Source organism: Bradyrhizobium sp. IC3195, assembly GCF_020193585.1.
GTDB lineage: Bacteria > Pseudomonadota > Alphaproteobacteria > Rhizobiales > Xanthobacteraceae > Bradyrhizobium > Bradyrhizobium yuanmingense.
In genome coordinates this window covers 1-57671 of the sequence record NZ_JADYVG010000020.1, presented here as the reverse complement: position 1 = coordinate 57671, position 57671 = coordinate 1, and the positions used below count along the sequence as shown (strand labels likewise).

The window sequence follows — 57671 nt, the reverse complement described above, 5'->3', positions numbered from 1 at the left end:
ATCGCTGGTCAGGCCGGAAATGAAAAGAAATTAAGAACAAGCTATTTGGTAAGCGGTTATCTCCACGTCTGTGCCATTCCTCCAATGGCACGACCACAGTGAAAGCTCTGCCTCAGCGTAGCCCCCGCCGAGGCCGTCTTGCTTGGTGATGGCTCTATTTTTGCATTTCGCTACGCTGAAGACTTCACGCCGGACTGCCGCCTTGTTTGGCAAAGCGATTGAGCAAAAGCGGCACTCGAACGGCCGCATGGTAACTGCCCGATGATCGAATATCTCCGCGAGCTAAAGGCGGGGGCTAGACACTCTGCGCGCAACAGGGAGGCGCTTGCAGATGATGGCGGCGGCGACAATGCGCACGACGCGTCAGGACAACTTGGCGTCAACTGATAGAATGGTAAACTTGCAGAAAAGGTGGATTGATCGGCGATGTGACGCCGGTGCAACTTTCGCCAGGCTCGCTGCACACATCTCGCTCTACACGATGAGTGGCTTGGCAATATTTCTCATGGTCGCGAGGCGGGAGTCGGCGAGCAGCTCCTTGGAGTAAACTGCGCCGAAATAGTCCAGCAGGAAGGTGCCAGAATAGCGTAGATTATCCGACGCGCGGAGTAGGTTATCGAGAATTGTGGCGGCTTGGTCGATGCGGTCGCGATAGCGTGCGCGGATAACGTTAACGGCGTTCATCGAGTGGACCGCCTCGTCGGCAATAACCTCCCGCAGCCAATGATGGAACGTGTTGTTCCCAAGGGCATCATAAAATGGCTTTTCTGCTGCATAGGCGCGGCAAGTGCACATCTCATCAAACGCGATTATAACCATTAAGGAGAATTCGTCCTTCAGGTGTTCAACGATCGCACCAAAATCATGCGTGCGGGCGTCCAATCTCGCCCGAAGATCCTTTTCCGACCCGTTAGCGACAAGTTCAATGATTCGGATGAATCCGTCGGTGTGGCGCTGTTCATCAATCGCCCAAGCGTTGAAGAATGCCGCAGCTTCATCGGAAGCAATAAGATTTCGCGCCACTAATTCTTGTTTCAGATACCGGGCGTCATCTTCTGTGTACAGATCTGGCCACAATTTGTCCCAACGTGCGCGGACAGCCGACGGCTCGGCGGCGAACATCGCTGGCGTAAGAGCATCGAATAATTCTTTTGGACTCCAGTTCCGTCGAAACGGCGTGATCATCAGAGTGCCCCTAATCGCGTACCGTGCGAGCGCTCCGGCGCAACATTTGTCATCTGTTGTCAGCCGTACGCTCGCACGGCATATGCTACAAACAAACAAGAGAGCCGTCGTCTCCTTGTTTTGGTAGGCTGATGGCCAGAGGCCTTTCGGCTGGCTGACGCCTCCGCTTGAATGGCGCAGTAGCCTTTCGTGATGCACACGGCCGCAAAAACCGGGGACACTCGTCATTGCTAGTCGCCGGTGCAACACGGCCTCACCTGACTCCGTCGGCGCCGCCATGCTGACAGGCACCATAGTTTCAGCAGATCCACGACGCCGCCTGTTGAGGGGGAGGACTGCGGCACGTTTTGAAGCACAATGAGCGGCACACGTGGCATCGGATGGGAGGCCGGGGCGTCAATCGGATGTGGACGAAGGGGTGGTTAGTCTACGTCCCAGGAGATCCCGGCCGTTAGCCTCGTTCGCATAGTCTTTCTTATTTTTCGGAACTTGCGGCGATACTACTTGAGATGAGCATCGATGAGTATCTCTGGCCTTCTTCGATTTCGCTTAATGAATCCCTGTGCACTCCCGCCGTGCAAGCGCACTGCTAGAGCGTTAGCCGATCAAGTTGCGAGTAGCCTGCGACGGCGAAGTAGTTTGTGGATTCTGCGGGCGTATAGGTATCGATGATGCGCCCAACAGAATCCCAGAGGCCGCCGACGGTGCGTTCGGCGGCCTCTCGCAAATTTGCTGTGAGCTTGGCGAAGGCATTTTCGATTGGGATTGAGGTCGGGACTGTACGGGCGGAAGAAAGAGAAGCGTAGCGCCGGCCGCCGCGAGCACCTCCCGTATGCGCGGCCCTTTGTGGCTGGAGAGGTTGATGGGGTGGACGCCCCCTCACGCCATCGCTGTGCCAAAGTGGTGTCGTTGACCATCACTTGAACGGAGGCGTCCATGTCGGAAGTTAGCATAATCGGGTTGGATCTGGCGAAGAATGTGTTCCAGATGCACGGCGCGGATGCATCGGGAACCGTACTTTTCCGCAAGAAGCTGCGCCGGGACCAGGTGCTCAAATTTCTTGCCGCGCAGCCGATTTGCACGGTCGCCATGGAAGCCTGCGCCAGCAGCCATTACTGGGCGCGCGAGATCGGAAAATTGGGGCATGCGGTGCGACTCATCGCGCCAGACTATGTAAAGCCTTTCGTGAAACGGCAGAAGAATGATGCCGCCGATGCGGAAGCGATCTGCGAAGCCGTCCAGCGGCCGACGATGCGTTTCGTGGCGGTGAAGAGCGAAGAGCAGCAGGCGGCGGCCGTTGTGTTTCGCGCCCGCGACCTCCTGGTGCGTCAGCGCACCCAAACCATCAATGCGACCCGCGGCCATCTGGCCGAATTTGGGATGGTGGTTGCGCAAGGCCCCTTTCATGTTGCCAAACCTATGTCCGCGATCGACGACCATGACACCGACATTCCTGAGTTGGCCAGAGCGATCCTGCGGCTACTCGCCGAGCAGTTGCGATCACTGGACGAGAGGGTGGCGCTGCTCGACCGATAGCTCGCCCGACGCGCCAAGGAGGATGTCGAAGCGAAGCGGCTGATGACAATCCCAGGAATCGGGCCGATCACGGCGACGGCGCTCTTTGCCCTGGCACCGACGGCGCAGGCCTTCAAGAGGGGACGCGACTTTGCGGCGTGGCTGGGGCTCACCCCGCTGCAGCGCTCCACCGGCGGAAAGCAGAAGCTCGGCGAGACATCCCGCATGGGCGAACGAACCCTGCGCCGACTACTGATCATTGGCGCGAGCGCGGCCGTGCGCTGGGCAATGCGCAAAGGCTCGACAGCAAATCCTTGGCTTGCGCGCATGCTTGCCCGCAAGCCGCCCATGCTGGTGATCGTCGCCCTCGCCAACAAGACCGCGCGCATCGTCTAGGCATTGTTGGCGAGAGGCGGAACTTATCGGGTTCCGGCTGCGGCGAAGTAGCTCCGCGGCAGGGACCGTGAGAGTGTGAGAAGGTCAACCGGAGAGTATGGCGCAACGGTTAACGAGACGGGATCGGGAAAACCAGATCATGGATACGCGCCTCGAGCACGCGAGGCTGAATTGGACCAGTTGGGCGTCTGGCGGAAGCTCGGGGATGAGCACCTTTTCGACATAGGTCTCAGAGGCATCGCGGTTGATCGGGCCATCGAGTACCCAGGGGGCGATGATGCCGCGGTTGGTAGAGCGGCTACGCAAGTTATTGTTTTCCAGTGGCCGTGAGGGACGCTGGCCCGCAGGCGTTCTCCGCGCGGGTCAGTCGGAGCGTTGCGGACGGCAAGGAGTTGACGGCAGAGGACGATTTTATCGTTGCGCCCGCCATTGGCGAGGAAGCCATAGTGGCGGATGCGATGGAAGCCGTCCGGCAGGGTGTGCAGGAGAAAGCGACGAATGAACTCACCGGCATTAAGGGTCATCACTTTGGCTTTACGATTCTGCCGATAGTCCTTCCAGGCAAAGCTCACCTTGTCGTCGGCAAGCGAGATCAGCCGACTGTTGGCGATGGCGACGCGATGCGTATAGCGGCTGAGACAAGCCAGCACCTGTTCGGGCCCGCCGAATGGCGGCTTGGCGTAGACGACCCAGTCGGTCCGTCGAAGTTGGGCGAGGCGCTCGGCGAATGCGGCGGGATCGGCGAGATGGACGAGATCGCCAAAGAAACCCAGCTGACCAGCCGCGAAATCAGCTTGCAGCTCTTGCAGAAACAGGCGGCGGAACAGCCGGGAGAGGACGCGCACCGGTAGGAAGAAGCCGGGCCGGCAAGCGACCCAGTGTGTGCCGTCGAGTGAAGGTCCACCACCAGGTACGACGCAGTGGATATGCGGATGGTGTTGCAGGGGCTGACCCCAAGTATGGAGGACGGCGGTCACACCGAGCTGAGCGCCGAGATGCTTGGGGTCGGCCGCGATGGTGGTGAGCGTCTCGGCCGCGCAGCGGAACAGAATGGCATAGACCACCGCCTTGTTCTGGAAAGCAATCTCTCTGGCCGGCGCCGGCAAGGTGAAGACGACGTGGAAGTATGGCACGGGAAGGAGTTCGGCTTGTCGCTCGGCAGGCCATTGCGCGCGCGCCGAGCCCTGGCACTTCGGGCAATGCCGATTGCGACAGGAGTTGTAGGCGATGCGGGTGGCACCGCAGTCGTCGCATTGCTCGACGTGGCCGCCAAGCACAGCCGTCCGGCATGCCGTGATCGCGCCCATGACGCGCCGCTCGACGCGGCCCAGATGCCCGGCACGGGCTTGCCGAAATTGCTTCGCCGTAGCGGCGGAAGATATCTGCCACTTCCAGAACCGGAGCCATCAGGTCCGCTCAGCCGGGCGGCACGACCTCCAGGCGGAGCCGGTCAAGTGGACTTGGGGTATTGCTGATGGTCTTTGTGGCGACTTGGGTATAGCGCGCCGTGCTGGCCAGACTGGCATGGCCGAGCAGCACCTGGATGATGCGTACGTCGGCCCCGTTCTCCAGCAGATGGGTCGCGAATGTGTGCCGAAGCGTATGCACTGTCACCGACTTGCTCAAGCCGGCCGCAGCACAGGCTGAGCGGCAGGCGGCGTGCAGCACATTTGGGACGAGCGGACGCTCGTCGTCGCGGCGGGGAAATAGCCATCGTTTTGGCCGAGTGAGCCGCCAATATGTCCGCAGAATCCTCAAAAGCTGCGGCGAGAACATTACGTAACGGTCCTTGCCGCCCTTGCCGTGCTCGACCCGGATCAACATCCGTTGGCTGTCAATGTCGACAACCTTCAAGAGGACCACTTCCGATACGCGCAAGCCTGCGGCATAGACAGTGGTCAACGCGGTACGGCTCTTGAGGCTCGGGATTGCTTCCAGGAAGCGGACGACCTCGTCGGCGCTCAGCACGACCGGCAGTTTGCGCGGTTTACGCGCATAGGCGATGCGCTCCGGAACGGTGTCATGACCAAGCGTCACAGCGTAGAAGAACCGCAGTGCGCAGACGATCTGGTTCAGCGCCGGCCAAGACATCCCCGTCGCAACCAGATGAACCTGGAAGGCGCGGATATCCTCCAGGTCGAGGCGGTCGGGAGAACGACCGAAATACCGGCTCAACTTCGCTACGGCGTTGAGGTAGGATTGCTGCGTCGCCGGCGACAGATTGCGGACCGTCAGTCCTCGATCATGCGGCGGCGAAGCGGGCTGATCTCAGCCATCGGAAAACCTCCTGTCTAAAGGGTTGGGCTTCGAAAACCCGCAATCCTCTCAGACAGGAGGCAATCCTTGCTATGCCTCCCTACATGCCGCGCCAGCGGCTTCGTTCAATCCCCGACGATTCAGTCAGATGGCCTAACGCTCTAAATCAAGTAAACTGAGCCGCGGAAGGTTATGCGATTACCTACACGACCTGGTAGATCGCCTAGGGTTGCGAGATTAAGAGGATCTGTCTCTAAGCAGTATTTCGGTTGTCGACCGGCGAGGTAAACAACTGCTCAGTCTCGCTAGCGTCGATGAGACGGAGGAAGTCACAGTTGCGTGCCGTTTGCTGTTGATGGAGGCAAAGGGATGCTGACAAAGCATCGGCCCTCTTCGTCCTTCAAATCACCAATAAACGGATTACTCATTACTTCTGAGGATTCGAAAGACAGGCCAGATCACAGTCATCTGATTGAGATTGCAAGCCGAAACGTGCTTCGTTGCCGTTAGCTATTTCTACATTCCGCTATCCAACCAATAAACTGAGACAACGGGGTGCAGAAGCGCCGGATGGAGCACTGCCGAGCCGGGTGGATGTGCGCCTTGTGGAAGACGTTCATTATCGGTCCCCCTCATGCCGACAAGATTCTGCCAACCATTCACGCCTTCCACTCCGACCGCTAACGGATCGAAAACGGTTTTCGAGCAAGTTCTTGCCCGGGATAGCAGGGGAGGAGATCCACACATGACCGGACTGGCCGTTATGGAAAACGTGCGCCGCTATCGCGCGATAGCTTCGTTGTGCCGTCAGTCCGCCGCATTTCGGCCAATCCAACGGGACTCATTACTAGTGCAAGCTGTGGAATGGGAGGAACGCGCGATCGCGGAGCTCGAGAGATACTTTAGTTCCTCGGCCGCATGTTTTCGTTAACGGCAGCGGGCGCTTCGCAGATTTACGATCGAACAATAAGTAAGGTTCACGAGGGAGAACGGTGGCCAGGTGATCCGGTTGCGCAAGCCAGCCGTCGTGAAATCATGTCGGCGTTGGCGCTACTGTCTTCAGCTGCGGCAAAGATACAAGCTGCCTGCTGGCGCATTTGGCATCTTTGTTTCTTGTTCCACTTGTTGCCCTGCTTGGCGGGATCAAGCGCCATCATCGAGTCGCTTACCTCAGCAAAACCAAACGCTGCTGCGCGAGCTTTCGCTGGGCGATTGGATGAGGACGAGCGGTTCGTCGCCATTGAGCCGGAGCTGACGTTCCAGGAGGATATCGCCTGGGTTGTTGGCCAGCGGTGAGTGACGCTGAGATCTATCGTCGAGGTGCTTTCATCTCATGCAGCAAACTGAAGACTTTGAGATATCAACCACTGGCGGCTTGGAAATGAGCGAGTACGGCGGGGTTGCCATCGAAGATCGACCCGGAGGAAGAATTCGATAGCGCCGAATTCTTAGTAGAGACTATGTCCTGGAAACGTTTGGCCATCAGTTCAGTACGAGCCATTGCTCGTGAGTCATCTCATTCATCCGTCGCGGATACACTTGGCGTGTGGTTGGGTTACTGATCCTGGTTTACATGTCGGTTTCATTGTACGAAATGATGTCGCTTCGCAGGATATTTACGTCTTGAGCCTCCACGGCGGCTGATAATCGGCTAGCTATCGGTAAGCTGACAGACAGGCACCGAGCAGCTGCGATCCGCTCTTGTTCGTTGACTACCTCTAACGGTACGGTGCGTGCCGGCCATCCGCTTGCAGTTGTGGGCCGTTCTGCGTCGTCCCTTCAAGGGCGAGCGACAGCTTGAGATTGTTGCTCAACATCGGATTTTCTGGGTCAATTGCCAGAGCTTGGCGGTATAGCGTTTGCGCCTCGTGATGGCGGCCCTCGTGATCGAGCACAACACCTTTGGCATTCAGTGCGCGCAGGTCGCCGGGTGCTGCAAGCAACATGTTGTCGAGCACCTCAAGCGCCTCATCAGGGCTTTCACGCATCAGCAGGCCCCGCGCAAGAGGAATTGCCGCATCGACATTGTCCGGTCGTTGCTTCAGCGCATCGCGCAAAGCCTTCTCGTCAGCATCCCGACCGAGGGCGTGTGAGATGCGCTCGCGCATAGCTGGATCGACCTCCTTGGCCCCAACCAGCTCTGCCGTAGACGTCGGCTGCTGTGAAAGTCCCGACGTGTGCGAGTTAGCGCAACCCGCGAGCAGCACAATAGCAAGCATGGGGAGAAAGGCCGAGCACGAATGGCGACGAAAGTTACGCCAGCGCCGCAGAACATTAATCTTACATGAATTCATAAGCGACCTCACGACCCCACACCTGTGCTCGTCAGCCGGCCGCAGGCAGGAGGTCACGATGCCCGCCTGTAGGAGTCTTGTCCTTGCCAGGCGCAAGTTTGACGGAGCCAATCGGCTGGACGGTGAAATCCGAGGCGAGATCCTGATACGAGAGAACAGGTAGGTCTATTCCATTGCGGGTGAGAAATCCGCGGACGAAGCGGCGGATATCCATCGAGCCCAGAATAACTGGCTGGTTCTGACTGCGCGCGATGCTCGAATGAATCTGGCGAAATTGTGCAAGTAGCATCTCGCTTTGCCGATCCTCCAAAACGAGGTAGGGACCCACAGCGGTCTCGCGCACCGCACCTCGCACGATATCCTCGGTCTCACGCTCGACGATAAAGGCCGCCACAACACGATGGGCGTTGGCATAGCGGTGACAGATCTGCCGCTTCAGAACGGAGCGCACATATTCGGTGAGCAATACGGCACTTTGCTCCCGTTCGCTCCATTCTGCAAGCGCCTCCAGAACCAAACGGGTGTTCCGGATCGGGATGCCCTCGTCCAGCAAGCGACGTAGCACATCCGCGATGCGAGGGATCGGTGTCGTGCGCAGCACCTCCTTCACCAGATCGGCATATTCCTGCTCCATCCGGCTAAGCAACTGACGCGTTTCCTGAATGCCCACCAGGCGCTGAGCATAGCGTGTCAACGTCGACTGGACGCGCAAGGCGATGATTTCGCTCGGACGGTGGTGCCCTATTCCGGCAGCTTTGAGAGCGGGCGCGTGGCCTTGTTCGATCCAGATCCGATTCGTGTCTGGATCCTGCCAAAAGGGGATCCCGCTCAGTTCAATGTTCGCCACGTCGTCGTTAAGTAAGAGTTGTGTCGGGTCAATGGCGCCCTCTTCCACCGGCACTCCTTCGACATCCACCCGGAATTGCGATTGGGCGAGGTGCTGTGCGCTTTGGGCGGGAATGCGTGGAATTGTGATGCCAAGATCAGCTGAAACCAGTGCCGAAACCCGTGCGACGCACTGCTCGAGTTCCCCTACGTCGATTGCCTGCATCAGGCTCGGCGCTAGCAACAGCGTAATCGGAAGTGCCTCCGCGGGCACGGTTTGCTTCTGACCTTGTGCGGAAGCGGCGGCCGAACCGGTGGGACCGGCGCCGGCCTTGGGAGCGGTCTTGCCCTCTTGCACGCCAACCTTGAGAAAGCTGGCGGCGGAGAACAGCGCGGCCAGTATGACAAAGGGCGGCAAAGGGAAGCCAGGAACGAACCCCATCACAAGCAAGACACAGGAGGCCAAGCGTAGCGCTTGTGTGCTGGCCGTAAGTTGCTTGACGATATCGGCGCCGAGATTGAGTCTAGAAGGACCGTTGACACGAGTGACAATGGTTGCGGCTGTAATTGACAGCAGCAGGGCCGGAATCTGCGAAATGAGCGCATCACCGATCGTCAGGATGGTATAATGATGCATCGCCTCCTCGAGGGACATGCCCTTGGAGAGCGATCCGATCGTGATGCCACCCAGCATGTTGATGCAGATGACTATTAGTCCGGCTATGGCATCGCCCTTCACGAATTTCATTGCGCCATCCATCGCGCCGTGCAGTTGGCTTTCTCGCTCCAGCGCGCCGCGCCGACTGCGGGCTTCGTGCTGATCGATATGGCCGTTGCGCAGCTCCGCGTCGATCGCCATCTGCTTGCCCGGCAGCGCATCGAGCGTGAAGCGCGCCGATACCTCCGCCACCCGTTCGGCGCCCTTGGCGAGAACCATGAACTGCACCATGGTCACGATCAGGAATATGACAATGCCGACGGCGATGTTGCCGGATATGACGAAATCGCCGAACGTATGAATGATGCTGCCGGCATCGCCCTCGGCTAGGATCAGTCGCGTCGTTGCAACGGTAAGAGCGAGACGAAAGACGGTGGAGATCAGGATGACGCCCGGCAGGGACGAAAAGTCGAGCGGCGTGTTGAGATACAGGGCTACCATCAACAGCAATATGGCAAACCCCAGATTGAAGCCGATCAGCATATCGATCACGACGATCGGGATCGGCATGATCATCATTCCGATCGCCAGAAGAAGCATCAACGCGACCATCAAATCCGGGTGAGCCGGCGCGCGCGTGATGAGATTTCGTAGAAGGTTGGCCATGAGAAGCCTTATTGTTGTTTGACTGCAGCTGTGCTGCCCCGCAACAAAACATAGCGTTTGAAGGCGGCTTGCGCTTCGGTCATGCGGCCAGCGTGGCGCAGGGCGTGGCTGCGCATCAGCATCAAGGGCGGACACGAAGACGGCTCGTCATCCAGTTTGTCAAGCCTGTCCAATACCGACAGTGCTTCGTCACCGCGACGCTCCGAGATGAGAGCGTAGGCCAGGATGCGGAGCAGGCCGATGTCTTGAGACTGTTCGTGAGCGACCAGCCGCAACAGAGCCAGGCTCTTGGCGCTCTGTCCGCACGCAAGGTAGACATAAGAAAGCACGCAGAGCAAATCTCGCTCCGGCCCGGAGATCAGCTCGATAGCGCCGGGTTCGGAAACGATCGGCGGCTGTGTAGATGTGAAGTGTTGCACTTTGTCTGGCCCGACCATTGCTAGCCTTTGATCAAGCCGTTGTGACTCTGCCGGAGCAGGATTAAACGTTGCAGCTCCAGTTGGAGAAGGGCGGCCCCTTCACGTGGCACCAAATCCTCTGGCGCGGCTGATAGCGTATCAGCCAAACGCTCCAGAAGAAGGCCGTGTTGCTCTGGACGCAGAACATGCGAATGACGTAAGCGCGGCGTCACGAAGGAGAGCAGACTGTGCGCGAGATTGGGCTCGTTAAGCCAAGCGAGTTCCGAGCTTGGCTCGATCTGACCTGGCGGGGCGCGCGCCTCGTCTAGATTGATGCGCGAAACTGCATCGATCGAACTGAGCTCGAGCGCGCTCTCGATCGTGGCGTCCACCAACCGATCCAGCACGTCACTATGGCGAGAAATTGAGGTGTGGCTCTTGTGATCATTGCCGCGCGTCCGGTCGATCCCGATGGACTTGGCTCGAGAATTGACCCGCGTGATGGCAGATGCATGATGATCAACGTTTGGCTCCTGAAAAGAGGTGGCGGGCTCGACGGGATTGGGGGGCAGCCTAGTCATGGCACTTTGCTTCCTTACCTGCGGCCTAAAACGCTAATAGGGTAGAGTGGCAAGCCGGCCATCCCGGCTCAGCAGAACACGCCCTTCCTCAATCGCGTAGACGGTCCATCCATTGCTCAAGAGCGCGCCGACGAAATACTTTTGACCAGCAATGACAATATAGGGGTCGCTCCCGCGCCAAACAGCTTGGACCCCAATTGCGGGAGGCGTCTTCTCATCCTTGATAGCCACCGCATTGACGAGCGTATAAGCGCCATTGCTATTGTGATCAAACCGCTGCTGGACGTCTCGCCATGTGGCGAGCGAGGCGGGCGTAACTGAGCCATCGGCGGTGACAACGCCCGCCCCAGAGCCGACCTTGATGCCGACAAGTCCCGCTCTGTCAACTTCCTTTTGCAACCGTTCGGCAGCTGCATCGGTGGCCAGAGCATCAGGAGCGCTGAGCGCCAGCTTGGGCGCAATGTCCGGAGCAGGGGACGACGGACTTGACGCCACGGTGGTATCGGTCTGGACAAAACTGGATGAGACTGCGCCAACCGCGGCAGAGCTGATCAGGACCAAAGCGAGAAAGGCGAGCGATATATGCCGGCGGTCGATGGAGCCAGCTTGTTTGTAGTCCTCGATCGTCCAGCGAATGGACATCGCCCCGGCATGCAAAACGACAGGAAGAGGGACAACAATGGATTCGTTCGGTAAAACAGTCTCGTGCCCCTCGATCCTAACGTCCCTCGCAAGGGCCTCGATCTCGATTGAATTGGAATGAGGGGTGACACGAAGATGGTGCGGTTCGAGGCCTTGTTCGACGAAGATTAAGTCAGCATCGAGGCTGCTGCCAATCAGACACGATCCGACCCCCACTTTACTTGTCAGCCCGGAGTAACACCCCGACAACACTTCGAAATGCGGGCAATTTGGTTCATTCACGATCGGTTTCCTGAACAGCGAACGGAACCGTACGGCAAAACCGTACGGCCCGTGCGACTTCACAGACTAAGCAGCCGGGGAAAGTGGGGCGGCGACGTCGCCCCATCTCATCCCTTACTGCACCCGCTCATCGGCCGCTTTCTTGACGGTCGAGAGCTCGGTCGAGACGACGCGAAGTTCAACATCCCTCTCAGCAGCCTTTGTGCTGGTCAAGGTCAGAGCGGCGATTTGCCGTTGGAATGCCGCCTCTCCAGCAACTTCAGCAGCCGTGGAACCGGCTGCAGCAGTAGCGGTGCCGGCTGCCCCACCTGCAGTCGAGGTATGAGACGCACCAACGTTTTTAGACATACTATTCTCCTGTGTGCTCGAATTTCGCCGCGACGTGCGGCTCCTATTTCCTAACGTCGCAATATGCGACGTCAGGAATCCTCCTCTGTCTCGGCCATGACATCGTCGAAATGGCTCATTGCACTATTCGCAAATTGGAGAGCAACGGCTCCCAAAGCGACGCTGAACGCTTGCTGCATAGCGGCTTCTTGCGAGTTGCCGCCCATGGACGCGCCGCCATTTACGGGAATGTTTGCATCAGGCGATCCGGCATGATCGTCGCGCTCGCCAGGCTTGTGAGATCCTTTTTTGCCGCCGCTTTTGCCGCCAGCCGCATGGAGGTCAGCATCAACGTGCCCAGCGGCGCTAGAGCTCGTAACGCGCATCGGGTTCTCCTATGTCAATTCGATCGTGCCAATGGAGGCAGTTTCCGCCCTCCACTATGCAAGTATTAGCTTTCGACAAGCTGACGAGTCGTAGAAAATGTAATGAGCCGATGGTCGATCATCATTATATGTCTTCACCAGCCGACCGTATTTGAACAAGTTGCCCGCGAAAGCTGGAGATCAGATGGTTAAGACAAACAATCGTTTGTGGAGCTTGATCGGGTGAGCACGTTGCTCATCGTTTCGAAAGCTTCAATAGCGAAATATCAAAGCCACCACTAACAAAAGCGTTTTGAGGCCGACGTGCTGCAATCTCGAACTCACGTCCCTTGCGATGCCTCCGAGCTCTTTCGACAATTTGCTTGGAGTCAGGCGAAGCGGCATGGAGCTTGACCTGGTCGGAGCGAGGCGGAAAGCCAGAGTGACGGCCGATTCAGCGGCCAAGAGCGGTCTCTCGGTCCTGGCGGGCCCATAGCAGATCCGTCAATCGCGACTTACTTTCAGGGAGACCGAGCAGAAGCCCGCCACTCGAGAAAGAGCCCTTCGGACTTCTACCCGCTCTGGACGAATGTGCTCTCGATCCTTGCGCAACCGGCAGGCTCCGCGGCTGCGGCCGGTCTGTCGCGTAGTGTTAATGCATCGCGGTCTTGACAGGCGGCGTATGCAGTCGATGTGAACTTCACAGCGGCAGACTGGAGTTGAGGTCGGATTCGAACGATCGAGTGCGGCCAACATAGTTTGTACGCAGTGAAGAAGCCGAAATAAGTTCCTCGGATTCGGAGGCGGTCTCAAGTATGCTAGTAGAGCTTGCGCGACCTACTGCTCGGCAGAGAGGCCCAACCGCGCGGAGGCCGCGCAAGCTCGATTAGCGTTTCCAGCGTGATCCTGAGAAGATAGCGTCGCTCCGCCTAGGCGTTAGCGCCTGCAGCTTGCAAGCGCTCGGATTCGATGCGAGCCTTCAGGTTATTCAGATAATCCTCCGCGTAGGACTGGGCCACCGAAACCGGCAGGTTGACGCCGGCCGTCGCGGCTTCTTGAATTGCCTGCTTCACCAAGCCTTCTCGCATTGCTAATTTGACTTCAGGTCCGGCGATGCAGCCCACCGCCTGTGCCGCAAGGCTCAGCCCGGCTTCTTCCAGCGCTTGCTTTATGTTGCCGCCACTGATGGCAGTGTGAAGAAGATTTGCAGCTTGCGCCTCGGCTTCGAGCACCATTGACGCCAGATCGGCCAATTCACCCAAGCCTGGAATGAAGCCAAGTACACCGACTGCTGTCGCGGCCCAGTCGAATACCTTAGAGCCAACTTTGAGCACGTCATTAAGTGCGTGCATGAAGGCGCCACCGTTCTTTTTGGGAGACTTGATGTCGGGCTGGTCTGCCACTCCCATCGTCATGTCCGCGACCGCGTCCTGCTCGGCAGGCGTTCGGACGGCATGCGTCTTCACTTGGTGAACGGTGCGGTTCGCACCCGACATGTTGTTGAAGAACTGGTTGAAGTCGGTGTTGCTGATGTTGCCGGAATCGACCGTATGGCCGCCGCCGAAGTCGAAGAACTTATGGTGGGTTTTGTAGCCCGTAATCGCGTTGTTCATCAACCCGAACAACACAGGATCGGAGAGCAGCTGGGAGGCCGCCTTTCGCACCTCGGGCGCGAGGCTCTTGTCATCCACCATGCTCGCCAGCTTTTCCCGGGTCAGATCACCCTTCCCGAAGAAAGCGTCTTGGTTCTTGCTGATCGTATTGAGCGTATCGAGCTCGGCTTGCGTGAGATTCATCGATGATGAAGCAACCTGCAGGAAGTCCTCTTTGTGGACCTTGTCTATCGAGCCTCCGTACAAGTGCTTCCATTCATCCGGGTGGTCGAGGAAGTATTGAGCGGCCGCGAGGACCTGTGGCGGGCATTTGCCGGTCTTAGCTTCGCCGTCGACGATCCGCTTGAAATCCGCAAGGCTCAGGTTCTTAGGCAGGTTGTCGGAATACCGATAGAGCTCGCGCAATGCATCGGTCTGGGTCATCACCGATGGCTCGCCATTCCGGGTGCCGTCGGAAGGGATGTAGTTTTGCGTATAGCTCTTTGCCCGCTGCTCCTGGAAAGCAGAAACCTGAGGGTGGTGATCGGAGAAGCCGGAGAGATCACCTGCTTTGATCTTCCCGCCGCAGCGGCCGTCACCTTGCGAGCCTATCGCATAGAAGAGCTCTGGGTCCTGTTGCAGAGCCTCGATCGCCGCCTTTAGATCCGGCGGTGTGGAGGGATCGTTGGCCAAATCTCCAAGAGATTTCCAATCCAGCGGGCATTTGTCTTTGTGTCGGTTCAGCACCGACACAATCTGCAGCTCGGCATCAGTCAGCGTGCCGCTGTTCCACGTGATCCTGGAGCTTTGTACGGGTGCCTCTGCAATCTTCGGGGCGCTCGCAGCGGAGGAGGACTCCGCGGAGGATGGCTCTGGGGCCTGCTGACATGCGTCCAGTGCAGCCTTGATCTCCGGCGGGAGGATGTTCCGCACCTCCTGCGTGAGTTCCTCCGTCAGCTGCTTGGCTGAGTCTGCAGCCGGCGGATCCTGTGCAGTCGAACGGTCATCGGCATTGTCTTTCAACGAGAAACTAGCCAGCATCGCCTCGAAGTTTGAAAGATCCCGCGCCGATGAGGGTCCGGGGGCCAGCCCGGACAAGCTCGAGTTGGCGGTTAGTGACAGGTTGTTGACTGACATTATACGTCCTCTGATTTGAGATCGCACCACAAGCCGGTCATGTGGCGCAGCCCGAGAATCGCGACGAACAACGAGCAAGAAATGTCGATGGGCTTCGATGGCTCCTACCACTTGCTTCCGATTGCTCAGTGCGCCCCCAGCGCTCAGTTCCGCTACAATCTATAGGCACATCGCCGTCTAGATATTCACGCCACATGGTAGGTTCGATTAGCTTTCCAAAAGCTGACGGCGCTCAGAGGTTTCACAACGAGACGCGCAATGATGGTGTGAGAGGCGGTGATGGGTTCTCGATATCGGAATTGCCTTGCTTGTTATGCTCGATCGCTCGCCTCCGGGCCCACTAGCTCAAATTACAGAGGCCGAGTCTGCCGCTCTGCGGATGGTCACGTGCGATGATTCGTGAAACAAGGTCGCAGGTCTCCGCAGCATCTTATGGTGGAAATCACCCACGCGTAGCGACCTCGCGCCTGCGCCCCACCAGTTGGCGCTTGCGTAGATGCTCGAAGAGTCCGACGGTATTGTGCGGCCCCTATTGCCCCGAGCGGATCGAAGCTCAGCTGCACTCGGCATTCTTCATGTCATCATGCTTAGCCGCTTGGCGAGTGTTCGCTCGAACCCACAGGCCAAAGGGAAGGGTCCAGCGACGGTATGAGACGAATAAAACCTTCTTCTCGCCACCACACCCAGGATGGTGAACGTTGTTGTCCGGACACCCCTGGTAGGTATGAGATCGCGGCTTCTTAGCATTTCGATCTGAGCGGGCGTAGCTGTTTGGCCAGTGAAGACCCAGTCGTCCTTGGCGCGACGACCGTTCGCCATGGCGAAATCTCCAATTTCCGGCGGAGCAACCCCTGCGTGCAACGCGGGCCCAGCTTGAGACGGTCCAGCGTGAGGTGACCCGGCCCGCATGAGCCAAGGCTCAAGATCTTGCCAAACAAGGTCGTTGCCGAAATCGGAGGCGTCCGCGCGGTGTTGAGCGATCGGCTGTTGGGAATTGGACCGCTCGCCGCCGCTCAATGATGGCTCGACACGCGATGATCTGCCTCCGAGTTCCTGCCAAATTAGGTCCTGGCTGTATTCGGGTATTTCATGCAATGCCATTAGTTCACGCTCAAACTCCCTTGGACCGGCGGGCGATGAGGAGGAGTGGGACGCTGGGCTGTTGTCCGCCCGGCTTAGCGCGTTGAAGTCCATCCTGTTCCTCCTTTTGGACAGCGGAGTGGCTTTCATTCTTATGCGACGAAGCTCGTTTGCATGACGGACTTCGTGGAGTTGTTCAAAAGCTCGCATGAGGCGCTAAAGTGGAAAAGCACGCTCACCGATGCTGCTGGCATATTGCGCCACCCTGCGGCATCGGCCATCTACACATCCGCGCTCTGACAATGGCAGCAGTAGCTTTCGAAAAGCTGACAGAGGGCATAAGCAGACGCATTGCATCTCTTCGAGGCCATCTGTTGTCATCAAGTCATTTCTTACCTGCATCGGGTGTGTGGACCACGCCGTCTTGATGTGGTGCCTCCGGCGAAGGAGCGTCATTCGGTCGTCCTTCGCGAATGACCACGCTGGACGATCCGCGAAACAGCATCAAAACCGACTCGTGCGGCGGCTTTTCGGCACCGCTCGGGTTTCGCCGTGCCTGTGCCTCCGCCGCAAGTCCTTTTACTGTTTGCTCCACAAGCGCGACAAAGCGGGGTGGACCAGAGGCGAAGACGAGGCCATCTCCCGGTACGGGTCTCACGATGTAACGCTCGTCGGAGATGTCGAGCGCATCGAGTGCCGCCTTGAACGCATCAAAGCTGATTGGACTCAAGACCAAAAGGCGGCTTTGCGCCTCATGCGCATCGGATACGTAGAGCACCAGCCCATCGTAGTACCATTGAAGATTGTAGAGATTAATCAGCCTTTCGAGGAACTCTCGCGGTGGTAGATCCGGCATTCGCCCCCGAATCCGACCCTTCACCCCGGTGCTGATATTGACTCTGATATTTAGGTTGTTGCCGAATTCCTGCAGTGCGGCCGCGAGGTCCTGATCCAGAACTGTGTAACTATAAGGCGTCGATGGCAGCGCCAGGGGAGCGCCGAGCGCCTCGACGACGCCAAAGCAAATGAAAACACCAGCATAGAGAACTTTCTTCAAGATGTGCAGCCTTGTGGATGGGATGAGCATTCCTGCTATTTTTACACTTGAGAACAAGCACCGGAATTTGTCCCAAAATTTGGAAGCCGATGCTTCGTCCCAAATTGGAAGCTAACCGTGATCATTAGATGACAGATGCTCGTCAGTTTTTGGTCAGCTTGCTTCTCTAAGGTGCGGCCCATTCGTGTGAACGAACGGCTCATCTCACCACGTGACAGAAATGATTTCCTCCATGTTGTTTGGCGTTACGTCGATCCCTGCCAACTCCGTAGAGTGTGCCTCTAACGGCTGTTCGCCGGCGCACACTCAGTTTGGCGAGAGTCTTGCGCAGGTGGCCTCGAACCAAGGTGTCGTCTCTTCTGTGACCGAGCACGCGCCAGCTCCATCGCTGCCGGAAGTGCAGCGCGCAGTAGCGCCGGCGAGCCCGCTAGGCGATCGCGTCCTTCAGAGCATTTCTGCTATCCACCAGGGCAAACCATTTCCGTCGGGTGCAGTTTCGCCGACGCTCGTCGGCGAGCCTAATCCTACCAAGAGTCTGCAGCTTGGGCCGGCCGCACAACCGGTCTTGCGTGTGCAGCAAGTGGAGGTGCATCCAGTGGGAAAACCGGAGGGTGCGGATCATTTCGACTCGGCGCTGGCGAATCTGCGGGACGTTTACAGCGGCGTCATCCAGGTTTCGCTCATCTCCAAGGGGACAGGTGCTGTCAGTTCGTCTCTGAATAAGCTTCTATCGGCGGGCTGAGCGGGCCGTTGGCTGTCTTGACGAAAGACAAGATCGGTAATGGCCGGCCCGCAAGAAAGCGGCTTGATGCTCTCGTCCTGTTGCTGCTTTTGCTGACCCTCGCCGGTTGCAAAGCTGATCTGTATACCAAAGTTCAGGAGCGTGAAGCCAACGAGATGCTTGGGCTGCTCCTGAGCAAGGGCGTCGATGCCATCCGTGTGGTCGGTAAGGATGGGACCAGCACGATTCAGGTGGAAGAAAGGCAGCTCGCCTACTCAATCGAGCTGCTGAATGACCATGGCTTGCCGCGCCAATCCTTCAAGAGTCTTGGTGAGGTGTTCAAGGGGGCGGGCCTCGTTGCCTCTCCGGTTGAGGAGCGAGCCCGCTACGTCTATGCTCTCAGTGAAGAATTGTCGCGCACGATCAACGATATCGATGGGGTTCTCTCCGCCCGTGTTCATGTCGTTCTGCCGAAGAATGATCTTTTGCGACAGGATGCAACCCCGTCCTCGGCGTCGGTCTTCATTCGACACGCCTCGAACGCGAAGCTCTCAGCCTTGCTGCCGCAGATCAAGATGCTCGTCGCCAACAGCATCGAAGGTCTATCGTACGACAAGGTGGCGGTCGTGTTCGTGCCGGTTGAGCGAGCTCAGCATGAGGTCTCCGTTGTGCCGGCGGCAGCTTCCGCCGAACCAACCAAATTCATCGCAACTCACATTGCGATCGGTGCAGGAGGTGCGCTCGCCGCGTTGGGCATTCTATCTTACGTGCTGCTGAGCACACGTGGGCGACAGCTTCGTCAATCCTGGCGCAAAGTGACAAATCTCGGCAGAGGTGCCAGCAAGCGAGCGGTCCAGTCCGCCGGCAAAAAACCGTCCTCCGATTCGAAATAGGCGGCAAGCAGGTCCGTATCGATGGCATCCACTGACCCAAATCATTCACTCAACCCGCATCCCGATCGCCTGCGCGAGCTTGCCGCTTTGATTCATCCCGGCCGGTTTGCCGGCCATCTTGATGAGCTCCTGTCGGCCGCCACAGTGCTGCAGCTGCAGAAGACTCCGAGACTGCAGCAAAGACTGGTCGAATTGCTAGTGGGCAGTGAGCTGGTCTCGAACGGAACCGACTGGGGTAGGGACGTTCTGCTCGGGCATGATCCGCGTCGGGCGGCCCTGCTCGCCGGCAGTATCTGGCATGCCCGTTCGGTGCTCAAGCTTGTGTCAAAGCACGATGTAGCGATTCTGATCGAAAATATTGGTGCGGAAGCTCATGCTTTCGCAATCCGACACTCATCCATCGCCGTCGCAACCACATCGATTGACGATCCGCAGAAGCTCGCGAGCCAGATTGAACATGACGGATGTGCCTGCCTTGGTGCTTGGCTCAAGGACGCATCAGAGCTTGACCGTGTGCGCGTTCTTTTCCGCTTACCTGTGGGGACCACCGCCGAATCCCCAACAGCCGAACACCACAATTCAGCGGGTCAGTTACTGTCTTTGGTGGTGGCCCACTTGGCCACGGAGGAGCCAGCGGCATGACGGCCAACGAAACAGACTTGCCAGATAGCCCGCGGATACGGCCGCTTGGTCCGCTGATACCATGCGCGGAACTTGGTATCTGGTACGATGCGGTGCAGACGCTCGCGCTAGCCGAGCGATATCTGCGGCAGGTTCGCAGTTGGGCAAGGAGAGCCTATCAGCAGGAGCGGGAGCGCGGCCATTGCGAAGGTCTTAGGTCAGGCTCGGACGAAATGGCACAGCTGGTCGCCCGAGCTGCTTCCGATGTGGCCCGGCGAAAAGCCGTTCTGCAACAGGAGTTGCCACAGCTCGTGATTGAGATATTGACCGGTTTGTTGGGCTCCTTTGATCCGGGTGAGATGTTGGTAAGGACCGTTCGTCACGCCATCGAGCAAAGGTATGGCAGCGCAGAAGTATGCCTTCACGTGTCTCCTGTGAATGCTGATGCACTAAGGCGTGAATTCGTGGCGTTCGACGGAACGGATAGTCGGCCGAAAGTCAGAATTGATCCGGACCCGGCCGTGGGGCCTGACCAGTGCGTCCTGTGGAGTGAGTTCGGCAGTGTCGATTTAGGACTTGCCGCGCAGCTCCGCACATTGCGTCTCAGCCTTAATCCATCTTCTCAGGAAAGCGATCCGTGACGACGCAACGATCAGGCCATGATCAATCGGCCGGAGAAGGAGATGTGCATGCGGCGATAGCATCTCTAAGATTCGCAGCAAAGGATGTCGATACGCGTGCCGTGCGGGGACGGATCACGCGTGCGATCGGCACCTTGCTCCATGCCGTGTTGCCGGGGGCCCGTGTTGGAGAACTTTGCCTGTTGCAGGATCACGCTTCCGGATGGTCACTTCAAGCGGAAGTCATCGGTTTGCTGCCGGACGGGGTATTGCTGACGCCCATTGGCGATCTGGTAGGCTTGTCCCACCGCGCGGAAGTGCTCCCGACCGGGCGCATGCAGGAGGTGTCAGTCGGGCCCGACCTGCTCGGCCGCGTAATCGATAGCTTCGGCCGTCCACTCGATGGCAAGGGGCCGATAAAGACGATCCACACGCGTCCGCTCCGCGGCAAGGCGCCCAACCCGATGAGGCGGCGTGGCATCGAGCAGCCGTTTCCGCTCGGCGTTCGCGTGCTGGATGGACTTCTGACGTGTGGCGAAGGGCAGCGGATCGGAATCTATGGAGATGCCGGTTGCGGTAAGTCGACGCTGATGTCGCAAATCGTAAAAGGCGCGGCCGCAGATATCACCGTGGTTGCGCTCATAGGAGAGCGTGGACGCGAGGTACGCGAATTCATCGAACGTCATATTGGAGATGCCCTAGCTCGCACGATCGTTGTCGTTGAGACATCCGATCGATCGGCAATGGAGCGGGCGCAATGCGCTCATATGGCGACCGCACTCGCCGAGTATTTTCGTGATCAAGGGCTGCAGGTCGTTCTGATGATGGATTCGCTGACGCGCTTTAGCCGTGCGATGCGCGAAATCGGCCTTGCCGCAGGAGAACCTCCTACCCGGCGCGGCTTTCCTCCTTCCGTCTTTGCGCTGCTGCCTGGTCTGTTGGAGCGTGCCGGTATGGGCGAGCGGGGCTCGATCACGGCATTCTATACCGTGCTTGTCGAAGGTGACGGCACGGGCGATCCGATCGCCGAAGAGTCGCGCGGCATTCTCGATGGTCATATCATTCTTTCGCGCGCGCTGGCCTCGCGAGAGCATTTTCCCGCCATCGATGTGCTGTCGAGCCGAAGTCGTGTCATGGATGCGGTCGCCTCTGGTCCACATCGCAAGGCGGCATCCGTCTTCCGCGATCTGCTCTCGCGCTACAATGAGGCTGAGTTCCTGATCAAGGTCGGTGAATACAAGTCGGGCAGCGATCCACTGACCGATCGGGCAATCGATTCGATCGAGGAACTGCGCGCATTCTTGCGCCAAGGACAGGACGAGCCGTCTAGCTTTGAGGAGACCGTTTCATGGATGTCGCGTCTGACGGCCTAAATCTCGTGCAAGCGTCGAAATTGCGGCTGGTGAAAGACATGAGAGAGCGAAGCGCGCTTCGTGAATTGTCGAACATGGAAGCCAGGCGCCGAATTGCGGTCGAAGCGCTGCAGCGAGCGTCTGAGAATCTTGAAGGCGCGGAGAATCGTCGCGCCAAGGTCGAAGCTGAACTTTATCAGGAGCTGGCGTCGCTCAAGACGATGTCCGTGACCGAGCTCGATCGTCGCTGTCAACTCGTCCTTGGGCGACTGGCAGCACAGATCGAATCGGCACGCCAGGCGCGTGAGCAGGCGCGCGTCGCGCATGAGCAGGCTCAGCGGTCAGTGAATGAGGCGCGGACCATATGGGCCAAGCGTTCGGCGGCGAGCCAGAAATGGGAGGAGATTGAGGGCGATGTCCAGCGCACCACCGTTGTGCGTTCGGAGTGTGCAGCCGAAATCGATGCCGACGACGAGGTTTTGCTCCGATATCAGGGTGGTTCGCGCAGCCAAGCGGTCGGTGGCTCGAACTGATGGCTCGTTCTCTTATGACGTCGCGAGCTGCCGTGGAACCTGTCGGTAAATGCCGTGGGTGAACCCGCATTATTTCAGCCAGCGGTAAAGTTGTCGCATGGCGTGGTCTCGTGGCTCAACGAGGTCGCCGCACCACGCACGGTTCTGCAGAGCCGCCTTGGCGATAAGCCGCTATCGATCCGTATAAGCCGGCTTGTTTGGCAGGCCGAGCCATATGCCATGTCGATGCTCGACTGCGTATTTTGCGCCGGAGGCGAGACCGCTGTCTTGTCCTTGCCCCGCCTTCTCGTCGAGGCGCTGATTTCAATGGTCCAGTATGGCCTTACTTTACCTTCCGACCCAACCCGCTCGCTGCTTCTAGAACTTGCTCTGGAACCTTGGCTCGCTCGATTAGAGATCATGCTCGCGCGGAATTTGCAGCTGATCCGCATCGAAGACGCGACGGCCAAAGACCCCTATTTGGAGTTCGACGTTACTTTCGGACCGCTGGCGGCAAAGGCCCGCCTGTTCTTGTTCGCGCCACTTGACGGTCTGGTTCCGTCTGCGTTTCGTGTGTTAGGCGAGTTGATCGGCCAATTACCGCGAGACTTAGGCAAGATTTCTTCGGAATTGCCGGTCGTGATTGCGAGAGAGATCGGCTCGCTGCGGGCGCCCGTCAGGCTTCTTCGTCAAGCACAGGCCGGCGACGCACTGCTGCCCGACGTCATTCCATTTGCCCATGGCCAGCTCATCCTCGCTGCGGACAAGTTGTGGGCGCCGGCGCACGTCGCGGGCGACAGACTTATCCTTCGGGGACCATTCCGCCTGCAGTCCCATCCTCTAAGGTATGCAAATATGACGATACGACCCCAAGCGGAGCAAGCAATCCCGCCATCGGAAGCCGACATCGACAGTGTTGAGATCACGCTTGTGTTCGAATGCGGCCGCTGGCCCATCCCGCTGGGTACGTTGAGAAGCATCAGCGAGGGGCACGTGTTCGAGCTTGGCCGGCAGCTGGACGGTCCGGTCGACATTGTCGCCAACGGTCAATTGATCGGCCGCGGCGACATCGTACGTGTCGGTGAAGCGTTGGGCATCCGGTTACGTAGCAGGTTGGCGGTCAATGGTTGACATTCAACCGAGCATCCTTGCGCTTGTTGCGACGACCGTCGGCCTTGGCCTGTTGACGTTCGCAGTCGTCACAACGACGGCGTTCATCAAGGTTTCCGTTGTTCTCTTCCTGATCCGCAACGCGCTCGGCACTCAGTCCATACCACCGAACATCGTTCTGTATGGCGCTGCATTGATCCTCACCGTGTTCATAGACGCCCCGGTATTCGAGCAAACATACAACCGCGTGACCGATATGCAACTTCGTTACCAAACCGCCGACGACTGGTTGACCGCCGCCAAGGAGGGCAGCGAGCCGCTGCGCGCCCATCTCAAGAAGTTCACCACTGAGGAGCAGCGCACGTTCTTCCTGTCGTCGACGGAACATATCTGGTCGGAGGAGATGCGCGGCAACGCAACAGCCGATGATTTTGCGATCCTCGTGCCGTCCTTTTTGATCTCGGAGCTTAAGCGCGCGTTTGAAATCGGTTTCCTTCTCTATCTTCCGTTCATCACAATTGACCTGATTGTGACGACAATTCTGATGGCCATGGGCATGTCAATGGTGTCACCAACAATGATATCCGTTCCTTTCAAGCTTTTTCTGTTCGTCACAATCGACGGCTGGTCACGGCTCATGCACGGATTGGTCTTAAGCTACGCATCTGCGGGGAGTTGAGATGCACGAGGCCAGCATCCTCACCCACCTGAGCCGATCACTGGTCCTGTTCATGATCTGGGTTCTACCGCCGCTCCTGGCAGCCCTCGTGGCGGGATTGGGTATCGGCATCGTGCAGGCAGCAACCCAGCTCCAGGATCAAACCTTGCCGCTTACCGTGAAGCTCCTCGTCGTCGTCGCCGTGCTCGTTCTGTTTGCTCCGGTGCTGAGCGCGCCGCTGATCGAGCAAGCCCAGCAGATCTTCACTGAGTTCCCCGCGCTCACAGCGAGGTATTAGGGCGCGGAACGCACGGCTGTCTAAGTTTTAGCTATAGCGCGCGTTTGTCGGCCTTGATCGTGAACCACAAAAGGGCGAGTTCGTCAGCTTATCGAAAGCTCGCCTCACTAGCATGCGACGGATAGATATCCGAACTGTCCTGTTCGGCTCCGTGAGCCTGCCGTATTCGGAGGAAGAATGACCCTATTTGGAAGTTCTATCCATTCGATTTGGGTTTTGCTTACGACGTGACGGAATTACCTGCTGAGACCTGGTCCTCGATGCATTGCCTAGCGAGTTGTCGACGCAGTGAACGGGCGAACCGCTTTGATTGCAAGCGGCCCCACGATTCTGGCGTTCTGGTGAATGAGCCTGCGAATGAAGGTGCCGCTCGAGCCGATCTCCATAGACTGCGAAATTGATGGAAGCTTTGAGGCCCTCAGATCTCCAAACCGCGCTGCGGCCGGTGAGAGCAGAAGAAGCGTGGCTTGTAGGCGCGCAGCGGCGCGATTTCGCCGGTGCTCTCATCGAATGGTCATACCTCTGCGCCGGATGGCTGTAGTCATATGGATGGTTGAAGCCGAAGTCATCTGCCTTGTGGGAGACCTGTCGCTCTGCAACCGCTCGGACACGAGATCTGCAGAGTTCTTGACGTCTCACATCATGGCGACGTGAGTGCGACGGTTGCATTGGCTGAAGGAACGCCGAGCTGAGCTCAAATGGATGCCTTGTCACCTACCGAGACGCAAACTCTGATTCAGACTGCTGTCGAGTTCGTCGTTGCGGCCGGACTTGGCGGGGCCCGGGCCCTCGGCATTATGCTGGTTCTTCCGGTATTCACGCGACCGCACATTAGCGGGATTATCCGCGCAAGCGCGACGGTTGTGATTGGATTGCCTTGCTTGATGCAGATCAGGAACGGCTTGCAGACACTAGATCCGGGTACCCGTATGGTTGCGATCTCGCTCCTCGGCTTGAAGGAGATATTTATCGGCCTGCTGTTCGGTTTTCTGCTTAGTATACCACTCTGGAGCATCCAGGCCGTTGGTGACATCATTGATACCCAGCGCGGCATCTCCAACCAGGTGGACGATCCTGCCACACGCAGTCAAGCCGCCCCGATGGGGCTCTTTCTCGGGACTGCCGCGGTTACGATCTTCGTTGTATCAGGAGGTCTGCAGACCATGGTCAGATGCCTCTATGGAAGTTATCTGATCTGGCCCGTATATCGGCTGCTACCGCCCCTGACCCACCACGGGGCAATGGAGTTTATCGGGCTTCTCGACCATATCATGCATACGACCCTCGTGGTCGCCGGGCCCGTGCTGGCTCTGCTGCTTCTGATCGACGTATCCCTCATGCTGCTCGGGCGCTTTGCGCCGCAAATCAAGCTGAACGATCTCTCTCCGACCATCAAGAATGCCGCCTTTGGCATCATTATGGCCAGCTACGCCGTCTTCCTGATCGAATATATGGGAGCAGAGATCATTCGGTTCAACGGCGTGCTGGAGTGGCTCGAGAAGTTCTTGAAATGAACGACACGAGCGAAGAGAAAAACCTTCCACCAAGTCACAAGAAGCTGAGGGACGCGCGGAAGAAAGGGCAGAGCCCGCGCAGCGCCGACTTTGTTACCGCGGCAAGCCTTTGCGCTGGTTTCGGCTGCCTGTGCTTCAGGGCGAGCCCGATCGAAGACGGATGGCGCGAAGCCGTGCGGCTCACCGACAAGCTGCAGGAACAGCCCTTCAACAGTGCGGCCCGGCAGGCGTTGGTCGGATTGATGGACCTTTCTATAACAGCCGCGGCTCCCATCCTAGGTGCGGCGGTTGCTGCGGCGATTGTGGCCGGTGTCTTGGCCGGCGGCGGGCTGACGATTTCGGTTGAGCCGCTTAAACCCAGCTTTGAGAAATTGGACCCCGTCAAAGGGCTGAAGCGGATTGTCTCCCAGCGGTCGGTTGTCGAGCTTGGAAAGTCTATCGTCAAAGTTTTGGTTCTTGGCGCTACGTTCGTTTTCACTGTGCTCGCAAGTTGGAGGGCACTGGTATACTTGCCCGTGTGCGATTTGAGCTGCTTTGGTTTTGTCTTTAAAGAGCTCAAAGTGCTGATCGCGATTGCTGCCGGCGCTCTTCTGATTGGCGGCTTGGCCGATCTGCTCATTCAGCGTTGGTTGTTCTTGCGCGACATGCGCATGACGCAGAGCGAAGCCAAGCGCGAGTCCAAGGAACAGGATGGTAATCCGCAGATCAAGGGTGAACACCGCAGGCTCCGCCGGGAGTCGGCGAACGAGTCTCCGCTCGGCATTCATCGGGCGACAGTGATACTGACCGGGCGAGCGACATTGATTGGACTGCGCTACGTTCGGGGCGAGACCGGCGTCCCGGTATTGGTGTGCCGCGGCGAGGGCGAAACGGCTTCACAGTTACTGGCGGAGGCGCGCGCCCAACGTCTGAGCATTGTCGAGGATCATGTGTTGGCGCGTCAGCTGATCCGGAAGGGTGCGATGGGCAAGGCCGTTCCGATGGAGTGTTTCGAGAGGGTTGCAAAGGCAGTCTTTGCCGCCGGCCTAGTTTAGCGTCGCGCAAAACAGCGATGCGCTCAAATCTCTGGTCAACGACCCAACTGTCCCAGAACCTGATCGGCAAGCTGCACGATCCCAAGAAAAGGACCGGGCAAAAATTGGATTCCAGGAGGCTCGTCGGCCGATTCCAAGACCGATATGGACAAGAATGGCCAACCGATGTTCATGCTGCTCGGGTCTTACGAGCCGCTTATTGGATTTCTGGCGCAACCCTGCTATGCGTTTCATTCTCCAAATTGCTCCTGTTGCCCGCCGACGTGGCCCCACGTGCGGTGAAGGGAAGCACTGCACGATCACCACTGGTCGGCATGACAGCGCCATTGCCTAACAAGTCGCCAGGTTCATTGACCATGACCGCAAGGTTATTCCGGACTGAGCAGCCAAGGGTTGGATTGAACGAATTGTCGTTCACTGTAGGAGCGACGATGGAGAGCGAGGGGCAGACCGGAGGATGGGCTTCGAAAGTGATCGCTTCGATCCTCACCCCGGAACGAGCCGGCAAATCCACACGAGAAGCGGACAGGTGGATGTTGTAGGTGGCAACGCCCATGGCGCGAGCCTCGTGGGCCACCTGTGCAATGAGTCTGGGTGGGCCGATGACACCCACATGGAGGGCATCCCGCCGGCCGCGACTGGTCGCTGCAATAAAGCTTCGCAGCCGATGCCGTTCGGGGCCACGAAGGCTCTGCAGGAACAGCACGCTACTCTTCTGCTCGACCCGGATCTCTTGGTCAGCCGGCGCGGGCTGGATCGAGGCAGTATTTGCGCAGCCCCCCAATGTTGCTCCAATAACGATCGGGTAGCACAGATGTCGCAAAGTCATTTGGCGATCCTCATTCGATAATAAAGCCGGCGCTGCCGGTCAATCCTGGTGTGCTGGCGCGAGGCGCATCGCGATCTCGCGGCGGCCGGGCCACCGTGTTTGTCAAAATCCGCCCCGCATCTGAGGGCGGTGCGATGCGGTCGCTTGGCGCACTCATCTTGTTCGGGTTCGATGCGGGCCGTACGATGTAGGGCGTGACAATAATGACCAGCTCGGTTTCACGTTTTTGAAACGATGAGGAGCGAAAAAGCGCGCCCAGGATCGGCACATCGCCGAGCCAGGGAAACTCGCCGATATCAGTGTTGAAGTTGCGCCTGATGAGGCCGCCGATTGCAAAGCTCTGACCGCTGGCGAGCTCGACCACGGTGCTGGCCCGCCGAGTCGAGAGGGCAGGGACCGCCATGCCATTGATTTTGACCTCGCCTTCGCTCGACAATTCGCTGACTTCGGGCTTCACACGGACAATGATCTGATTATTGTTGAGAACCGTCGGAACGAACTCGAGGCTCACGCCGAACTGGCGAAATTGGACGGACACCTGCCGGTTGTCCTGCATCACCGGAATGGGGAATTCGCCGCCGGCGAGGAAGCTTGCGGCTTCGCCGGACATGGCCGTTAGATTCGGCTCAGCCAGGATTGAGGCGAGGTGCTCGCTCGCGAGAGCGTCGAGAACAGCGCTCAGGTTGGTATTGCCGGCGCTAAACCCAATCCCGATCGTGCCGCCGCCGCCGGCCGCGCCGGACCCGCCCCCTTTGCCGGTCACAAGGAAAGCGCCGTTTGGGCTCGAGGCCGTGAAGTTGATGTTGAGATCCTTGACGGCGCTGCGGGAGACTTCTGCCACCCGTACGCTGAGATTCACTTGCAATGAGCCGGCGACCTGGATCTTGTTGACAACCAGCGCGCCCGCACCAAGAAACTGCTCGGTGACCTTCCTGGCGGTCTCGACGACATCGGCACTAGGCGCCGTACCGCTAAGGATCGCGCCGCGCGGGGTATAGCTGACCTGAATTGGATAGTCGCCGACCTCGGCCTTAAGCGCGGCCCGCAGATCCTCGATCGGTTGGGTAACGACAACACGCAGCTCGGCGAGAGCCTCTCCGTTGTCGTTCAGGGCAAACAGGCTCGTCCGTCCGGCCTTTTTGCCAAACACGAAAATCGTGGTGTTCGATGGCGCCTGATAATCCGCAATCGCCGGGTCGGCTATAAAAATGCTCGCAGCCGGTCCGGTCAGATGAACTGTTTTACCCTGTGAGGAGGTTAGGTTGAGCGTGCCGGTGGTGCTGCCTGGCGCCGCGCGTGGCGGTTCTCCCTTGCCATCCCGCTTTGTCTGAGCTGTGACTGCAAGCGGAAATAGCAGAGCGACTGCGCACAGCACGTAGCAGAGGCGGGGAAAAGCGGCACACTGCAACCCGCTGGCGACCATCGACGGCTCATCAGTGCCGGCGGCATTGTTAATGACGTTCAAGGGAGTGTAGCTTTCAAGTTGGATCGGCTTAGGCAGCCGATGCTGCGCCAATGAGTTCAAGAGTGTAACCGACACCGCGCGCGGTCTTGATCCTTAGCGTTGCACCGGCCTGGCTCAAATGCGTGCGTAAGCGATAAATCCCGACTTCCAGCGCATTGGTCGAGACCTCGTCGTCAAATGCATACAAGCTATCTTCGAGCGATGCGCGCGGCACGGTACGGCCGGCGCGGTTGAGCAGATGTTCAAGAATGCACACTTCGCGGCGCGCAATTCTCAGTATTCGACCACCGACCGAGACCTGTCGCGCGATCGGATCGAAATGCAGATTCCCGAATGTCACTACCGGCGCCATCATCTGCGTTGACCGTCGCAAAATGGCCCGCATGCGAGCAATGAGTTCGTCGATAGACACGGGCTTGGGCAGAAAATCATCCGCGCCCGCATTGAAAATTGCAATCCGCCGTCCGAGATCATTGAGACTGCTCATCATCACCGCCGGCATTGACCGTCCCTCGCGCCGCAGCTGCTTCAGCCAGTCCAATCCGTCTCCATCGGGCAAATCCGTTTCGACCAGGACCATGTGGTAGTTCGCGCAATCGAGCGCGGCCGCCGCCTCATCCAGCGTGCGTGTCACGTCGACGGCGAAGCCGCAATTTAAGAGCGCTTCCTTCACGGCGCGGGCAAAGTCCGCATGATGATCAACCAGGAGAATTCGCATTTCATCGCCTCTCGTCCATCCACGTCAAGACCTGAGCGCGTCACGATTGACCATGGGCTCGATGGAACTGAGAGGCGGCTGGATTGGTGTGAATTTGAACAGCCCGAAACGAGAGGGCGGAACATGTTGACAGTCGATCCGTCTCTGCCGGTCCATTGTCGTCAGATGGACCACGGACCCCTCGGGGCTGCTTACGACCTCGGCGCCGCTCAACATGCCGCTCATGCGAGCAAGAGAGCTGATTCTGTTTGAACCGCGGCAGCTCGCTGACGCGTTCGCAGGCCGATCACAGCCGTTCTTGCGTGCACTGAGCCAACGCCTGCAGTGCGAATAGCGCCAGGCCGCGCAATCGTAACCAAAGCGCGGGAGACGATCGGATTTGTGACTGAACAGATGAGCGAAACCGACATTTGGAAACTTCCCCAATTCGTCTTGGTCTGCGGTCAGTCTTGCTGGGCTGTTGAGCCTGTCGTGTCGTGAAGTCACGACAATGCAAGTCTTTCCGCATTCGAAGACACATCACGCGACGCACCTGGCCAATGGCTTCACAGGCTGAGATGCTCGACGAAACGATCAATGCCCCTCCCGGTTTGAAGAACACCCTCTCGCAGCCGACTCTTTGCACGCAAGACGTCGACCGCCCTGAAGTTCCGTCGCGCCCGAGGTCCCCTCGTCCGCCGCAGCCCAGCGGAAGCTGCGAACGATCCAATCGAGCTCCTCGTGGTTGTCATCGCGCATAGATCCAGGTGACTACACCAGCACCATTTCGTCTTTCGGGGTGCACGGCGCCAGAATGTTCGGGTCTCGCCCAGTAAGGGCCAGATGGCGACCGCCAGCGTTCCGGAGAGGAGCAGTCCAGCAGCGTGAGGGACGGAGCGGCTTAGCATTGTGCTTTTGAGACGTTCGCAATTCTTGCTACCTGTCAGGAAGGGTACACGCGAGCTGGTTCTGTGTCGCGGGGCTGTCGGAAATCCTACAATCTGACGCTAGGTGAGATTCAAGTGCTTTGACCGCTGGTCGTAGCAGTGCTCTCGACCTCGCAAGCATTCTGAAACGATGGCGACCTCTGAAGCCAGACTATCGACCTGCGGAACGCTCGGCCCTCTCGCCAGGGTCATGAGCGTTTCGTCGGTCCAATAAGGCGTAGCTTGAGCCAAAGCCGATGACAGTGTGTGAAGGCAGTCGTCTTTGCTAGGCCTTAAGGCGTGACCTCACGGTCGTCAGAGATCTCATGCGTGTCAATCTAGCAAGGAGACGGTGGCGAGATGCCTCTATGTGACGCACAGGGACAGCTAACTTCTGGGATGCAGACGCCGGAGCGCGCAAGCCGATTTGACCGGAAAGGGACTGAAGAAGGAATCGATTGCCAAGGGACATCCTTGAATGCTGCCTCCATACATCACGAGAGATTATGGGGCTTTAGGCGCGATCGACAAAATCGATTGTTTTGATGGAACGCATCCAGGTAGCGAATAGCTTTGGAATGAGTCGAATAGATTCTGTCAACGACGCGAACGGTCAGCTGGACGGAAGCCGCGCGAAGCGACGGATCATAATAGGGTGCTACCTTGTGCCTTCCGACATTGGTGTTCGATCAGGCCGAGATCGGGTCCCCTGATTGAGCTTTTTCGGACCGCCGCGTCAGGTTCGCTCCACCACCTCATTGCGGACGCGTCATCTAGGGAGACGGTGCACAGCAAGGCGGACGAACTGGCGCTTGCGGCTGGTCGAATTTCTTTCCTGGATCGTCTCCTTATGCAGATGTGAGAACAGCATTCTCTCGCCCGTTAGGACTGCGACGGACAAGCGCAACCGGCTGCCGTTTTGTGGTTTCCAAGCGGAGGAGACGCTGCATCAAATCGTTCAAGTCGGCGCGCGAAGCTAAGTCACTCCAGCAAACCTGACCTACGAGGTTGTGATGTCGGAATAGCCATCACGGCGACTTGCGCCTCGTTGCGACAGGCTGCTTTTGTACCGGCGCGAGCGCGCGTGTGTCTGGAAGCAGACAAACGGCTTGCGAGCACGACGTCCTTAAAAGCGCAATCTGCGGTACTTATCGAGGGAGAAGAGCATATGAAGTTTACTGGCCGAGCACTACCGATCCTATTGTCCTTGCTTTCGGCCGCGAGCGTGAGCGCGCCGGCGAGAGCCGATGAGCCCTCGCCGAAATACACTGAGGTGCTCAGTGCCCTCCAGGCGGGGAAGAATGTAAAGCTCATACTGGACATGAGCCGCTGTACCACAGCGGAGGGTGGCAAGCCTGCGTCCGCGACGCAAGCCGGTCTGGTCATCACTGCCTTCAGGGTGACCGTCCATAATGGCATCAGCTTCGCCAATGCTCATCAAACGGTCGACAGCTCCGGGCATGCCGTGACCGAGTACATCCGCCATAGCCTTAGCCGCGAAGGCAAGCTGACGGTGCGAGCCTCGAAACTTGTCGTCGGGACCACCGAACTCGTGAACCAGGGAGAATTCATCTGCGAACTGCCGGATGGCGCAAAGTTCATCTGGTAACGAAGAGCACAGAGCAGGGGGCGCTTCGAAGACTTAATCCTTTCGTGCGGACACCTTCGCACGGATACCAATCCTTTCGATCGTCAGGAAAGATCAGAGTGTTTCTGACGGTCGTTTCGTCGGACGAGGATCAAGTTGTACGAACTTGCTGCTCAGGTAACTCATGAGGGCCGCCGATCTCCATTCCATCTCAGGGATTGGAAGGTCGGCGGTTCAGGTAGTCGTCTTATGGGCGGACCCAAGGCTCTCAGTTGAACGCTTCAGATGAGTTCGAAGGACGTCCTCACGCTGCGGTTATCGTAAGAACATTATTCCCAAGTCGCTCCAGCCGCGGGCCCGCAATGATGACGACCTTAGGCCCGGGTGCGCTCTTATCTTTCATCCGCCTCTTTTTGGGATCCTTTCACCTGAAATCGCAGTACTGCCGAATGCAGCCACAAGGTGAATGAACGATCCCGCTTAAGATCATCTGGGCTGGCTGCTATGGGTTTGCTCACCGCTCGTAAACTGCGTTCGGGCGCAGATCTAAGCTCTCTGAGCAAACGATCCGTGGTTTCGAAAGCTTGAGCATCCGCCCGAGGTGCCGACGAGCACCTCGTTCAGCCAAATTGCGGCCAACGGAAGAGAAGAGCGCGGCCGTCGGTTGGGCTGATTTCGTTGTATCGATCCATGCTGCGGTCGGCGGGCATGACTACCTCGTTCTATCGCTACTCATGTTAGCTTCGCAAAACCTGACCTGGCCAGACGGAAAGCTAAAGTGAATAATGATCGGCACGGGCCCTTCCAACCCGAGGATAAGTGGGCGAACTTTAGAGACCATACAGGTTTGGGCTGAAACTCTCATTCCAAGCGCGGAACGCGGCCGGTCGCCCGCGCTGGCCAGTTGGACCGGAGTATTATTGGTAGCGCGAAACGCTGCGTTCGATGTTTCCGAGCGCCGGAAAAGGCAAATCACCCTTTCCGTAGCCTGTACCACTCAGCCTTTTGTTCCTGACTTTCTATATGGATTAGATGCGCTAGCGGTCCGATAGTCGTCCAGGTTTCCGCCCAGAAATAGTACCTCACGCTCCTCAGTCGGGGTATCAGTCATCCATGCCAGAGCGGGTTCATCATTCTCAGTCCCGTCCTAGAGAATACTGACGATCTCTTCCGCCGTCCAAGTTGTGACCCTCGGCACCGTGTAGGTGTGCAACTCATTCGCGTTTTCCGCGATGACTTTGGCGCCATACTCGTTGTCATCGTCCGGCGAAAGGAGCAGTTGTGAGGCCTCCTCTGACAGCGACACAAAAGGCGAACAACTGGTATCGCCCCTCACGTGCTCTGCCGCTGCGCGACCCAGATCAAGTCGTTGGCCTCCCCAGATATTCCAAGGGGCGGCGTCGTAACGCAAAGCCGCCATGGAACGCAAATGGGCCATCGCGCTTAGACGGTCCAACGCATGTGGTTTGCAATGACTGGCGTGGTTTTGAAAGCGCTGCAGCTCCGGGTATGACGATGCCATCACGTCGTCGTAAACGCGGCCACTATCGACGCGGTCGACTGACGATCCACTCACTCGTGACCATTTTGCTGATCTTTGCGCAGCGAGTTCGATTTCTCTTCTGAGTTCCGCAATGTTCGCGCACGTCAGCGTTGCGGCAAGTTGAGCGCGCGTTCTGACAAAGGATGGAGCCGTGCACCGTTCATTCTCCAGTATAGCTTGCGCTCTCTTGTTACCATCCGTTACCGTCCGGTTCGATCCAGCCACGGGTGAAGCCGATGCTGCGAGGATTGGCTGAGACTCTTTAAGCCGCTGCTCAAAGTCTGCTTGCGCTGTCTCTTCCTGTCGCGGCTCGAGGTGATGCATCCGAGCCTCGGATCGGTTGACGTCCTCAAATGGGTCCATACCCTTCTCCCTTTGGTAGCCTTGTCAATATCATTCGTACGAAGTTGATCCGATAAGGATCAGAAACCGAGACCCGCGCAATGTCGATAAAACACACCGAGGCTGTTCTCGAGCGGATCGGTGTGTTGAGGGCGTGCGGGCTGGACTGACCGGGGATCCAAGTCATTCTTCTGTTCCAGAGTTTGGGCCATCAAGTCGGCCTCCTGTCCGGACAAAGTCTTGCCATGCTAGAAGGGTTAGCTGTCGAACACCTGGCCAGCCTCATTGAAGAAATTCGGGGCCCTTCCGAGTATGCCAGCGAGCCTGTTGTTCATTGCAGAGCGGAGTTTGGGAGATGGGGCCATCGTCGGTATCCGCTCCACGGCAGCGCCGTGTGAAGGTCCGGGAGAAGCAGCGCGGCGGAAGCGCGGCTATCGGTGGGCTTGAGCGGCGTGGAGAAGTATGCCTGGGCCAGCTTGCATCGGCTCCCAGTGGAGCTCCTTTAAATGCTCGTCAAGATGCTAGCTGTGGTCCGAACAGCTTAGTCTGGCCGCAGCCGTCGGGCTCGTGTCCGGGCTGGGGTGGCTGAAGCTCATTGTCCTCTGTCGGGACCGCTGATGCAGGGCCTTGCGTCGGTGCGCGGGGCGCTGGCCGTAAAACAAGAGCCGGGCGTGCGGCTCCGATCCAGGCATCCGCAACACACGGTTAATGGCTTAACTCGCAACGTTAACAGGCTGGGCGGCCGCGAGACGTTGAACTGCCAACCAGACGTGGCTGGGGCCACAAACGATTCGGGTGTATAAAGAACGTGGCGGCAAGGACTGGCGCTCGGGCGCCTCAGTTCGGAAAAGAAAAATGGGCCGTTGAGGCTTGCAGCCGATGCGCCACACAATGCACCACAACGTTAGTCGCGCCTTATAAACATCTCGCCGCGCAAGCCGTTGGTGTGACCTGCAGGCGCAGCTGAACAAAAAGACCTAGGGCAATCTCCGCGGTCGGTCGTATCGGCCCCTCCTTCCTCCGAGCCCGGCGCGTTTCCGGTCAAAGTAGCGATAGATACCAGGCACCGACGCATGAAAATTTGACAAGCATCAGTCTTCCTGGGTTGATCCAAAGCCGGGACGGCCGAAGGAAGCGGCTCTTGGCGCTCGCGGGTTGCACTCCTGTTGCTAATGGCAGGACGGTGATGGCTTAGGTCAGAACGCCGGGGCTGCGGTCGTCCACCATGCTGGCGCGCAGCGTGTCCTCCGTGATCTTTCTCGCCGGAGATGGCCGCAGACCTCGAGGCTAGCCAGAACGGTTCGAGCTGGCATTGATGAAGCTGATAACCCGCGATTCATCATCGCGAGAGGCGCGCCCGGCCTCATCTGCCGGTAAGTGACGCAGATACCCAACTGAGTGTCGTGAACGTTGATGCTCCCGATGTTTGACGCTCCAAGGCGTTTGTCTTCAAAAAGCAACTGGGCCTCGAGGACGGGCATTCTTGCAAAGTCGCGGTCGGTCATCATACCGATAGAAAAAGCGAGAACATGCGGCGCCTGCAAGACAATCAAGCGAAGATCCGCAGCATCCTTGAATGCAGCAGGCGCCACGGTGGTGCAGAAGAAAGCTCAGCGTCCAAGCATTGCCTTAACGAGGCATCTATAATCCAGAATTTTTCATCGCATTATTAGATGTGTTGTCTTGGCGCGGCATTATTGATCGGATGTCGCTTTGCAACGGGGCAGCATGCGGTTGATCAACAATGTCTCCCAAATCTGTCGTGTGTTCTCGAGCGCACCAATTCATGTTCCTCGCTTTGAGCCGGCGCAGCGACTTTAATTTGGCGATCACGCAGCGCGTGTTCGGGAACCTGATCAGAGACCATTTGGGCTAAGCGATGGACAGATAGACGTCGCAATAGAAGGGGATGCCGACAGACAATAGTAGATTGAAATACTCAACTATTGCGTTTGTGTGGTTTCGACCTCTAAAGATCCTCTATCGATCCTTGCTCGCTCGGTCGCGAGTCCAAACGTTCCGATCGCGAATGGGCATCAGAACTTCTTCCTGAGAAGCAGCTGGCTTGTTGATGAATTCTGGAGCGCCGATGTGAGTGTACTCGTGTGGGATCAACTAGCCGCTGGAAATTGGCTGTCACGACGGCGTCAATCGGCAACCACCGCGGTCGAAGCTCTTTTGGGCTGCGCCCGCGCGCAGAACGTCACAGCACGTAGCGGAATCTTGTTCGGTGAGAGTCCTCTAACATCAGCCGACGGCTTGTTATCCATGCTCAAATCGGCTGCCCGGCGCACATTCAGCGTGGGCTTGCGCGAAAGGGCAGGGTGGTCGCCGACATTGACTTGTCCTCAAGGCCCACCAAGTGGCTCAGAGGGCGCCGCATTAGGGGTTGTGATGTCTTCGGTTAACTCCATGCTTCATCTTGGTCTAAATCTTCATGGCGCTGGTGGCCATTCCGCCGCGTGGCGCTGGCCGGGTACAAATCCAAGCGCCTTTTTCGATATCGAGCACTACGTCCGGGCTGCGAAGGTTGCGGAGCGTGGTCTGCTGGATGCTGTATTCCTCGCCGATACTCCCGCGATAAACTTCGACATTACGCACCAGCCACCGCTGAATGGGCTCGAACCTACCCTCGTTCTTGCGGTGATTGCACGCGAAACGCAGCGGATTGGCCTGATCGCGACAGCGTCGACGACCTACAATGAACCATACAATCTCGCTCGGCGTTTCCAATCGCTCGATGTTATCAGCCGTGGCCGCGTTGCGTGGAACGCAGTCACGACGTCGAGCCCGGCGACGGTAGCAAACTTCGGCGGTCGAGAAGTCGGGCGAGCGGATCGCTACAGACGGGCCGAGGACTTCGTTGAAACCGTCCGTGCTCTCTGGCTGAGCTGGAGCGACGAGATGATCATCGCCGATCAGGCCGCGGGAGTTTACGCAGATCAGAGTCAATTCCGCCTGCTCGATCCCGATACCAATAGTTTCGGCATCCCAGGCCACTGACGCATCCCGCTTCGCCCCAAGGTCACCCAGTCATCGTTCAGGCGGGCGGTTCGGATCCCGGACTACGGCTTGGTGCCCGCAGTGCAGATGTCGTGTTTGCGGCAGCCGGGGACTTGACGACGGCTCTGCGGGAGGCAGAGCGCCTGCGTGCGCTCTCTCGGCAATTCGGCCGCCCTGCGGCTCCGCTCATCCTGCCGGGCCTTGTCACCTGTATCGGGGGCACCGAGGAAGAAGCGGCTCGTCGCAAAGAAAAGCTTGATGGACTGATCGATCTGGAGCGCGCCATCGGCGCCCTTGCACGAAGCATGGGTGTGGCGGTCGAGAAGCTCAGCCTCGAGCGGCCAATTCCGGAGGAGATTTTGCCTGATGCAGATCATGTTCCGTTTTCTGTCGGTCACCATCGCACGATTGAAGCTCTGGCGCGTCAAGGTCGGACGGTTCGCGAGATCATCAGCAGCGTTCAAGCTTTTGGCCACCGCTTGCTTGTGGGTGCACCCGAGCAGATCGCGGATTCGATTGAGACATGGTTCCGCGCCGGCGCGGTCGATGGTTTCAACATCATTCCGGATGTTCTGACCGATGGCACTTCAGCGTTTGTCGACAATGTGGTTCCCATCCTGCAGAAGCGCGGGCTGTTTCGCAAAGAATATTTGGGACAGACACTGAGAGAGCATTTCGGCACTTCTATTCCTTTCGAGGCGGCACGAGCCACAGCTAGCTCACCGCTCTGACGCATCCTCAACACCAAATCTCGGGAGCCCGGATATGCATTTATCGAATGCGCGGTCAGCGAGGCGCTTCACTGGCAAATCCAACCGTCAAGCAAGAACAGTGGCGGCTATCCTTGTCGTGCTCTTGGGCCTGTCGCAATTGTCGCCCAGCGTTCATGCTCAGGAAGGGGTAGCCGGCAGCGTAAAGCGAGGATGCGTCATTCGTTACGGGCATTTTCAAGAGCCTGCCTGCCTGTTCGGAGGATGGGTCCAACAATGGTATCTGCAACGCCAGTACAGCGATAATCTGGTTGCGCGCAACGAGGACGGCAAGATTTTGCCATGGCTGGCCGAGTCTTGGACCATCTCCGAGGACAAAAAGGTGTACACATTCGAGATAAAGCCGAATGTGAAGTTCACCGACGGGACTGCCCTCGACGCGCAGGCCATCGCTGACAATATCAACGGATGGCTCAGCAATGACCCCGATCGTCGCAATCCGACTGCTGCTCCTTATCTCGGCGATAGCTTCGAATCGGCAAGGGCAATCGCTCCTCTGAGCTTGCAGGTAAACTTGAAGGTGCCGTTCCAGCCCTTGCTGAACGTCTTCGCCCAATCCTCACAAGGCATTCTCTCGCCATCGGCACTCAAACGTGGCCTTGCGGTGAATTGCGAGAACCCTGTCGGCTCAGGTCCATTCATTGTCGACAAGTGGCGCCATGGGCGGGAAGTCACCTTCCGCCGCAATCCCGACTACAATTCGGCGCCGGCCACCGCGAAACATCAAGGGCCGGCTTACGTTGAGGGGATCAGCTGGAAGTTTCTGCCAGATCAGACTGTCCGATACGGCTCCCGATGCTATATACGATGTCTCGGCCATCGCATGGAAGGACGCCAATTCCCGCTTTCCAGTATTGCGACACGTTACCGGCGGCACCCCTCTGCGCCTGGCGTTGTATACGGCTCGGCCCCCATTTGACGACATGCTCGTCCGCAAGGCCTTTGCCTAACCTACTGACCGAAAGGCCGCGGTCGACACATCCTTCCTCGGCTCTTTGCCATTTGAAGGCAACGATGCGCTAAGTCAGAGTTCGCCGGAATACCTGCGTGAGCTCGGGCAGTCCTATGCGTACGATATTCGGAAAGCCGATCAGCTGCTTGATCAGGCGGGTTGGACCGAGCGCAACCTTAACGGCGTTCGTGTCAAGAACGGCAATTTGCTCGTCGTGCGCATTTCCTATTCGTACGCGTTTCTGAAGCTCGATGGCGAGCAAGCCTTGCAAGTTATCCAGCAGCAGGCAAGAGCAGCCGGTTTTGACGTACGTCTTCAACCCACCAATCCTGCTGATTTCTTCGCCGGAAAAAACCTAGGGCCCAACGATTATGAGATCGTGCTTCTTTATTGGGTTGCACCCGGCGCTGAGATATTCCGAATTTCCTGGAAGCCGGACCAGAATGGCGAGCCCAATCGCTTCAATCCATCGCGCTTCCAGGATCCGACACTTTGGGAGCTGATCCAAAAGGCGGAGCAGGATTTCAATAGCGCTGAACGTACCGGCCTCTATCAGCAGGCGGAACGGAAGATCGTGGATGAGGCTCCTGTGATAGGCCTTACGGTGCTGGACGTGACTTTGGCCACCACCCCGCGCCTGAAAGACGTGTGGCTGGACCACGGGTCAGTGGGCGAGCCCGTCTTCTATGACGCTCATTTCGACGAGAAGAAATGACACCGTGAAGGTCGTATCCCACAACCTGCTTGTTTGGTTCGCGCGCCGTATTTTATCCGGTGTGGCCGTCGTGTGGGCTGCAGCAACATTTACGTTCCTAGTTCAGTGCTTGATGCCCGGCGATCGCGCGCAGATCGTCATCAATGTGAGGAGTGGCGACGTCGGGCCGGCACCTGCGGCCGAGCTCGCAACGATCAATGCGAAATATGGCTTTGATCAACCGCTCGCCGTTCAATACGGCAAATACATATTACGAATCCTGCATGGAGATCTTGGTGAATCATACCAGCAGCATCGACCCGTCGCGGCGATCATCGCAGAACAGATTGGCCCCACCATTGTTCTGGCGATCGCCGCGCTGCTGATGGCTTGGGTTATTGCGATCTTGACTACTCTGTTGATCGCCGGCAGAGACAACATATGGTCGAAGCTGCTCAAGCGGCGCGCAAATCTTCTTGGCAACCGCGCCGCCTTACTGGCTAGCTACAACTATGCTCGTCGTGTTCGCGGTAAACTTGCGCATTTTTCCAGTTGTCGGAGAAAGCTCGCCGATGGGACTCGTTCTCCCGACATTTGCTCTGGCTCTCGAACTGTCCGGCTTTTTCGGACAAGTCGTTCTGAACGAGTTCACGCGCGTGCTCGAGCAGCCCTTCGTTACGTCCGCGCGGACCCGAGGTATGAGTGATTTCGGCGTCAGGCTTCACCATCAAACAACCCCCCAAGACAATCGGAACGTGGCGCAAGCTCATGTGCTGGCACTGCTCGAGGAGACCAAAAAACGGGGCAAGGCTCTGATCCTGATCAGTCATGATCTGGCAGTGGTCTCCCGCGTGGCGGATGAGATCCTCGTCATGCAACGAGGCGAGGTCATAAGTTATCTCTTTATCTCGCATGATCTTAGTTGTTGTTCGTCATATCAGCGATCGCGTCATAGTTATGCGCCGGGGGAGAATCGTCGATAGTGGCCCCACTGAAGAGATATTTCGTAATCCACTGTCTGAATATACCAAGAGCCTTGTCGCCGCCATGCCGCGTCTTGTGCGCGAGCAAGAGATAGGTCAGTTATCTACGATCCTCGAAGAAGGCATCGCGTGAATGCCTTCGAATTCGATCCTCTATCATAAAAATGTCTATCTCCGATCGCGGGCATTCGCCTTGCGCGCCGATTTGGTGACGATTGCGCGCTCGATCATCGCTCGACCAGGACAGCTGTGGCCCGGGCTCCCATTTAGATGGACCGGCGGGCGCGCGGAGCAGGACTAGCCGAGTTCGAACACTCGCTAACCGTGAGGTCGGCGATCCGCAAGTGTTGGATTGCAAGTGATCGATGGGTGCCCGCAAGGATTACGGCTCTTGCTCTCTGGCAAAAGAGCTCGGAATTGTCGCGTTCACGATAGCCTTGCGATGATGGTGCGGTCTCTGACAATGAGACCGTGTTTGTCAGGTTCTAAACATTCGGCGTCAATATCGATTTCATGACGCCTACTCAGCCATTAATACGACTGATGCGGCTGGCACGGTCATTGCTATCAAATTGATGTAATGCCGAGGAAAGGCTGAGAGCAGCGCTGTGAATGGTCACGTTTCCGCCGGCAAGCCGTGGGTCCATTTCTGAAAAAGAAGCAAGACCTTGAATTCTTCGCATTCGGTTTGATGGAGAGCGATGTGGATTTGCCTATAAGAGCTGACGAGCCAAATCGCAACTTCTGGACATATCGGCACTGTCAAACGACCGTTGCGCTGCCAGCGTTGCCGGTCTCGATAAACAATGGCAGCGAGCGGCAGTGGGGACGCATGACGAGAATTCGGCTGACGTGCTCAAGCGTGCCGGCTGCGGAGGCCACCGACACAATAGGTGTCTCATCGACGCATCTTGTCGCCATTTCGCCGACGAGTTCGCCACAAATCGCATAGCGTAACTCCAAGGACTACCAAAAAGAGGTCAATAACAGGCCCCCTCGTAAACCGGGCAATACGGAATCGTCGACATGTCGCAAACAATCGGCGCTGATAGCGAGTGCACCACAAATGAAGGGGCAGAGCACTGGTCAGAGTCGAAAAACAAACTTTCATCAGATGGCGAGTTTGTTCGGTACTGGAGCCGAGCTGCCGATCGGCTGCGCGCAGTGGCCGCTGTCGGGAGGCGAACCGAGGAGGCGATCAGCAGGACTGGGATTGGTTTGCAGCTATCCTCCGAGAACTTTAACGGTCACGACCTGTCAGATTTCCCGTTGCGACGCTGTACCCTCAATCGTGCGCAGCTCTACGGAGCAAAGTTGGATCGGGCAGACCTTTCTGGGGCAAACCTTATCTGCCCAGGGCTAGAGAGGGCAAGTTTCCGCGGGGCCAAGCTCGATTTTGCGTATATGCACGCGATTGCAGCGCAGGTCTGCAATTTCGATGATGCCAGTCTGCGCAGTGTAATTGATGCAACCGGCAGTCTGTTTCACGGTTGCAGCATGAAAAGGACACGCTTTGACAACGCGATGCTAAGCGGACTTCTCATTTACCAGTGCGACGCGAGTGATGCTGTATTTGATGGCGCGGAATTACAGGGTTCGACCATTAATGAATGCTTCCTTCCTTCCGCTTCCTTCCGCTTTGCCAAGCTGAGCCAAGTCACGATCACGAAAGCGCACCTGGCGGCTTGCTCGTTCTTCCAGTCAAAGGGGGACTGTTTATCGATCTTGCGTCCCACCTCGGTCGACGGTCTCGCCCTAGAAGGCGCTCATCTTCCGTATCTGAGACTCTCAAAGGTGAGCGGCCGCATTGCGGCGAGGGCCCTGAGCGCTCCCTTCGCTGATGTTCACCTGTCAAATCTTTCAAGTGCGGAGCTTGAGCAGGCAGACTTGACCAAGGCGCGGCTTCTGTCCGTAAGCTTGTCCAACGCGAACCTAATCGGTGCTGTGTTGGACGGTGCCTCTATTCATTCCTGTCAGCTCGATGGAGCGGACCTGTCTCGGGCATCAGGCGAAAGCATTTCAATTACAGAGAGCACAATGCGAGCCTCCAAATTGACGGGCTTTCGTGGCCGCTGTGCCTTTGTGCGCGACTGCGATCTTGAATATGCAGACTTATCCCAGGCTTACCTCTACAGGTCGATGATGACCGGTGATCCCCCGCAATCAATGGCATTGGATCACGCAAATCTCGAAGGATCCAATCTCGTTCAGGCATATCTCGCCGCGGGAATGACCGACACCAACCTGGAGGCAACGCGCGTCGCATACGTTCGCATGAACCAATCGTCCTTGCGCGACGCGAATCTGAGTGGGATATCGCCGTTCCAGGCCAGCTTCGTAAAGGTCGACTTTTCGGGCGCTAAGATAACCACATTCGAGCCACCGTTTTTTGCCGACCGATGTCCGGGACTGCAGACCGCTTTGAAGGCTGATCAGCCGCGCGAGCCATCAAGCTATCTGGCTGAATTCTCATCGTTGATCAGACGTGGTCGAGAAGGCTCGACCTGACGGCTTTGGAAATCGCAAAATAGAATGGCGTACAATGTCGGTGAGCTTAGAGCAGCTTGGTGCGGTGGTCCGAGCTGTGAGCGGGCGTTAAAGCTCTTTGGGGCTCGGTGGCGTGCGCGGCCAATACGACACCCAGGGCCTACCTTCTGCGATCCGACCGATCAGACCACTCTTTCGGCGTCTAAAAGAACTGGAGTAAGAAAATGCATCTGGGATGTCTTTCCGCAGGCAAAGCGTTCATCCGGGAGGTGGCGAGAACAGGTCAGAGTATTGGGACGGTACACACCCTAGGCGCCCTGCATCATGGGCATGCAGAACTGATCAGAAGAGCGGCATCGGAGAATGACGTCGCGATTGTCACAGTCTACCCGAACAAGACTCAGCTTAGACCAGGTGGGAGCTACGATTTCGATTTGGACGCTGATATTGGACTTGCCCTACGTGCGGGAGCAACTGCCGTGATTTCCTCGAACGACACCGAAATGTTCCCGCCTGGCTATCGAACGTTCGTATCGCAAGGCGACTATCATTTGCGTTTAGATGGGCCTGAGGCGTACTTGAAGGAAGCCGTTACGGGGGCAATCCGCTGGATTTGTTATGCGCGACCAACTCGCAGCTACTTCGGTCTCAAGGATATCGGTCAGGCGATCCTGGTGAAGCGCGCTGTCGCAGACTTGCTTCTTGATTGTGAGATACGATTTGTGCCGACCGTGAGATACAGGAACGGAGTGCCCATTTCGTCGCGCTTGCGAAGATTTAGCCGATCCGAGCTTGATGAGCTTTCGTGCCTCTTCACGGCCCTCAACCATTCGAGGAAAGAGATCGCCCAAGGGGCGTCGAGCGTCAAGGATCTTGTCGCGTCGGCTACAACTCAAATAGCGTTCCGACAGTTTAAACTCGATTTTGTTCGCATTGTTGGCGCTGATAGCTTCGAAGACCTGGAGCAGGTCAAGCTCCCCTTCATAATTGTTGCAGCGGCAACGGCTCATGGCCTCAGGGTCTTCGATAATATCTACGTTCCGGATCAGGATACACTCCTGAATGGCGCTCCGGATATCTGGATCGATCTACCTGAAAAGTCCTAGCCAGACGATTATGAATGTCGTGATTTTGACAAGAGTAGCCACCCGGCCGCGCCTGAACGCAGCGCCTACGTTATGACTGTGCATTCCGCTTTGCGCTGCCCAAGCGCACAGCCATCGTCCCACCAGCGGTGAAGCTCTCACGATCCACTGAGTAGATCGACTTGAAAAAGTCAATCCAAACCGAACTGCCCAATATGGTAGGGTCGGCTAGCCGCACGTTGAGATAGTCTGCTCGAGCGGCCCGTCGCAGCCAAACGTCACGGCAGCTCGAAAACGGTGAATCGCGACCTTTGGATCCGTAAGCTCTCGAGAGCAGAATCTGCGGAGATGATATGGAAAGGCGATTGGAAGATTATAGAGCTGACGACGCTTGTGTTATCCCGCTAAGAAATCTGGATGTAAGCGAGGCCAAGCGCTTTCAAGACGACAGCATATGGGGGTGCTTCGAGCGGTTGCGAAGGGAAGATCCCGTTCACTACTGTCAAGACAGCCCTCATGGCCCATATTGGTCCCTGACGAAATACCGGGATATCGTAGCGGTAGACACAAACCACAAAGCATTCTCGTCAGAGCAAGGTGTCACTATTGTCGACGTGCCTGCCGAGCACTGGACCCAGAGTTTCATCAAGATGGGACCTCCTCAGCACGCCGAGCAGCGTTATACCGTGAGTCCGATAGTCGGACCGGAAAGCTTGGCGAAACTCGAAATCTTGATCCGCTCTCGGGTCAGGGCGATTCTAGACGGCTTGCCGCGCAATGATGCCTTCAATTGGGTGGAGATGGTCTCCATCGAGTTGACGACGCAGATGCTCGCCACGTTGTTCGACTTTCCATTTGAGGATCGGCGACTCCTGACCTATTGGTCAGACGTAGCTGTTGGAACTCCGAAAGCAGGGCATGCGATCGACAGCTGGGATAAGCGAAGCACAATCTTGTCCGAGTGCCTGGATTATTTCACACGGCTTTGGAACGAGCGCATCAATGCCGAGCCGCGCCTCGATCTGATTTCCTTGATGGCGCATTCGCCCGCCACACGCCATATGGAGCCGAATGAGTTTCTCGGGAATCTGATTCTGCTGATCGTTGGGGGGAATGACACCACGCGCAACTCGATTACCGGCGGCCTCCTGTTCATGAGTCAGCACCCCTCCGAACTGAGAAAACTAACCGACAATCCCAAGCTGGTCTCGAGCGCCGTGTCCGAGATTATTCGATACCAGACGCCGATCGCACATATGCGCCGCACCGCCGCGACCGATAGCATCGTAGGCGGGAAGCAGATCAGGAAGGGCGACAAGGTCGTCATGTGGTACATCTCCGGCAACCGGGACCAAGAGATCATTGAGAACGCCAACAGTTTCGTCATCGACCGCAAGAATGTACGGCAGCATCTCTCGTTCGGATTTGGTATCCATCGCTGTCTTGGTCGACATCTTGCGGAACTGCAGTTGAGAGTCCTCTGGGAAGAGATTTTGGGTGCGGGACTGGAGGTCAAGGTTGTCGGCGAACCCGAGCGAATTGCGTCCAACTTCGTGCACGGCTATTCCGCTCTCCCCGTGCGGATTGCAGCCTAGGCCCTGATCGCTCCGGTCTGGCAGCCGGCACGCGGTGGGGTGGGCCGTCCTGAACCATCTTCGCTTCTGCAAGCAGCGAAGATGGTTTGGTCGGCGCGAAACAATGGCTGCATGTAGGAATCTATATCAGCCGGGCAGATGTTCGAAGTACACGTGAAGAGCGATAGTGTAGCGCGCGGACGACTTGCAAAGCGCCTGACGCCGAAAAGCCAACCGCCACGGTAACTCCGATGCCGCGTCTCCGGGCTGCCTTGGGTAGCCGGGACCGCAGACGCTGATGAATTTGATGTTGAAGATTGTAGCGGTGGCAGCGATTTTCCTTGGAGAAGCGCTTTCGATATTCGCCGAGCTGATTGCCTCACGGCAATTTGGAAAGGCCGGCGGTGATCTGGCAATGCTGTTGCCGATGTTTCTCCTGATATCGTTCGGCGGCATCCTCCTCGTGTTCGGATACGCGCTGGGCTACATGCATCTGAAGAATATCTGGATCATTGTCGCGATATCGATGGGAGCGATTCTGGTAGTGGAACCGATGCTTACCCTCCTGCTCTTTAGAGACGTGCCGACAGCCGGTTCGTTGATAGGGTTGATGTTCGGTACGATTGGTACGCTCGCTGCCATATTTCTATGAGTGTGATTTAACCGGCCTCGGCGCGGCCCGGCTTTGGCGAGATGTAGTTTGAAGGCTGCGCAACGTCGATTCTGCTCAGTTCGGACCTGGAGAATGTTGTTGCTGATGGCCTCCGGCGTCTCGCCACGCCCGTGTATGGCTGGTGACTTGGTAAGCTCTTCGGTCGAAGTCTGTTTGCTGGATAGCGGGACGCGTGTTGCGAGCGCAGGTCTGCCGATAGACATACGCTAGCCATTCCTGCTTGGCCAAAATTGCCGTCCAGGAGGCGGTTGGGGATGACTTGGCCCAGTTCGCGTGCACCGAGGCACCGCATTTGGGCGGGACTATCTCGCGGGCAGGGCAGGTCGGGCCCCGGTCACGTCCCAGCTGATCACACCGGCACTGATGCGGCTAGTTCAGCAACACGAGGAGCTGCGATGGAAGTCGAACACAAGGCGAGATCTTCTTTCTTGTGCATCCAGATGAATGCTCTTGGTCAGCTAGTCGTCAGCTGGGGGGCCTATCCAGACAGGCTGCGCACTCTCGACTATTCGGAGATGAAGTATGAAAGGTATTGGCCGAGCTGATTCATCACAGGGTGAGGCGGCGGGAGCCGACAGCGCCGGGGAATTGAGCCGTTCGAGCCTGGAGCCTGGTCTCTTCCCTGGGGAACGCGGTCAATCCTTCGATGCCGTCCTGGAGCGGATGCGCTCCGGGCCTCAAGACAGAACTGCGGCTTCAGATATGGCGGCGCCAACGCGCAACGAGATCAAGGCGGCAAAGCGAAATTTGGACAGCCTGCTTGAGAAGTTTGAAGCTTGCCGTCGAGCGGCCACGCAACGCTGCAACTTGGAAAAGGCGCAAGAGCTGATCGATCGAGTGGTCGAAGCAGGCTCAACAGTTCTGGAGTATTACGCGAATCTGCCGTCCCATTTGGCGCGTCGTATCCTGCCCGACGATCAGGCTCGCCGACTCCGCGACGACACGCTGGATGCGGGCAACCAATGTAACGAAGTAGCCACCCAGATTCTGTACCCACTTGAGCACAGGAGAAAGAAAGCAGAAGCCCTGCTCGACCATGTCAAAGACACCGCTCCGCCCGAGCAGCTGAGCCGCGTCGTTGCGGGCGTCGCCAACCAATATGCTGCCTGCATGGAGTGGTGGGGAAAGAAGGCGCTGCGCTTCGAGCGGATGCAGTCAGTCTGTGCGGCTACTGCCCACTTGCCAAGCAGCACGCCCGAGATGCGCAAGGCCGAAGAGGCGGAACTCAGGCTCAATACGGGCTGGGCGCTCACTACCAAGTGTATGTATCTGCAATCGCGGATCGCTCTCGCGCAGCTCTTGATTGAGTCGCAAGCGAGCACGTTAGCACCAGAGGCGCGAGCCGCCCTCATGGACGAGAGCGGGAGGGTGCGTCTGCTCGGGACTTTTGTTGGAGATGTTTTTCCGGCATTTGTTTCGACGGGCGACGCCGTTCGCGGAGGAGCGGTGCTCGACGCCGAGCACCGCGCCGTTCTGGAAGGAGTGATGGAACGGCTTTCGGAATTTGCATCCCAACTGAGGGGCATGCTTGCCCCCCTGAGGGAGGCTGGAACGCAAGCTGACCTTCCTTTGCAGTTGCTTGGCGAGATCGTGGACGGTGCGTGGGTGACGGCGAACGACGTCATGCGGCTGCTGGCATTGCAGCCAAAGACGGAAGTGACGATTGAACCGCCGGCTTGGGCTGCGCTGCCAGAAAACACTGCCCTGGTGGGTGAAGGCACTCCAGTGCGCAGAAAGGGCAAAGCAAGGCGCGGAGCAGCCGCAGGCGAGGGGAGTTCGACGGCCAGCCCGCCTGCGGCGCAACTCGCCAGGCCCGATGTCACGACGGCCCCCACGGGCAAGGTCATCGTGCTCTCGGATCTCGGTACAAAGAAACTCGCCACGCCGGAGGAGGCAGCTGCGTCATCCTCTGCGACCGATCACCTCCAGATGTGGCAGGCTCCGCCCTCCAGGAAGGCACTGCCGGGATTACTTGAGCGATTGGACGAGCTGCTGCAGTTCGATCTGCGGGCTCAGCAAAGCGCCGTCTCGCAAGCGCGCCAGATGAAGCCCGAGGACGCCGAACATGTCCTGAATCGCGTGATCAAGCGCTTGCAGACGCAGTCCTCCGAGATTGAGGCCTGTGTAGTCGCGCTGGAGGAGCCTCGCCGACGGGGCATGCTCACGGCTGCGCAGGTGCCCGAAGTGCACGAAAAGATAGTCCGGCTTCAAAGGATGGGGTCCGAGGTTCAGGGGCAGGCAAAGTCATTGAGCGCGCGAAAGGCAGCAATCACGAGCGATTGCATGAAGACCTATGCGTTTCCATCGCAGAAATACCTTGCACAGTTGCGGGCAGCGGGGGAACTGGCGTCAGTGGATCCACCTCGCGCCTTGAAGGGAGAGCCAGGGACGCTGTTCGAAATCAAGCTACAGCCCATGGCGCTGAGCAATGGCGGGACGCCAAGGCCGATGTGGGTACACATCCATACCAAGCGGCCGGTACATGCCTGGCAATTGGCAACGCTGGGCGATCGCGAATTCGCCGCTTGCCACGTGAAGTCTGACGAACAGCGCGGCTACAATCAGCACTGGCAGAACGCTCGAGCCGCCGAGGGGCACGAGAACGTCGTGATCCACCGCGGCAAGCTTACTCCTGCGTTCTGTAGGTCCTTGTTGAGCACCGCCGCTGGCCAGCCGTGGCAGCCCCTTCCCGACCCGGAGCACGCTTCAGCTCAGATGGCTCGACTGGGGATCTAGTGAGCTGGTTGTCTTGCGGCGGTGAGCCGTCGGCGTGAGTTCATGCCTTTCGGACCGGCTCGGCGGATTGCCTGAGCTGCGCTGAGCGTCGTCGGGCTCCAGCTCACAGAAGGCTGGAGCCTGGGAGAGAACACTGCTTACGGAGGGGTATCGGCTGGCGATCCGGAGGATGGTCGGTCGTCGTACAAGCAAGCTGCCATTCTCTGCTGTGGCGAACATCGGCGATCGGACGAGAAGCTGGGCCGCTGACTATTGCAGGCGGGAGATATACCAGATGCTGGCGGCGATACGCCCGGTGTCACAGTGCTTTCACCAGCCTCCCCGCGGCGAACTGGCGCGCAAACTCTTCGGGCGAGCTTCAACGGATCGCGGATGGTCCGGATGTACGGGAGCTGAGCGTCCCGGCCGCTTTGACGAATCAAGCCGGGCGGTGCACAATAACGCCGCCTGTTTGCTACTCTAGCATCAGCCTACGACGGCCCCAGCATCACGCCTCCTTGGCCCCCCAAAAGGATGCTGGGCTTGTCGTTCTTCGTTGAGGGTCTCAATCCGAGTAAGTCGGAGCTTCTTCGTTTCAACTGCAATGGCGCCGGGCGCCGCGGAGACAATTTCAGTACACCGGCGTATGGTCAGTCATTTCCCTGCTTTTTTCACTCGCCGCCACGAGTGAGCAACGGTGGCACCGTCGGAAGAGCAGGCTGCGCCGCACGATCAGCTTGGTGGGACTGTTCATCGAGTCATGGCGCGAGCTCGCGACAGCAATCCGTAAGACGGGCCTGGCCGAGCTTTTACAGCTGGATGCCGTGCTCCCTAAGCACCCGGTGCATCATCTCGCTTTTGATCTCGCAGGCGATCTCGTTGACGATTTAACCTCGGCATCGTCCGTCAGACCCGCTTCGGCCAGCCGTTGCTTCAGCCAAATTTGAAACTCGTCGCCCATCGCATCGATGAGCCGATCGTCGATTGCTGCGTACTTATCCATTCGGTCAATAGATCTGATCAAGAAAATCAATTTTACCGCTTGCAGCGTGGTCATATAGACCCTCGAGGGCGGCTGGGGCTAACCTAGGGAAGCTATATCTCGAATGAAAAAGTCTGTGTTAGTGACCGCGAGCGCCCTCGCGCTTGCAACGGCGGTAATGCCTCCTTTTGCTGCAAACGTTGCCGCGCAGCCGGTTGCGGCGAGTGCGCCGGTAGCCGATACATCATATCCTGAGTGCGTGGATGACCCGTTGAATGGTATCTGCGATCTGTTTTTTTGCTTGACGGATCCCTCGTGCGTCCAGCACTGACAGCGGGAAACATATCAAGCAGAGATGAGGATTGACCCTCGTGCGGCCGCTGCTCCGACAGCGGCCGCATCCTCATGCCGTACTTGCGCTAGTAGATAGTACAAGCCGCGCCTTCTTGTTCTCTAAACGACGATCAGAGTGACGGCTCACTTACAGCCTTTCGGTGACATCCGCCGATCGTGCAACTGCCGCATCGGCCAAGATAGGGTAAATGGGGAAAAGTCATTTCAGACGGAGACGCTGCGCTCCGACAGGAGCTCCTGCTCGATGTAAAGCTGCTCGAATTTTCAGGATAGATTGCTTTTACGTGGTGGCCCCATACCCGTCCTCCGGGTCGATGTTTCGCATTTCGGACATCATAGATGTCATCCTTACCTGTTCGGGCATGACTAGGGCAGCGGTCGCGGCGTTACGGCCATTCGTCTATGGTCGGGCACATAATTGAGTGGCGCCGTCTCCGGCATCATAAGCATGGCACAAAGCGCGGCCGCGCCCGCGAAGAGCATGTACCAGGCGGGCACGAGTGCACTCCCGGTAAGGTGGATGAGCCAGGTGACGATCGGTTGAGCTGTGCCTCCAAAAATCGCTATCGCAAAAGCGTAGATCGTCGCGAACGCGCGACCACGAATGTACTTGGGCAAACCTTCGGCCATGCTCACGTAGAAGGCGCTATACGGAATCGTTCCGATCAGGGTGAGGACGCCGAGACCTCCTAGAAGTGCCAAGGCACTGCGGCTCTCTGCAATCCACAAGAATACCGGATAGGTCATCAGTAATGCAGTGACCTGCGGCCATATCATGATACGCCGACGGCCTACGCGGTCGGCGAGCAGGCCGCCCAGCAGTGCTGCAGAAATTCCGACCGTGTTGCTGATGAGCGTAGTAGCAAAGGCGAGAGGCGTGGAAACGCGGAGGGTGTTCAACGCGTAGGTCGTCATGTATCCCGTAACATAAGTCGTGATCGTGCAGCTGGCCAAGATGACAAATCCCAAGCTCATGATGCGGCGATCGGTAGGTGGTCGCCCCTCGGGCTGGGTGACAAGAACCGGCGCCTCGGGGCGGTGCAGCGTTTCGGGCAGGACGCTCCGCAACCAAAGTCCAAACGGCAACGTAGCCGCGCCGAGCAACAGCGCGACCCGCCATCCGTACGCATTGAGCGCTTCGCTTGTCATGGTGAGCGAGAGTATTTCTCCAACCAACGCTCCGGCCGTCGCAGCTACCTGTTGGCTCGCGGGCTGAAAGGAGACCGCAAGACCGCGGGCTTTGGTGGGGGCGGCTTCCATCAAGTAGGCTGTCGTTGGACCGACTTCACCTCCGAGAGCAAAGCCCTGCAGCAAGCGTGCGAAAATGGCTAGCAACGGAGCGGCAAGTCCTATTGTCTCGTACGATGGCGTGATAGCCAATAACAGGACCGCGGCGCTCATCATGGCAAAGCTGGCGGTCATCGCGGGTCGGCGGCCGGCCCGATCCGAATACGAGCCGAGCACGATGGCTCCGATCGGCCTGGTCACAAAACCTGCGCCGAAGGTTCCGAGTGACAGCATGAGGCTGACGAACTGGTCAGTTGCCGGGAAGAACGCCTGACCGATCTGTATTGCGAAAAAGCTATAGGTCCCGAAGTCGTAGAATTCGATAATGTTGCCGATGGTTGCGCCCAACACCGCGCGGCGTGTCAAGCGTTCGTCTGCCGGACCGAGGACCGGCTCCAGCCCCTCTGGAGTAAATTGCCTCGCCATCCTCGACCTGATCTGGAGCGCGATCCATGGCCCGAACATTTCGACCAGACAGGTCGCGCAAAGTTGCATTCCACTTGCCCGAGCTCGTCCTCACGGCCATCGCCTGTTCACATGTAGGCTGAAGCGTGTCACGACGAACCTCACGGTAAGCTCTGCAATAAAAATGCCCGCCTTTCGTGGCCCATTTTACCCTTGATCTGATCGCTGGCCTTCCCGGCAAGACAAATATGAGACCTGCTATAGTTGTCGGGCACCCAGACATCGCGCTGCTTTGGCGAGTTTGGGACAAATTGGCGGGCGCCGAACACGATTGGCGATGTCTCGCGCCCTTTCAGCCTCGGCCAGGTTGCGTCCGCTCCTTAAGGAGTCAGCGTGCCACGCCCTTCGTCGCCAAGGCGCTTGCCGCCGCTCAGCGCTCCTGCCGCTCTCTCTCGCGCGGCGGACAAGATCCACCAATCATCAGTGCTCCACCTTTGCGTCCCGGCCGGGTCGCCGGCGAGTGGGCGAACGCCTGCTCGCGGGACGCTCGCGTCTGGCGACCATCAAGACCTAGGTCGTCCAGTCATAACGTGCGTTCGGCGCCGCTCGCCCGCGCATCTTGGCTATCTCCTGCGCGAGGGCATCAGCCGGGACGGGGAGAAGGCCCGGCTATTCGGCCCCGACGCCGACGAGGCCGATCTCAAGTCGTTCGGGGAGCGCTGCCAAAGGTTCAGGGGGCGTACATCTTGGTCAACCACTTAGAGAGCTGTTAAGGCAAACCAGTGACGCATCCCCAGGAGCTACTGTTCGTGCGCCCGCAACGGGCGAGCACGAATGTGGCCTACGGTTCTTCGCCAACGGACGCTTGGAGGAAGCGGACATTTCAGCGGCGACCTCGCCACCGCGCGCACGAATTACGACGATTTTCCTTATTCAGGACACCAGTGAATTCTCTTTCCAACGCCCTGACACGAGTGCCATCTGCATGACGCAGAGCGTCGATAGCAGCCGGGACAAAGTTGGCGGTTCGTATTGCCTCACCTGAGGACGTAGCGTTCCGCTTGACCGATGTAGCTCCGGCTGTCACTCGGATGTTGTATCATGGCGCGCAGGGTTCGAGGCACTGGGGACTTCGCGGACTACCCACTACACGCAGCGGCGGCCGCAGTCCCCGGATCACCGGCACCGCCGCACCTTTAGCCGTGCTCGGGATGATCGTCTCGGCTGGTTTGCGTCTCAGCGATTTCGTTATCTCAGGTGAACACTTCGCTCCGCGCTTGCCGGACTCTCACGTAGGTCTCGCTCTCGTCTGTTCTCGCGCTCGCGCGACTATCGTGGCCATTCTGGTTAGCGGCCCCGAGCATAGGCTCGAAGCGTCAGCCAGAACGACGGGTCGAGGGCAGAGGTCGAAATGCACATGTTCGGTGCAAGACTGAGTCTGGTCGCGGTCCGCATCACCTGGACCTCCTAACCAGCTTTACGCTCAGGTGAACGCAATGCACGACGCAGACCCGCGCGCCGACTGCGAGGCCAGGCGGAATGAGACTTGGCCCGGAGATGATCGCATCAGAGGGGGCAGATGCGGCCGCGGGTTTGTCTCCTTTTTCGACCTTTGTCAGCTTCTCGAAAGCCAGCCTCTTTAACATTCGAACTTGGCCTCTCGATGACGAAGCCACCCATCTCTGAATTCGTGACGAACTTCAGCTCATTCCCTGGGGGCAGATCTTCAAGAGGCCTTTGTTCTTATAACAGAAAGGAGAGCTTTATGGATCCGAACCCGATCGATAATGCCCGTTCACCGGAATCGCCAACGGCGCACATCTGGACACAGGAAGATCATGATTTGTTCAGTCAGATCATGAATGAAGCTGGACCATCATCACCTGCCGCACCTGAGGAAGCGGTAGATGTCTCATTCGCCGCTCCACAGAGATTTTCACACGGTTCGCAAATCGCCCCTGACGCCATGGTTGAGAGGCTATTCCACCACGGTCTCTTGCCGGACTCGGACCAGCCGACGATGACCTATGAAATCCAAGGTCACCGCTACACGGCCGGTTTGGATGAGTCCAATCGCGTTCGTCTTGTTCATAACCCCGCGGAGGACCAAGTGGTTGGGGCCGGCCGGGCGGGAGTACCGGACTTCGGAGCCTTCTTTGCGGAGAAATGGCGCTACGGAATGCCGCTAGGACAGCAATGGGCCACACCTGCCCTAATGGACAAGCTGCGCGAAGAAGGTTTCATGCCGACCGCAGATAACCCCGCCACAATCCTACTTAACAATCGGGCCTACAAAGCCGAATTAGTGGAAGGAGGGTTCGTTAGGCTTACAAGGGTATGAGACGCAACCCGACGGTGAAGCGATCGCGCCGGACTGGAGGCCTGCGATCACTTCGGTTGTCCTTACCTGGAGAGACATTCGCCGCTTAACAGTGGACTGTTCGCGCCGCCAGTGGGTACGCATCATTGGACCCCCTGGCAGCCCACGAGATGCACGGTCATCCTTGCCATTTCATCTGCGTGGTGCCGGCCTGTCATCCGGCCTGCCATATTGCGCCCGTATTGCCTCCCCTGCCGGTGTGACTTTCGCTTAAACGATGTAGCTCCCGCTGTGGGCCAGTCCGAGATTCCACGATGGCGCGCAGAATCGGAGGGACTGGAGACGTCGCGGAATGCCCATTACACGCGGCCAGCGTCGCAGCTTTGCGCCGTGCGGGATGATCGTTTCGGCTGATTTGCGTCGGAGCCATCCCAACAAGCGCTGCACGATGGTGTGCTGCGGGCCGAACTGTTTGGGGCGTTGCTCAGCGAGGCGACCGAGAATTGCCAGCGCCCTCAGACGGGGCTCGGCCGCCAACCAGCGCTCGACGTCGGCTGGATTCGCGCAAATTGGGCAGCGAAACCGGTGACCGTGGAGGGCTTACTCGGAAACGGCGTAGGCCCTGCCTGTGCGAGCGTCAATAACTTGCGGACGCGGAGGTATTCTCAAGGAGCTGGCAGCAAAGGTCGCGTAACCGAGAACGACGGTCGCAAGTGGCTTTGCGTGGCAGTGCAATCGCGTGAGCGTATTTATCGGATGGAAATCCTATCAGTTGGCACTACCAGATCTGGGCGTTTTGCAAGCAGCACCTGAACCGTAGGATTACGACACAGATCGCATGCAGCTTCGAAACGCGGAAAAGAACGCCATGGCGAACATCAATCTTAATTCCGAATCTCTTGCAGGTGCACGCGCCGGACAGCGGGCCATCACCGCCCTAAAAGTCATTGAACGGAGAGCGCTGGCCCCGAGACGCCGAGGTTTCCAGATGATACGCGGAATGAACCCGATGGCGCGGATGGTCGCAGCAACGAGGCGCGCACTCGCCATGTACGATCTCGACCGGTGCTGCGCAATCTGGTGGCTCTATTGTCTCCATTTCGGATTCACCGGCGACGTGATGTTGGGGCTCGCCGCGGTCTCGGTTGCCCACGAGAGATCCCGCTGCGGAATTTAGAAATCGTGCATCGAGCGCATCCCAGCCCGATGGCGCGCGCAATCGACTTTGAATCGAGTTCGTCCGGAGCAGGCAGCGGCGTCAGCAAGCCCGTCTTTGCTCATTCTCGGCGGACGATGGTATCTCCCCGGGGATGAATCTGAGCGATCAGCTACGCCCTCAGTCTACCCTATCAGTCCAAGGCCGATTTCTCGTTAATACCCACCAGGCATTTCGTGTGAACAGCCCTCAAGGCAAAGCCGGTGCGTTAGCCTCTCGATCTCCTGGCTAACTTCATTGGCAGTGCGGATGCGGATAGGGAGGACATCGAGTAAGAAATCCGACACCGGCTGTGACGGTTCGGTGAAGAGCGGCGGTCTGGCGGCAGCCCCACCCACCGGCGCTGACTGAGCATCGTCTCGCATCTGCTGCGGTGTGTACGGCAGATCAACGAAAGAGTTGAGTGCTCGTCGAGGCGAACGCTGCGCTAGGCGTCTCCCCTGAACAGGTGGGTGGGGCTGCCGCCAGACCGCCGCGGTTCACCGGACCATCGGACGCGCCATCCTGCCAATCCTCGTCGAGTCGGTATCCGATGTCCTCAAGCTCCTGGAGTACGCCCGACCGCCCGACGAAGAACGCGGGTTTACCGGCGGGGCTGAGCACCGGCGCTGACTGAGCATCGTCTTGCATCTGCTGCGGTGTGTACGGCAGATCAACGAAAGAGTTGAGACCGCGGTAGATGTCTGATGACTGAGCTGGCGCGTCTGATGGTTCGGTGAAGAGCGGCGGTCTGGCGGCAGCCCCACCCACCGGCGCTGACTGAGCATCGGAGCTGATCCTATTATGGATAGGCTTTCCAGAAGCTGACGAGGCCGTCGCTCGTGAGGCAATGCATCGCGACATCTGCAGAACGAAACGGCCCTGCGGCTCTCGATCGTCGTGGGGCTTCATGGGTTTCAGGACCCGCCTTCCTCCCGGCCGATGAAGTCTTGCGGCGGCATGGGAGCCGACGACTGGTCATTGCTCGGGTTGCAAAACGGCATACCGGCGGCGCCGCAGGTGCACGCACGGGTGCCAAGCCACGGTTGATCCGAATCGTTCTCGCAAATCCGCCTTCCGCGATTCGTTCCTCGTTCATTCGCTCTCTCATCGGCTATTCACCAAGGAGAGGGTAATCCTTTTCGCCGAAGGGGCTCATGGCGCGAGCTTGTATTCACCCCCGACTTTCATGGCGAGTTTGATCTGAGCTATTTGGAGTTAAAATGACGAGGTCCAGATCGATTATTTCCGCCGCGGCTCAGGCCGCGGCGGAATTTTTGGCCTGAAACCGATACAGGAAGTCCGCCGCCCGCTGGACGAAGTTTGAAGATCGCGCGTTTGTCGTTCTTCAGCACCTTGATCTAAGAGGGCATATAGGAGGCGTGCCCCTCCCTCACCTCCGGTATCAGGCCCAATCGGCGGACAGAAAGGCCGCGCCAAGCTCTGCGACCAACTTTTCCATGGCATAGCCTTCATCGCCGAAGCGCTTGCGGCCGAACTCGCGATTCAGGCGGCTCTCGTGGCGGTATGTAGTGTCCAACGCCACTCATTGCGCGCGTCGCGGCAGAATGGAAGTACGTGGCCCTCACCTTTTCAGGTGATGTACCGACCTTCGCCAGAGTACCCGCGAAGCTTGTCGGAGATAGCAGCGGGATTGGTCGGGGCAAGATGTAGAAACAGTGCGGGCGCGGCTCGGTGCTAACCGACCCGGGGGCTGAAGCCAGGCCAACTAGTCCCTACCACATCCGCACTGCCGTTGAGACTAGCGGAAAAGTGACTCGGCGCCGATCGATCTGGAGCGATAACGCTGTCCCTGTCACATCCCGTTAATCCCAAGGGCTCTGTATCTGTCATAGCTTACCGCAAGCTGACAGGCCTTTTGCGCAGTCGGTCAATAATAATGGGCTATCAACACCCCTCAATCCGCCACGGAAATTCCTGCAACCACTCAGACGTGCTCTCTGTGCTGTCAGTCGTCACGACTTCAGGATCACCCGGACGGTTTAGGCTGCTGATCAGTGAGACATTGTCGGTTGAGGACCACACCATCGTAGATTGTCGGGCGACATGGGAAATTGCCCCCCATATTGCCTCGCTAAAAATGTTACCGGACAACTTCCCTGTCGTGTCTGGGGCGGAGCTGCCGAATCAGATCGGTGGCGGCTATGGCAGGGAAGATCAGCATGCGCGCAAAGCGCGAGATCACATCAGCG

43 protein-coding genes and 6 pseudogenes are annotated in these 57671 nt (G+C 58.0%); 28 read left to right on the top strand and 21 right to left on the bottom strand.

Annotated elements, in window-relative coordinates:
* Positions 1-474 precede the first annotated feature (474 nt).
* The gene (locus tag I6F09_RS28920; RefSeq protein ID WP_225189613.1) at positions 475-1185 is read right to left on the bottom strand and encodes a hypothetical protein; all 711 of its coding nucleotides are present in this window, start codon (positions 1183-1185) and stop codon (positions 475-477) included.
* 589 nt (positions 1186-1774) lie between these two features.
* A pseudogene (locus tag I6F09_RS28915) lies at positions 1775-2046 on the bottom strand (transposase); the annotation flags it as partial.
* A gap of 75 nt (positions 2047-2121) precedes the next feature.
* Here I6F09_RS28915 and I6F09_RS28910 point away from each other — a divergent pair.
* A pseudogene (locus I6F09_RS28910) lies at positions 2122-3096 on the top strand (IS110 family transposase).
* 189 nt (positions 3097-3285) lie between these two features.
* Here I6F09_RS28910 and I6F09_RS28905 read toward each other — a convergent pair.
* From I6F09_RS28905 to I6F09_RS28895, 3 pseudogenes are all read right to left on the bottom strand, one after another.
* Positions 3286-3455, bottom strand: a pseudogene (locus tag I6F09_RS28905) (IS630 family transposase); the annotation flags it as partial.
* A gap of 69 nt (positions 3456-3524) precedes the next feature.
* Positions 3525-4506 (bottom strand): annotated as a pseudogene (locus tag I6F09_RS28900) (IS91 family transposase); the annotation flags it as partial.
* A gap of 6 nt (positions 4507-4512) precedes the next feature.
* A pseudogene (locus I6F09_RS28895) lies at positions 4513-5372 on the bottom strand (site-specific integrase).
* 725 nt (positions 5373-6097) lie between these two features.
* Between I6F09_RS28895 and I6F09_RS28890 the strand changes: the two are divergent.
* Entirely contained in the window at positions 6098-6283 is a 186-nt protein-coding gene (locus tag I6F09_RS28890; RefSeq protein ID WP_225144499.1) for a hypothetical protein, read from the top strand.
* A gap of 787 nt (positions 6284-7070) precedes the next feature.
* On the opposite strand, the gene I6F09_RS28885 is transcribed toward I6F09_RS28890, so the two are convergent.
* From I6F09_RS28885 to I6F09_RS28845, 9 genes are all read right to left on the bottom strand, one after another.
* The gene (locus I6F09_RS28885) at positions 7071-7460 is read right to left on the bottom strand and encodes a tetratricopeptide repeat protein (protein ID WP_225189612.1); all 390 of its coding nucleotides are present in this window, start codon (positions 7458-7460) and stop codon (positions 7071-7073) included.
* A gap of 217 nt (positions 7461-7677) precedes the next feature.
* On the bottom strand, positions 7678-9795 hold the full coding sequence (sctV, locus tag I6F09_RS28880; RefSeq protein ID WP_225144502.1) for a type III secretion system export apparatus subunit SctV: 2118 nt from the start codon (positions 9793-9795) through the stop codon (positions 7678-7680).
* Positions 9796-9803: 8 nt separating this feature from the next.
* Positions 9804-10232 (bottom strand): histidine kinase, encoded by a 429-nt coding sequence (locus I6F09_RS28875; protein ID WP_225129517.1) that lies wholly within the window; start codon positions 10230-10232, stop codon positions 9804-9806.
* A 2-nt stretch (positions 10233-10234) separates the two neighbouring features.
* On the bottom strand, positions 10235-10774 hold the full coding sequence (locus I6F09_RS28870; protein ID WP_225129515.1) for a hypothetical protein: 540 nt from the start codon (positions 10772-10774) through the stop codon (positions 10235-10237).
* Positions 10775-10807: 33 nt separating this feature from the next.
* A complete protein-coding gene (locus tag I6F09_RS28865; protein ID WP_225189611.1) occupies positions 10808-11698 on the bottom strand; it encodes an FHA domain-containing protein in 891 nt (296 codons plus the stop codon).
* Between the two features lie 114 nt (positions 11699-11812).
* Positions 11813-12046, bottom strand: a complete 234-nt coding sequence (locus I6F09_RS28860; RefSeq protein ID WP_225129511.1) for a nodulation protein NopA — start codon at positions 12044-12046, stop codon at positions 11813-11815.
* A 71-nt stretch (positions 12047-12117) separates the two neighbouring features.
* Positions 12118-12411 carry a hypothetical protein gene (locus tag I6F09_RS28855; protein WP_225144504.1) on the bottom strand — a complete coding sequence of 98 codons (294 nt, stop codon included), beginning with the start codon at positions 12409-12411 and terminating at the stop codon, positions 12118-12120.
* A 908-nt stretch (positions 12412-13319) separates the two neighbouring features.
* Positions 13320-15023 (bottom strand): HrpF/NolX family T3SS translocon protein, encoded by a 1704-nt coding sequence (locus tag I6F09_RS28850; RefSeq protein WP_225144564.1) that lies wholly within the window; start codon positions 15021-15023, stop codon positions 13320-13322.
* 1561 nt (positions 15024-16584) lie between these two features.
* Positions 16585-17286 carry a secretin N-terminal domain-containing protein gene (locus tag I6F09_RS28845; protein WP_225189610.1) on the bottom strand — a complete coding sequence of 234 codons (702 nt, stop codon included), beginning with the start codon at positions 17284-17286 and terminating at the stop codon, positions 16585-16587.
* A 190-nt stretch (positions 17287-17476) separates the two neighbouring features.
* Here I6F09_RS28845 and I6F09_RS28840 point away from each other — a divergent pair, with 190 nt between their 5' ends.
* From I6F09_RS28840 to I6F09_RS28790, 11 genes are all read left to right on the top strand, one after another.
* On the top strand, positions 17477-17998 hold the full coding sequence (locus I6F09_RS28840; protein ID WP_225129506.1) for a nodulation protein NolB: 522 nt from the start codon (positions 17477-17479) through the stop codon (positions 17996-17998).
* Positions 17999-18015: 17 nt separating this feature from the next.
* On the top strand, positions 18016-18870 hold the full coding sequence (sctJ, locus tag I6F09_RS28835; RefSeq protein WP_225189609.1) for a type III secretion inner membrane ring lipoprotein SctJ: 855 nt from the start codon (positions 18016-18018) through the stop codon (positions 18868-18870).
* Between the two features lie 21 nt (positions 18871-18891).
* A complete protein-coding gene (locus tag I6F09_RS28830) occupies positions 18892-19512 on the top strand; it encodes a nodulation protein NolU (protein ID WP_225189608.1) in 621 nt (206 codons plus the stop codon).
* Complete coding sequence (sctL, locus tag I6F09_RS28825) at positions 19509-20132, top strand: type III secretion system stator protein SctL (RefSeq protein WP_225172932.1); 624 nt, start codon at positions 19509-19511, stop codon at positions 20130-20132. Before I6F09_RS28830 ends, sctL begins: the two co-directional genes overlap by 4 nt.
* Complete coding sequence (gene sctN, locus I6F09_RS28820; RefSeq protein WP_346730135.1) at positions 20129-21484, top strand: type III secretion system ATPase SctN; 1356 nt, start codon at positions 20129-20131, stop codon at positions 21482-21484. Before sctL ends, sctN begins: the two co-directional genes overlap by 4 nt.
* A complete protein-coding gene (locus I6F09_RS28815; protein WP_225189607.1) occupies positions 21460-21996 on the top strand; it encodes a hypothetical protein in 537 nt (178 codons plus the stop codon). The genes sctN and I6F09_RS28815 overlap by 25 nt, the downstream gene beginning before the upstream one ends.
* A 54-nt stretch (positions 21997-22050) precedes the next feature.
* Positions 22051-23106 (top strand): type III secretion system cytoplasmic ring protein SctQ, encoded by a 1056-nt coding sequence (gene sctQ, locus I6F09_RS28810; RefSeq protein ID WP_225189606.1) that lies wholly within the window; start codon positions 22051-22053, stop codon positions 23104-23106.
* The gene (gene sctR / locus I6F09_RS28805; RefSeq protein ID WP_225144509.1) at positions 23099-23764 is read left to right on the top strand and encodes a type III secretion system export apparatus subunit SctR; all 666 of its coding nucleotides are present in this window, start codon (positions 23099-23101) and stop codon (positions 23762-23764) included. The genes sctQ and sctR overlap by 8 nt, the downstream gene beginning before the upstream one ends.
* 1 nt (position 23765) lies before the next feature.
* On the top strand, positions 23766-24041 hold the full coding sequence (locus I6F09_RS28800; RefSeq protein ID WP_225129493.1) for a flagellar biosynthetic protein FliQ: 276 nt from the start codon (positions 23766-23768) through the stop codon (positions 24039-24041).
* A 698-nt stretch (positions 24042-24739) separates the two neighbouring features.
* Positions 24740-25555, top strand: a complete 816-nt coding sequence (gene sctT / locus I6F09_RS28795) for a type III secretion system export apparatus subunit SctT (protein WP_225189605.1) — start codon at positions 24740-24742, stop codon at positions 25553-25555.
* A complete protein-coding gene (locus tag I6F09_RS28790; RefSeq protein ID WP_225189604.1) occupies positions 25552-26589 on the top strand; it encodes an EscU/YscU/HrcU family type III secretion system export apparatus switch protein in 1038 nt (345 codons plus the stop codon). Before sctT ends, I6F09_RS28790 begins: the two co-directional genes overlap by 4 nt.
* A 196-nt stretch (positions 26590-26785) precedes the next feature.
* On the opposite strand, the gene I6F09_RS28785 is transcribed toward I6F09_RS28790, so the two are convergent.
* The 3 genes from I6F09_RS28785 to I6F09_RS28775 are packed head-to-tail and all read right to left on the bottom strand — an operon-like array spanning position 26786 to position 29601.
* Positions 26786-27418 carry a CpaD family pilus assembly lipoprotein gene (locus I6F09_RS28785; protein WP_225189603.1) on the bottom strand — a complete coding sequence of 211 codons (633 nt, stop codon included), beginning with the start codon at positions 27416-27418 and terminating at the stop codon, positions 26786-26788.
* Between the two features lie 10 nt (positions 27419-27428).
* Complete coding sequence (locus I6F09_RS28780) at positions 27429-28883, bottom strand: type II and III secretion system protein family protein (protein WP_225189602.1); 1455 nt, start codon at positions 28881-28883, stop codon at positions 27429-27431.
* A gap of 28 nt (positions 28884-28911) precedes the next feature.
* On the bottom strand, positions 28912-29601 hold the full coding sequence (locus I6F09_RS28775; protein WP_225129483.1) for a response regulator transcription factor: 690 nt from the start codon (positions 29599-29601) through the stop codon (positions 28912-28914).
* Between the two features lie 2073 nt (positions 29602-31674).
* Between I6F09_RS28775 and I6F09_RS28770 the strand changes: the two genes are divergently transcribed.
* Positions 31675-32115 carry a VirK family protein gene (locus tag I6F09_RS28770; RefSeq protein ID WP_225144512.1) on the top strand — a complete coding sequence of 147 codons (441 nt, stop codon included), beginning with the start codon at positions 31675-31677 and terminating at the stop codon, positions 32113-32115.
* Positions 32116-33241: 1126 nt separating this feature from the next.
* On the opposite strand, the gene I6F09_RS28765 is transcribed toward I6F09_RS28770, so the two are convergent.
* Positions 33242-34000 carry a hypothetical protein gene (locus I6F09_RS28765; RefSeq protein WP_225189601.1) on the bottom strand — a complete coding sequence of 253 codons (759 nt, stop codon included), beginning with the start codon at positions 33998-34000 and terminating at the stop codon, positions 33242-33244.
* A gap of 2373 nt (positions 34001-36373) precedes the next feature.
* Between I6F09_RS28765 and I6F09_RS37630 the strand changes: the two genes are divergently transcribed.
* The 12 genes from I6F09_RS37630 (at position 36374) to I6F09_RS28705 (ending at position 48936) form a co-directional block, all read left to right on the top strand.
* Complete coding sequence (locus I6F09_RS37630; RefSeq protein ID WP_225189600.1) at positions 36374-36982, top strand: LLM class flavin-dependent oxidoreductase; 609 nt, start codon at positions 36374-36376, stop codon at positions 36980-36982.
* Positions 36979-37713, top strand: coding sequence for an LLM class flavin-dependent oxidoreductase (locus tag I6F09_RS37625; protein WP_276573699.1), 735 nt, complete (start codon positions 36979-36981; stop codon positions 37711-37713). Before I6F09_RS37630 ends, I6F09_RS37625 begins: the two co-directional genes overlap by 4 nt.
* 34 nt (positions 37714-37747) lie before the next feature.
* Positions 37748-38671 carry an ABC transporter substrate-binding protein gene (locus I6F09_RS28750; RefSeq protein WP_225189599.1) on the top strand — a complete coding sequence of 308 codons (924 nt, stop codon included), beginning with the start codon at positions 37748-37750 and terminating at the stop codon, positions 38669-38671.
* 76 nt (positions 38672-38747) lie between these two features.
* Positions 38748-39419: an ABC transporter substrate-binding protein gene (locus tag I6F09_RS28745; RefSeq protein WP_225189598.1), complete on the top strand. Its 672-nt coding sequence runs from the start codon at positions 38748-38750 to the stop codon at positions 39417-39419.
* On the top strand, positions 39391-40104 hold the full coding sequence (locus I6F09_RS28740) for an ABC transporter permease (protein ID WP_225189597.1): 714 nt from the start codon (positions 39391-39393) through the stop codon (positions 40102-40104). The genes I6F09_RS28745 and I6F09_RS28740 overlap by 29 nt, the downstream gene beginning before the upstream one ends.
* Positions 40097-40381 (top strand): hypothetical protein, encoded by a 285-nt coding sequence (locus I6F09_RS28735; RefSeq protein ID WP_225189628.1) that lies wholly within the window; start codon positions 40097-40099, stop codon positions 40379-40381. Before I6F09_RS28740 ends, I6F09_RS28735 begins: the two co-directional genes overlap by 8 nt.
* Positions 40311-40514 (top strand): hypothetical protein, encoded by a 204-nt coding sequence (locus I6F09_RS28730; protein WP_346730134.1) that lies wholly within the window; start codon positions 40311-40313, stop codon positions 40512-40514. The genes I6F09_RS28735 and I6F09_RS28730 overlap by 71 nt, the downstream gene beginning before the upstream one ends.
* Positions 40515-41407: 893 nt before the next feature.
* Positions 41408-42889, top strand: a complete 1482-nt coding sequence (locus tag I6F09_RS28725) for a pentapeptide repeat-containing protein (RefSeq protein WP_225189596.1) — start codon at positions 41408-41410, stop codon at positions 42887-42889.
* A 203-nt stretch (positions 42890-43092) separates the two neighbouring features.
* Positions 43093-43974, top strand: a complete 882-nt coding sequence (locus tag I6F09_RS28720) for a pantoate--beta-alanine ligase (RefSeq protein ID WP_225144520.1) — start codon at positions 43093-43095, stop codon at positions 43972-43974.
* Between the two features lie 332 nt (positions 43975-44306).
* Positions 44307-45548: a cytochrome P450 gene (locus I6F09_RS28715; RefSeq protein WP_225189595.1), complete on the top strand. Its 1242-nt coding sequence runs from the start codon at positions 44307-44309 to the stop codon at positions 45546-45548.
* A gap of 277 nt (positions 45549-45825) precedes the next feature.
* Positions 45826-46179, top strand: coding sequence for a hypothetical protein (locus I6F09_RS28710; protein WP_225189594.1), 354 nt, complete (start codon positions 45826-45828; stop codon positions 46177-46179).
* Between the two features lie 543 nt (positions 46180-46722).
* Entirely contained in the window at positions 46723-48936 is a 2214-nt protein-coding gene (locus I6F09_RS28705; RefSeq protein ID WP_225189593.1) for a hypothetical protein, read from the top strand.
* A gap of 826 nt (positions 48937-49762) precedes the next feature.
* Here I6F09_RS28705 and I6F09_RS28700 read toward each other — a convergent pair.
* Together I6F09_RS28700 and I6F09_RS28695 are read right to left on the bottom strand one after the other, a co-directional pair.
* Positions 49763-49972: a hypothetical protein gene (locus I6F09_RS28700; protein ID WP_225129470.1), complete on the bottom strand. Its 210-nt coding sequence runs from the start codon at positions 49970-49972 to the stop codon at positions 49763-49765.
* A gap of 645 nt (positions 49973-50617) precedes the next feature.
* The gene (locus I6F09_RS28695) at positions 50618-51964 is read right to left on the bottom strand and encodes an MFS transporter (protein WP_225144524.1); all 1347 of its coding nucleotides are present in this window, start codon (positions 51962-51964) and stop codon (positions 50618-50620) included.
* Positions 51965-53708: 1744 nt separating this feature from the next.
* Between I6F09_RS28695 and I6F09_RS28685 the strand changes: the two genes are divergently transcribed.
* Positions 53709-54284 carry a hypothetical protein gene (locus I6F09_RS28685; protein WP_225144525.1) on the top strand — a complete coding sequence of 192 codons (576 nt, stop codon included), beginning with the start codon at positions 53709-53711 and terminating at the stop codon, positions 54282-54284.
* Between the two features lie 847 nt (positions 54285-55131).
* A complete protein-coding gene (locus I6F09_RS28680; protein ID WP_225144526.1) occupies positions 55132-55440 on the top strand; it encodes a hypothetical protein in 309 nt (102 codons plus the stop codon).
* A 1276-nt stretch (positions 55441-56716) separates the two neighbouring features.
* On the opposite strand, the pseudogene I6F09_RS28675 reads toward I6F09_RS28680, so the two are convergent.
* Positions 56717-56983, bottom strand: a pseudogene (locus tag I6F09_RS28675) (zincin-like metallopeptidase domain-containing protein); the annotation flags it as partial.
* Positions 56984-57671 lie beyond the last annotated feature (688 nt).

What these genes read in the sequence shown, in the direction of transcription:
- I6F09_RS37630 (WP_225189600.1), top strand. Translation starts at nt 36,374, where the DNA reads ATGTCTTCGGTTAACTCCATGCTTCATCTTGGTCTAAATCTTCATGGC.
- I6F09_RS28720 (WP_225144520.1), top strand. Translation starts at nt 43,093, where the DNA reads ATGCATCTGGGATGTCTTTCCGCAGGCAAAGCGTTCATCCGGGAGGTG.
- I6F09_RS28700 (WP_225129470.1), bottom strand. Translation starts at nt 49,972, where the DNA reads ATGACCACGCTGCAAGCGGTAAAATTGATTTTCTTGATCAGATCTATT.
- I6F09_RS28715 (WP_225189595.1), top strand. Translation starts at nt 44,307, where the DNA reads ATGGAAAGGCGATTGGAAGATTATAGAGCTGACGACGCTTGTGTTATC.
- I6F09_RS28775 (WP_225129483.1), bottom strand. Translation starts at nt 29,601, where the DNA reads ATGCGAATTCTCCTGGTTGATCATCATGCGGACTTTGCCCGCGCCGTG.
- sctV (WP_225144502.1), bottom strand. Translation starts at nt 9,795, where the DNA reads ATGGCCAACCTTCTACGAAATCTCATCACGCGCGCGCCGGCTCACCCG.
- I6F09_RS28845 (WP_225189610.1), bottom strand. Translation starts at nt 17,286, where the DNA reads ATGCTCATCCCATCCACAAGGCTGCACATCTTGAAGAAAGTTCTCTAT.
- I6F09_RS28735 (WP_225189628.1), top strand. Translation starts at nt 40,097, where the DNA reads ATGAGTGATTTCGGCGTCAGGCTTCACCATCAAACAACCCCCCAAGAC.
- I6F09_RS28920 (WP_225189613.1), bottom strand. Translation starts at nt 1,185, where the DNA reads ATGATCACGCCGTTTCGACGGAACTGGAGTCCAAAAGAATTATTCGAT.
- I6F09_RS28885 (WP_225189612.1), bottom strand. Translation starts at nt 7,460, where the DNA reads ATGCGCGAGCGCATCTCACACGCCCTCGGTCGGGATGCTGACGAGAAG.
- I6F09_RS28770 (WP_225144512.1), top strand. Translation starts at nt 31,675, where the DNA reads ATGAAGTTTACTGGCCGAGCACTACCGATCCTATTGTCCTTGCTTTCG.
- I6F09_RS28815 (WP_225189607.1), top strand. Translation starts at nt 21,460, where the DNA reads ATGGATGTCGCGTCTGACGGCCTAAATCTCGTGCAAGCGTCGAAATTG.
- I6F09_RS28725 (WP_225189596.1), top strand. Translation starts at nt 41,408, where the DNA reads ATGTCGCAAACAATCGGCGCTGATAGCGAGTGCACCACAAATGAAGGG.
- I6F09_RS28730 (WP_346730134.1), top strand. Translation starts at nt 40,311, where the DNA reads ATGATCTTAGTTGTTGTTCGTCATATCAGCGATCGCGTCATAGTTATG.
- I6F09_RS28850 (WP_225144564.1), bottom strand. Translation starts at nt 15,023, where the DNA reads ATGCTGGCTAGTTTCTCGTTGAAAGACAATGCCGATGACCGTTCGACT.
- I6F09_RS28680 (WP_225144526.1), top strand. Translation starts at nt 55,132, where the DNA reads ATGGCGAACATCAATCTTAATTCCGAATCTCTTGCAGGTGCACGCGCC.
- I6F09_RS28830 (WP_225189608.1), top strand. Translation starts at nt 18,892, where the DNA reads ATGGCATCCACTGACCCAAATCATTCACTCAACCCGCATCCCGATCGC.
- I6F09_RS28860 (WP_225129511.1), bottom strand. Translation starts at nt 12,046, where the DNA reads ATGTCTAAAAACGTTGGTGCGTCTCATACCTCGACTGCAGGTGGGGCA.
- sctR (WP_225144509.1), top strand. Translation starts at nt 23,099, where the DNA reads ATGGTTGACATTCAACCGAGCATCCTTGCGCTTGTTGCGACGACCGTC.
- I6F09_RS28875 (WP_225129517.1), bottom strand. Translation starts at nt 10,232, where the DNA reads ATGGTCGGGCCAGACAAAGTGCAACACTTCACATCTACACAGCCGCCG.
- sctT (WP_225189605.1), top strand. Translation starts at nt 24,740, where the DNA reads ATGGATGCCTTGTCACCTACCGAGACGCAAACTCTGATTCAGACTGCT.
- I6F09_RS28840 (WP_225129506.1), top strand. Translation starts at nt 17,477, where the DNA reads ATGATTTCCTCCATGTTGTTTGGCGTTACGTCGATCCCTGCCAACTCC.
- I6F09_RS28685 (WP_225144525.1), top strand. Translation starts at nt 53,709, where the DNA reads ATGGATCCGAACCCGATCGATAATGCCCGTTCACCGGAATCGCCAACG.
- I6F09_RS28785 (WP_225189603.1), bottom strand. Translation starts at nt 27,418, where the DNA reads ATGACTTTGCGACATCTGTGCTACCCGATCGTTATTGGAGCAACATTG.
- I6F09_RS28800 (WP_225129493.1), top strand. Translation starts at nt 23,766, where the DNA reads ATGCACGAGGCCAGCATCCTCACCCACCTGAGCCGATCACTGGTCCTG.
- I6F09_RS28740 (WP_225189597.1), top strand. Translation starts at nt 39,391, where the DNA reads ATGACGCTCATTTCGACGAGAAGAAATGACACCGTGAAGGTCGTATCC.
- I6F09_RS28765 (WP_225189601.1), bottom strand. Translation starts at nt 34,000, where the DNA reads ATGGACCCATTTGAGGACGTCAACCGATCCGAGGCTCGGATGCATCAC.
- I6F09_RS28705 (WP_225189593.1), top strand. Translation starts at nt 46,723, where the DNA reads ATGAAAGGTATTGGCCGAGCTGATTCATCACAGGGTGAGGCGGCGGGA.
- I6F09_RS28855 (WP_225144504.1), bottom strand. Translation starts at nt 12,411, where the DNA reads ATGCGCGTTACGAGCTCTAGCGCCGCTGGGCACGTTGATGCTGACCTC.
- I6F09_RS28890 (WP_225144499.1), top strand. Translation starts at nt 6,098, where the DNA reads ATGACCGGACTGGCCGTTATGGAAAACGTGCGCCGCTATCGCGCGATA.
- I6F09_RS28790 (WP_225189604.1), top strand. Translation starts at nt 25,552, where the DNA reads ATGAACGACACGAGCGAAGAGAAAAACCTTCCACCAAGTCACAAGAAG.
- I6F09_RS28710 (WP_225189594.1), top strand. Translation starts at nt 45,826, where the DNA reads ATGAATTTGATGTTGAAGATTGTAGCGGTGGCAGCGATTTTCCTTGGA.
- I6F09_RS28750 (WP_225189599.1), top strand. Translation starts at nt 37,748, where the DNA reads ATGCATTTATCGAATGCGCGGTCAGCGAGGCGCTTCACTGGCAAATCC.
- sctL (WP_225172932.1), top strand. Translation starts at nt 19,509, where the DNA reads ATGACGGCCAACGAAACAGACTTGCCAGATAGCCCGCGGATACGGCCG.
- I6F09_RS28695 (WP_225144524.1), bottom strand. Translation starts at nt 51,964, where the DNA reads ATGGCGAGGCAATTTACTCCAGAGGGGCTGGAGCCGGTCCTCGGTCCG.
- I6F09_RS28870 (WP_225129515.1), bottom strand. Translation starts at nt 10,774, where the DNA reads ATGACTAGGCTGCCCCCCAATCCCGTCGAGCCCGCCACCTCTTTTCAG.